Source organism: Ornithinibacillus bavariensis (genome assembly GCF_050433565.1).
Taxonomy (GTDB): Bacteria; Bacillota; Bacilli; order Bacillales; family Amphibacillaceae; genus Ornithinibacillus; species Ornithinibacillus bavariensis.
In genome coordinates this window covers 1-57,671 of the sequence record NZ_JBNPWZ010000001.1, presented here as the reverse complement: position 1 = coordinate 57,671, position 57,671 = coordinate 1, and the positions used below count along the sequence as shown (strand labels likewise).

Below are 57,671 nucleotides of genomic sequence, written 5' to 3'. Positions count from 1 at the left end.
ACTTGCTATAGCCCCTTGAATGAATCCACTAGCATCGAATCCACCACCTGTAAGTTTACCAATACCTGCTGTTAACCAAGTATACCCAATATAAACTCGAATAATTGTTAACAAACCTGCAAACACCTTATTTTCACGAATGAAATTCATCATTAGCGTTCATCTCCTTATACATGTTCATCATTTCACAATATATTGTGGTTATATTCCTTATTACACTTAGATAATAACATGATGTTTACGTTTAGTAAATATTTTATTGCTCATAATTTCACATTTTGTTTTGTTTTTGACTAACTTGTGAACAAGGGTTCAGAGCATTTCATTATTCCAATACTATTAGCAAATTCTTGAAACCTTTTTTCACTTTCTTCGTATTACTAACGGATAACTAGCTGGAAATATATACGTTATTCTAATAATGACTATTACTATGGGAGGAATATCATGAAGGAAGTCATGCTCACAGTTGAAGGATTAGAGAAGTCCTTTAAAGATAAACAGGCTTTAAAAGGCATATCTTTTGAGGTTCGCAAGGGGGAAATAATGGCCATTTTGGGACCGAATGGCGCAGGTAAATCGACCACTATTCGTAATATTATGGGTATTATGTATCCAGACAGTGGTTCGATAACGTTCCACAATTATGATGGCAAGGAAATTCCACGAAATAAGATTGGCTACCTACCCGAGGAACGGGGCCTTTATAAAAACGTAAAAGTAATGGATATTTTATTATACCTAGCTGACCTCAAGGATTATCCACTTGATAAAGCAAAAGAAAGAATTTTAATGTATTTAGAGAAGTTTGATTTAGTTGGGAAAGACAAGGTTTCAATGGAAGAATTGTCCAAAGGAATGGGGCAAAAAGTCCAGTTCATAGGCTCCGTATTACATGAGCCGGAACTATTAATCTTGGATGAACCATTTTCTGGACTGGACCCTGTCAGCCAGGAGCTCTTTAAAGAAGAGATTCGCAGTTTAGCTAAAAATGGAACCGCCATCCTACTTTCTTCCCATCAAATGAATCTAGTAGAGGAAATGTGTGATAGATTGTTCATGATTCAAAATGGACAAAAAGTAATTTATGGTTCTCTTGATGAAGTTAAAACAAAATACGCAAATTTCAAGTGTACTATTCATGGAAAAAATCAATTATCTGTTCTAGAAAATATTCCACAGGTACAGCGTGTTGAGCAAAAAGAGGATACATCTATTCTGTATTTAGAACAAACGGTAGACCCAACAAACTGGCTAAAACAATTACCTAATAATCTAGCTATTCAAGAATTAAAAATCAATCGCATTTCCCTTCATGAAATCTTTATTGACATTGCGACAAACAATAATTTAATCGCGGAAGTAGGTGAGGTCCATGCGTAATTCCATGAAGGTTGCGAGATGGGAAATTAAACGGAATATAAAAAATAAGTCATTTATAATCGGTCTATTCTTAACTCCGCTTCTTATATTAGGTTTCGGATTTTTAGGAAGCTTATTTGGGTCAGAGGATGAAACACAATCAACCACTGTTTTTATTAATGACCAATTAAATGTATTAGACACTATAACAGAATCTGCTGACCAGTTCAATCTCGATTGGGATATACTTCCTACAGATCTGAAGGAAGATGAAATAAAGGATGAATTAGAAAATAATGAAGACACTGCCTACATTTTTTTAACGAAGGAAGCGTTAGACAATGGAGTTATACCAGTTTATACGACAGATGAGATAGACTCTGGCTTCAGTGCAAAAGTACAGCTGCTGGCAGCTCCCCTACAGCAAACGCGTATCGCTTCATTAAATTTATCTGAGGAACAGCTTAAAGTAATCTCAAATGGCGTTGTATTTGAAGAGACAGCAGCAGAGGACTATCAAGCAAGTGGGGAACAGTCTGTTGAAGCAGAAGATCCATTAGTAAAGTTAGTTCCTGGCATCTTTGCAGGGGTTATCCTTTTTGCGATAGTGGTTACTGGGATGATGATATTCCAAAGTGCCTCACTGGAAAAGAAAGATAAGATTGCCGAAATTATTTTATCCTCTGTAACACCAAGTGAATTAATGCAAGGGAAAATCGTCGGCTACTTTGTTCTTGGTATCATTCAAGTAGCGGTTCTTCTCGCATTTGTTGTTCCATATGCTGTTATTAAAATTGATGAACCCGTACTAGAATATCTATTTGTTCCGGAGACATTATTATTAGTTTTAATCGCCGTTTTAGGATATTTATTATTTGCAGCCATATTCGTTGGTATCGGAGCTACGATGTCGGATATGACTACTAGTGGAAATTTCCAAGGATTAGTAATGATGTTACCATTCCTATCATTTGCTATAATTGGTCCTGTATTAAGTGATCCAAGTGGAATAGTTGCAAAGGTAGCATCTTATATTCCATTCACTTCACCTGGTGTCCTTATCATGCGTTTAACCGTATTAGAGGATTGGCCATTGTTGGAAATAGGAATCGCATTAGTAGTTCTTGTCTTGAGTATTTTCCTATTTATGAAGCTAGCTGGAAAAATCTTTAAGGTTGGTATTTTAATGTATGGTAAAAATGCTACGCCTGGAGAGACTTGGAAGTGGATTAGATCCTAGACTAATTGCAGGGTTTGATTATTGATAAAGGGTCTGGCGCTAAGCGTCAGACCCTTTATTATATCTCATATTCCCATTCATCTTTTGCTATTAGATATAAGGTTAATAATATATTCTCAAGCTCATCATATCCCTTATCATTTACCTCTATTCCAACCTTTGGTAGTAAAATACCCGCTAATTGCCTGGTTAGAACCACTCTCTCATTGAGGGTAACATGAAGAAATTTCCCACTATACACACGTAAAAGCTCCCATTCCTTCTTCCCTAAGGAACGAAATGCCCATTCCTCCAGCTGTACACTATCCTTAGTCAATCCTCTTCGAACAATTTCTTTTTCCATTTTAGATGTGCCTTGTTTTTTCACTCCACGTTCGTGGACTACAATAGTTCCCGCTACAATATCACCTAATCGCTTATGCTTTGAATGGAAAAACACAAAAATCATTCCGACAAAATAACTAGTAGGTAGCATATCAATAATACGTAGAAGGTTTCGGATTAAGCTTGATAATAGTGTTACACTATGGCCATTCTCCTGAATAACACGAATACCAACCCACTTTTTCCCTAACGTTTTCCCACCAAAAAAATACTCACTAACAAAAAAGTACCCCCAATTAATAACAAACACAATGAGAACGGCAATTGCAATTGGAACCCATGAATCTGATAGGTATAAGAAGCTGGAGGAATTAGCGATTAAAAATAATAAGATGATGATAAAGTTAACAATGATAATTAATAATTGATCAATAATCATTGCTGCTGCCCGACTTCCAAGGCCAGCAATCTGATATTGAAGGGAAACGAATTCCGGTGTTTTAATTTCAACCTTTCCTTGATTCATTCTATACCCCCCTGTTGAAGTTTCACTATTCATTAAATTATAATAAGATAAGTATATGTACACTATTGGAAGGAAGGTTTTCCATTGGATATTAGACAGTTTATCAAGCTTCACCGTGAGGAATGGAAACAGCTTGAACAATACATAGCCATCATAAGTAAAAGAAAACAGATAACAAGGGAAAGCTTAAAAGAGTTTGATCAGCTTTATCAAAAGGCTGCCCAGCATTTGTCCTATAGTCAAACCTATTTTCCTAACGAAGATGTTACCGCTTATATCAACGATTTAGTAGGTAAATCTCATAATTTACTTTATAAAGATCAGGTAACAAGTGGAAAACAAATTCGTGAATTTTTCACGAGAAAATTTGTTGGTTTACTATTAGAGCAATGGAAGTTCATTGTGGCTGCATTTCTTTTATTCACTCTTGGTGGTCTTGCAGGCTTCCTTGCTGTTCTCGATGATCCACTCCATCTATATGCGGTATTACCTACGGATATATCCCAGGGAATTGACCCTGATCGTCTAGGTGAGGGCCATGATTCCATCGATTCCTCTATTATGTCGGCAGAAATCATGACCAATAACATACAGGTGGCTATTCTAGCATTTGCGAGTGGTATTACGTTCGGTATCTTAACTGTTTACTTAATGATCTATAACGGCTTACTCGTCGGTGCTCTTGCAGGGGTATTCTGGCACTCCGGCATGAGCTATGAATTTTGGGCATATATTGTTCCGCACGGCATGATAGAATTAACAGCCATCTTCATTGCCGGAGGTGCAGGCTTACTGATGGGCTATAAACTTTTTGCTCCAGGCAAATATACTAGAGCATACCAGCTTAAACTGCATGGAAAACGGTCTGTTCAATTATTTCTCGGAACTGTTCCGCTCTTTATTATAGCTGGTATTATTGAGGGCTTTATAACACCTTCATCCATTTCCTTAGAAGCAAAATATGCTGTGGCATGTATCACAGTAATTGGCCTTGTCGCATATATGATCATAGGCAGAATGTTACTAGCCAGAAAAAATGCTACAGTAAGCCTTGATTCATAATATGAATGTAATGGGAGACCGCAGCTGTTGCTAGCCGGTCTTCCTTTGCCTCTACTAGAATGAATCCTTGCTTTTCCCATTTTGTCTTTTGTCGTTTGCGGTGCATGATTTGTTCCTGCGCAATACCCTTTACCATTGCTCGATTTAAACTAGTAGGATCTTGTCTTGCTCTATTCACTAGTAATTCATCTTCAATGGTTACAAGCATAAACATATGTCTTCGTTTTATTCCCTCAAAATAAAAGAGTGTCTGTTCTTCTTGTAGAAAGGCTTGAATATCGCTAAACAGAAGAATTAATCCTCTTTTTTTCTGCACGGTCTGTAGATAATTCATAGCTTGTAAATAATTTGATTCTGCTGCATCAACTTTAAGATCATAAACTGCATCTAGTATTTTTTGTAGTTGAGCCATTCCCTTATCTGGGGGCACAAAGACCGTTACCTCCTTAGAAAAAGCTATAATACCAACATAGTCACCATTCCCAAGTGCTGCTGCTGCAACTGTTAACGATGCTTCAATTGCCTTCTCTAAACGATTCGTATGGCGTAATTCTTCACCCATCGTACGCCCGCAATCAATCAGAATCATAACATGCTTGCCATGCTCTGGTTCATACTGATTTGTCATGACAGTTTGAAGTTTGGCGGTCTGACGCCAATTTATTTTTCTTGGATCATCCCCGACAACATAGTTGCGAATTTGCGCAAATTCCCCAACACCACTTTTTTGCTTACGAATTTTCATTCCTTCATGCATCAAAAAGTGCTGTGCATCTTCTAAGTATCTTTTTGTTTCGGATAAATCTGGAATGACACGTATCGCATCAGATACTTGTACAGCCATTTGTTTTTGCCAAAGACCAAGTGAGCTTTGATAACGAATAAACATCTTTTCCAACAAATACTTTCCCCGAACAGGTGCAATGATTGGATATGTAAGCTCTACTGTCCCCCTGCCTGGTACTACTCCCTCAATAGGAAAATTTGAGATGAAGGACTGTGGCATTCCATCAATAAGCTGTATATGACAGGAGAGGTTCGAATTATTTTGCACCTGTAAATTTACTATATAGTTCAGCCCTCGTTCAAGATTTGCTGGGATCGAACGTGTCACCTGTATATCACTTCGCTTTGGTATAGAACGTAAATCAAGTAGACTCGCCAACAATATTAACCCATTTATCATAAATACTTGAAGCCAAGAAAAACCGATGAATGTAAATAATGTAATACAAATCGATATACTAATATAGCCAATTAGGAGCCGCTTGGTCGGAACTATACCTCTATCTAGGAACAGGAACCGAGCCGACAAGCTCTTCAATAACTTGGTCAATGTTCACTCCCTCCAATTCCATATGAGGAGATACATGAATGCGATGACGTAATGATGGCTTAGCAACCATTTTCACATCATCTGGTGTAACATAATCACGGTCATCTAAATATGCCCATGAACGCGCTGCCTTTCCAAGTGCAATAGCAGCTCTCGTACTTGCACCAAAACGGATGGTTTCCGTATTCCTAGTTCGGTGAATGATTTGCATAATATAGTCTAAAACCTCTTCACTTAAGGTAACTGCATCTATTTCAGTACGAATTGCTAGGAAGGTGTCCATATCTAAAACGGATTGGACTTCATCCATAAATGTTTTGTTTTCTAGTACATTTCGTAACACATTCGTTTCTTCCTCTAAAGTTGGAAAGCCGATTTGCAATTTAAAGAGAAAACGGTCCTGTTGTGCCTCTGGAAGTGGATATGTGCCTTCAAATTCAATTGGATTCTGTGTTGCTACAACAAAAAACACTTCGGGAAGTCGATATGTTTCACCTTGAATCGTAACTTGCTGTTCTTCCATAGCCTCAAGGAGAGCCGCCTGTGTCTTTGCAGGTGTACGATTGATTTCGTCAGCTAATAGCACATTCGTAAAAATTGGCCCCTTTAGTGTTTGGAAGGAGCCGTCCTTCATATTGTAAATAGTACTACCTGTAATATCACTTGGAAGTAAATCTGGTGTAAACTGAATCCGATTAAAAGCACCGCCTAAAAGACTGGCTAACGTTTTTACCATTTGTGTTTTCCCTGTACCAGGAACACCTTCCAGCAATACATGGCCACCAACTAGTATTGCAGACAATAATAGTTTTAGGTTCATAGATTGACCTAAAATACGTTTTTCATAGCTTTCTATTAAGGATGTTAATTCTGCTCTCATCCTTCCTCCACCTCTTTCCGTAACTGATCAATTCGTGTCGACCATAGTAAGTATTCTTGTTTGGATATATCGGGTTTTTTTAGCACGGTATCGATTTCTTTAACAAAAGAAGTAATCGCTTCTCTATTCATAGAAGAAACTTTTAATAGCAACTGTTCTTGAATATCTTCCCAGTCCTTTTGATAAGAAATCCCCCATTTCTCCTGGAAGATTGATCTTAAATAGCTTGCTTGGGAATGTAAGGAATCGCGATATAGCTTACCTTTTTGATACCATGCAGCTAATGCCGTTATATGCTCGTCACTAAATCGAACCATTTCCTCCCGAGGTCTCAAAATTGGCCCGAACCTCTTTCCTTTATATAATAACCAAAGTAATGTAACTATAATGAGCTGTAACGAACCGACCAATAGCCACATCGGGTATACCTCAAATATTGCTTGCTTTTTAGTAGATTGATGTGAATATTCATCAACTAAAATTGTATTCCACTGAGGTTCTTCCAACAGTTGAAATACTAGATTTAGATTATCATTCTCTAGTATAAATTGATTGGTTAGCCAATCCGGTGAATTAACGGCAATTAACGTTCCTTCGCCAATATTTCGCTTAATTGCAATAGCTCCAAAGTCATCCTCTAATAAAACTTCATCCGATTCATCTGGTAAAATTCGCGTTTGTGTTAACATGGTCGCTTTATATTCTTCACCATTTTGATCTTTAATGGTGACCGCCTCTTCGTCTGACATACCAAAAGTAGTCTTTATATCAAACATTCCTTCTAAATTACGTTTGAATATAACCAACGCATTACCGGTTTTAACGAAGCTTTCATAATCCTTCCTAGCTTCCTGATTGGATAATAAAGTGGGCTCTATCATTAATAAAAGCTTTTCTTGTTCATTATCATTGGAAAGTGGTGCTTCCTTGAGACGTTTAATCGGGATTCCTTCCTCTTCCATATATGTATAAAATGCCTTTACCCCGGTGGGTGAAGGAGAGGTAGATATGTATGGTGAGTATTCCACCGGTTTTTTCGAACCAAGAAATAAGCTAACCGTACCAAAGATGATGACGAGAGTAACAATCCAAGCCCATGTTTGCTTAACTGATTTATTCAAATGCTCTCGCCTCCTAACCTTGCCCTATTTCTTCATTCAATTGTTTGGCTAGTAAGCTTCCAATAGTCTCCTTGTAGGACATATAGGCATCTCTTTCTACCTTCTGTTCCCCATAGACAACTTCATCAAATATACGAGCAAGTTGCTGGAAGCTTTCTGCTAAGTTTTTATCTGTACGTCTTAATTCCTGTCCGTACTCCCAATTTGTTTTCCATATTCTTGCCTCTACAAATCCCTTATTGTGAAAATAGAGTAAGAGTGCTAGAAACATATGACGAGTAGCTAGTTGTAAATCACCAGCTACTTCTCGTTTATTAGCTTCAGCAATATGTTCCTCATATCCCCAATCCTTTTCATGCTTCTGATAGAGCGGGGCATGCTTCTGAAGTTTTGATTTCCTTCTCCAATTCCGTATCGTAAAGAAACCAGCAACAAGTATTAGCATAACGACAAGAACTAACAGGATGACAACAATTCCCGTAGCAAACCCATTTGCTGGATTAATAGAACTAAATAGTTCCTGAAACAGGTTCCCAAACCATTCCTTAATGGAATCCCACCATTTCTGAAGAAAGCTACGGTTATCCTTTAAGTAAACGAGATACTCATCGCGATGCAGAATTTCTTCTATTTTATCATTTGCTTGGTCTAAATCTATCATTTACATCACCCTACATGAGGCCCTTAGTTTTTAGGATTTTCATAGTTTTCCATCATGTCTATTAAATCGTCTCCATCATTTCGGAGCTTGAGATCAAAATAAATAATGGCATAACCAACTGCAAAAAACATTGTGGTAATAAGATTTACTATACTCAAAAGAATATTGTAGACAACACTTGTGCCAAGAAATGAGAAGAACAACAATTCAAATACAGAACTAATAACGACTATTATTAAGCCTAGTACTACAAATAAACCAAATGTTCTCCAGAAATTTCTTCTCGTTAAGCTCCAGCTTCTGCCAAGCCCTGGAGCGCAATGTTCGAATACAACGGCAGGAAGATATAGCCCCCAACGGGTTAAGAAATATGCTATCACTCCACCAATTGCTAAAAATAAAACTACACCCATTGCAATTCCAGTAATAGGGTTAAAAACTATTCCGATTGCTGTAAAGATGGAAATTACAATGATTGCAACAAAAAACATTCCAATAACAATAACGCCCATTAGTAAGGAACTACCAAGTATTGGCCAAAATCTTGAAAATGCTCGTTTAATAGCCGAACCCACAGCAAATTCTTCCTGTCTTCTTATAGCATCAATCACTAAAATAATCGCTGCCTGTGCCATTGGATAGAGCACAATAGATGCTAGCCCCATTATGATGGAACCTATATCCTCGCCTATTGTTGTTGGCTCATACGCTACATCAAGTATCGTATTGTAATACTGTTCCAAGAACGAGCCTCCACTAGCCATATCACGGAAAAAACCAGTCCCTGTTAGTAACAAAATAAGTGCTTCCAATAATATCGTAGGACCTATTAAGATTAACATTATCAATAAAAAAGTAGAAAAATTATTTTTACTCAAGCGAAAGGTTTGATCTAATACCTCCCCAAATCGCATTGGTCTTGTAAAATGTTCGTTCATGAATATCCTCCCATCAATAAAATTATATAGTTCTTATTTTACCATTTTTTCTTCTATTAACCGAGTGAAAGTTTCGAATACTTCACTATTGAGCTGTATATCCTCCATCCAGTACTACTGCTTGACCAGTAATACCTCTGGCTTTTTCACTGGCTAAAAAGATAGCATAATCAGCAATTTCTTGTACATCCAGTAACCTTTTTTGTGGAACTAATGGATAAATAACCTCCTCTAGCACTTGTTCTAACGCTACATTTCTTGTTTTGGCAAGATCTTGTAATTGATTTTGTACAAGTGGTGTATCTACATAACCAGGACAGATAGCATTGACTGTAATACAAGCTTCTGCTGTTTCCAGAGCAGCTACCTTTGTTAATCCTATCAGCCCATGCTTGGCACTATTATAAGCAGCCTTTCCAGAAAACCCAATTAAACCATTAATTGATGCCATATTTAGAATACGGCCACTTCCTTGCTTCTTCATGATAGGGATAACATGCTTAATGGCGACAAATGGGGCAACTAACATTAAATGTACCATACGCTCAAAGACTTCTGTAGAAAAGTCCTCAAGCCTAGCAACATGCTGCATCCCAGCATTATTAATCAATACGTCCAAACGTCCAAATAATTCTCTTGTTTTCTCAAAAGCATGTATTATTTCCTCTTCACTTGTTACGTCACAACGTATTCCAGTCACTTTTAGCCCATTATCTTTTAATGTATTTACAGCTTCCTCTAGTTTTCCCTCATTAATGTCGGTAAGCACTACCTTGGCACCTTGCTTAGCAAATTCCTTTCCAATTGCATAACCAATACCACTCGCAGCCCCTGTTACAAATACAACTTTATTTTCTACCATATCTATCACTCCTCTTTGGATTATTAATCATTCCAGTAAACTATTTATTCGAACCATCCATTTCTTTTATTTTACAGTTTAAGTATATTTTTCTGCAAAATAGGTAGAGCAGTTTTCGTTTAAAATGAGGTAGTTTAGGATAATCCTATCTAAGGATAACGTAGGAAGGAGTTTCTTTTATGAAATACAGCTGTATCTTTCTTTTATTGGTTATCCTTTTTAACATTGCCCTATTCCCTCTTTCTACACTTGCAGAAAGGAACAAGGATAATAAATCTGAAGTATTTCTGCCTAAAGGGCTTTTATCAGGATATACCATTGTAATTGACCCTGGACACGGCGGGAAGGATCCTGGAGCTTTAGGTCAGCAGAATATATTAGAGAAAGACATGATTTTAGTTGTTAGCTTACGAATTGCTGAACAATTAAAGCAGGCAGGTGCAACAGTCATTTTAACAAGAGAGGATGATTCCTTTGTCTCCCTTCAGCAGCGTGTACAGCTTAGTAACCAAAATCATGCAGATGCTTTTATAAGTATTCATTTTAACGCTTATGATGAAGATTATGTAGGTGGGTTCCATACGTATTACTATAGAAATGGAGAACGATTAGCACAGACGATTCAGAAGACCCTTGCTGAAAAGATTCATTTACGAAACCGTGGAGTTATTCAGCATGGGTATACGGTATTAAGAGAAAATCATCAGCCAGCAGTTTTGATTGAATTAGGTTTTATCACCAATAAGAAGGAGCTTGCAACTATACAAACAGATGCTTATCAAAACAGTGTAGCTGAAGCTATTATGGAGGCTTTGGTCAAGTATTTGGGTAGTAAATGAAATAGGGCTGTCTTATGTGTCTCCAATTATACTTAGACAGCCTTACTCTATTTCAATTAACTTTTATATAGATTAATCCGAGAATATCATTAAATTGCATAGCTTTAACAAACAACCCTCTTTCCGTCAACCAAGCTAGCAATCGTGATTTATCCGCAAAGTACTCATCCTCTATCGACTCGACCGCTAGCTTATTTCCATTCCGCAAATAAGAACTAATCACCTTCTTACGGTGATTGTTATCATGAAACATTAAATCTGCAATACAAATTTGTCCTCCTGGTTTTATCACTCGAAGCATTTCTTCTAATGCAAATAGCTTATCTTCGTCTGTTAAGTGATGTAAAGCATAGCTTGACACAATCGCATCAGCCGATTGATCTAATAAAGGTAACGCGAGAAAATGTCCTTTCCTTGTTTCAATCTGTGGATATTTCTCTTTACATTTTTGAAGCATCAGTGTTGATTGGTCAACACCAATGACCCTAGCACCGACTGATAAAAATCGTGAGCCTAAATTACCTGTCCCAATTCCAATATCAATCACTGTCTTGCCACTTGATATTTGCACCATGTCCACCACTTTTGCTAGAGCTTGATCATAACCATCATGGATATTAAAAACATGACCATCTTTTTTAATATTATTATCATAATTGGCTGCCTGGTTATCAAAATTCCAACGATCCGTCCAGGAACGGCGAATTTCTTTCAGCTTTTTTAGATGGTTCGTTAATTGACGGATTGGTTCGATGTCCTTCATATCGTCCTGCAATAACATCTTTTCTATCGTTTCAATCATATCTCGTAGCTCTATCCACTGTTCAAATAGTGCGGAACGTTGGATATCCAAATATTGCTTATCACTTAATGTAGGATTATCAAGTAATGACTTAATCGCAGGAATTGACATACCTATTTCACGTAAGGATAAGATTGTACTAATCCGATATAAATCCTCATGGGAATAATACCGATATTGATTACTGGTATCCTTTCTTGGGTAAATCAGCCCTTTCACCTCATAAAAACGTAGTGTCTTTGGGGTCGTATTTAAAAAAATTGCCGCTTCTTTAATTTTCATATTGCTATTCCCTCCCTCGTATTTACTATAAACATTACTCTAAGGGGAAGGTAAAGTATTATTTTATTTAATCTCGTAAGCTTTGTTATAATGGTAGGAAATAAGACAAAGGAAGGTAATTTAATGAACGAAGACATTCTTTCCAGAGCTAAGGCATGGCAAGAAATATTAGGCCTAGATCATTATGTTTTAGAACGTAGTCATATATTTTCAGAAACAAATTTAAATAATCGTACAAGTTATATTCTTTCTTTAGAATTGTTCCCTACGGAGGAAGCTTCTGAAGAACATGAGGATTTTAATCCAACTGGTACGGCTTCTTTAGATATTGATTTCCATACCAATAAATTGAGAAGAATTATTTTTGTAAATGGGGTTTCTTTTGCAAATGAGCACAGTCTCCCAACCCCTGAAATAGAGAATGTAATAGAATGGATAGAAGAAGTAACAGATATGATGTTCGGTAGACAGTTTAAGCTAGTATATGAAGGAGATAGAGAATATCGTTTTCAAGCGACTGTCGATAATATGGAAGTTGCACCAACAGGTGAGATAGAGGTTCGCTTTAATGATACGAACCAACTAACAATGTTTTCTATCGATGGCTTATTCCCAACAGAGGATGAGGTGGAATGGGAGCCCTTTTCCTTAACTAGGGATGATATAACGGAGGAAATTCAAAACCATTTTTCATTCTTAGAAGCTCCGATAGAGGAAGAGGAAAAATGGCTACCGATCTGGCAGGTAAATGAATTCTATATACGTAATGATCAATCGGAGATTATCCTTCCTGAATCCATTCTTACTTTGGATACATACCATCAGTTAAATCGTGTGATCAAATGGGATAATACTAGCACCAAAGAGTTCTCACTGAAGGACTTAGAGCTATCTACAGAGATATCCTACGAGGATGCCATGCATAAGGTAACCGTACAGCCCATTTCACAAAACGAACTTACTCTAGCATTAGAAGAAACGAAGGATTTCCTGAGTCAATTCTATCCAAATGACTCTGGAAAATGGACAGCCACTGGAATGTACCCTGAAAAGAATTATATTTTTGTTGAGTTTGAAGGAGAGACATTTAAAGCATTTAAACGGAAATTAAAGGTAATTATAAATCGCGAGGATTTTACAACTGTTAATTATTGGGATAGTCAATTCCTTCTCGACATGTTTAACGATTATAAGGAAGCAGACCAAGTCTCTGTCACAAAAGAGGAGGCATTTTCAAAAATAGTAGGAACGATTGAAGTCATTCCTGTTTATGTTAAAAATGCTAAATCGGAAAGTTATCAATTATGTGGCCGAGTTTCATGTAACTATGTGGTAAATGCCGCAACAGGCGATTTAATTGATAAGAACGAGTTGTAGTTACCCTTCAGGAATAAAACTGTGTCATTATATCAAAATAAATTTAGGTAAGGGCTCTCTCCAATTATAGTGTAATAAATTATTGACATAAAATAGAATTAATGATTAAATATACTTATAATTTCAAAGGGGAGTAGCTTTAACAGTTATGTCGTCAATTCAGAGTATTCATTACTCTCGGCATTACTGGCAACCCATCGGTGTTGTTAGCAAGACCTTTGCCAATATTGGTAAAGGTCTTTACTTTTTTAGGGGCCTTTACCATCGTACATGGTATAAGCCTCTATTTTTTTATGTTGGAAGGGAGAAAACTAAATGGAATCAATATGGCTAGAATATGCCTGGACTCTATTAATTTTGATTGGGCTGGAGGGAATTTTGTCTGCTGACAACGCATTAGTTTTGGCAGTAATTGCAAAACATCTGCCAGATCATCAGAAAAAGAAAGCAATCAATTATGGTATCCTGATGGCCTTCTTTTTCCGCTTTGCTGCATTATTTGCTATCTCATTTATTGCTAATGTATGGCAGGTTCAAGCAATCGGTGCCGCCTATTTAATTTATTTAGGATTAAAGCACGTAATTCAAGACCTTGGTTCTTCTAAAGGAGACAAAGGTGAAAAGGAAGAGGAATCAGCAGGGAAGGGATTCTGGCCAACGGTTGCGAAAATTGGATTGGCTGACCTTGCCTTTGCAATTGACTCCATTTTAGCTGCTGTAGCGCTTGCAATCGTATTACCAGAAACTGGCTTTGGTCATTTCGGTGGTATGGATACAGGACAATTCTTTATCGTTGTCTTAGCTGGTATTGCTGGATTAATCTTAATAAAGTTTGCTGCAGGATGGTTTGTTCAATTATTGGATAAGCGACCTGGACTCGAGACTACCGCTTATTTGATTGTAGCTTGGGTAGGGGTAAAATTAGCTGTCATTACATTAAGTCATGACAAAGTTGGAATTTTACCACATGAATTTCCACATAGTACCGGCTGGACAGTTACCTTCTGGGTTGTGTTACTCGGAATTGCTATAATCGGATGGTTTGCTTCCGGGAAGAGCAATAGGAAAAATTAGAAAATAAAAAAAGAACCCTATTAATGTTGTAATCATTCAATAGGGTTCTTCTTTACATAATACCAAATTTGTTCTTATCGTTTACAAGTCATCAAAGCCATTCAAGTCACTTGTCTTGGTATATTGTCTTGACTTTTGTTCAAAGAAGTCTGTTTTCGTTCCATCGATATTATCAACGTAAGCACGTATCCATTTCATTGGGTTTTCAACGTGTTCAGGATAGATTTCACTCAAGCCTAGTAATCGTAGCATTTTGTTAGCACGGTATTTAATATAGCCTTGCATTTGCTCCAAATCAATCCCCTCAACCTCTGCAAGTACATACGTTGACCATTCCATTTCTAATTCCACGGAGGTTCTAAATTCCTGATACACCCATTCCATCATGGATTCTGTATTCAGCTCTGGGTACTCAGCTAGAGTTGCACGAAATAGCTCAGAAATAAATCTACCGTGCTCAAGTTCATCACGATTTATATAGCTTATCATCGTAGAGGTTCCAACCATCTTATTATCCCTTGCTAAATTATAGAAAAATGCAAAACCAGAATAGAAAAATAGTCCTTCCAAAAGAGCGGTATATACAAGTGTTTTTACGATATTTTCAATGCTCGGCTCTTCCACAAATTGATTGTAGCCAGCAATAAGCCTTTTATTTCGCTTTAATAGAACAGGGTCTTTACGTCCCAACTGAAACGCCTCATTCTGCTCCTTTAAAGACACTACGGAAGAAAGGACATAGGAATAGCTTTCATTATGAACTGCTTCCTGTTGAGCAATCACTGCCATAATAGATTGAACAGACGGATCGGTTGCATATAAAGAAATTAACAGGGCTGTTCTAGTCTGTGGGGCATCCAACGTCGATAGTAAGCCTATTATTTTCAAGTATGCATCCTGTTCTGATTGAGTAAGCATCGGAAATTGCTTTACATCAGCAGACATATTAATCTCATCTGCTTGCCAGTAATTCCCTACTAGTCGCTTGTACATTTTATACCAATGTGGATATTTAATATCATTCCAATTTAAAATACCACTTGACTCCCCTCCGAATACTTTCGTAGATTTATTCGGAAATCGTGGCTCCATTGTTTTTGCCTTTTTAAGCAATGCTACGGACATGCTGTAATACTCCCTTCAGCCATTGATCTATCAATATTTCCTGGAACCCTCTCGGTGACTGTTCAATTTTCAATCCAGCCCATGGGCTTTCATAAAACTTTACAAGCCTATCAACCGCACCGCAAAAGTAACCAAACTGTGTATCCCCTGTTCCAAATACTGCAATATTATTTGGCTTATAGCCTATTTCTAAAATAAAGTCCTTTACCTCTTCTGGCGTACTGCCATTTTCCCATGTAAAGGTACCAATAAATACCACATCATAATCAGAAGGATGGACTGGAGGATCGATGCCGATACGGTGCTTATCCACCATCGCTCCTCTTGTCTCTAACTTCTTTTGAATATACTCGGCAACCTCTTCTGTATTACCACTGTAGGATAGGTAAGCAATTAATGTTTTCAACTGGAACACCACTCACATTCTTCTACATCGGTCGAGGTAGATCTTACATAATAAGTAGTTTTTAGTCCTTCTCTCCATGCCTGAAGATGTAGGTCTAGTAATACCGAAGCACGGATTGTATGTGGAACATAGAAATTAAAGGATATACTCTGATCAATATGTTTTTGGCGTACAGCATTTTGTTTAACAGACCAGCGTTGATCGACAATATATGCCGAGCGACGATAAATATCATACGTACGATGGTCTAAGTCTGGAGCTGTATTTGGAATTTTAAAGTCCTTTTTCTCTTCATGGTAGAACGGTTTAAAAACCGGATCAATACTTGCTGTAGATCCCGCAATCATAGCAGTTGTGGAATTTGGCGCAACTGCCATTAAGTAACCATTACGAATCCCTTTTTCCATTACGGCAGCTTTTAGCTCTTGCCATTTTTCACCGACATATCCTTTTTCATCGAAGTATGCTCCAGTACTCCATTTACTTCCTGTGAAGGCTGGATAGCTTCCCTTTTCCACACTTAATTCCATGCTACTCTTAATGGTCAAGAAAGCAATTTTCTCATACAAATCATCTGCGTATTCTACTGCCTCCTCTGTTTCCCAATGGATTTGCTTTTTCGCTAATAAATGATGCCAGCCGAATGTACCAAGTCCAATAGCACGGTACTTTTGGTTTGTAAGCTGTGCTTGAAGGATTGGTAATGTATTGATATCAATGACATTATCGAGCATTCGAACCTGTATTTTAATTAAGCGTTCTAACACATTATCGGGAACAGCCTTTCCTAGATTGATTGAGCTAAGATTACAAACTACATAATCTCCAGGCTTATACGTTTTGGTGATATACCCATTTTCATCTGTAAACTCTTCTAGAAATTCGGTTGGTGATTGATTTTGGGTAATTTCCGTACATAAATTGGAGCAATATATCATACCCAAATGTGCATTACTATTTTGTCTGTTTACCTCATCTCGATAAAACATAAATGGTGTCCCAGACTCAAGCTGAGAAATCATAATCCGCTTCATAATTAAAATAGCAGGCAGCTTCTTCTTCGTTAGTTTTTCACATTGGATACATTCCTCATATTTCTTTCTCCAGGACCCTTCCCCTTTTTCCTCATCATAAAAGTCCTCTAATGAGTATCCCATTACTTCACGAACTTCATGTGGGTCAAATAAATACCAATCTCCACGACTAGCTACCTGTTCCATGAAATAATCTGGAATGGACACACCGGTGAAAATATCATGTGCACGCATCCGGTCATCCCCATTATTTAATTTCAAATCTAAAAAAGCTTCAATATCCATATGCCAAACATCCAAATAAACTGCTATTGCCCCTTTACGCGTACCAAGCTGATCCACGCTTACTGCTGTGTTATTCAGTTGCTTAATCCAAGGAACTACTCCGCTAGACATCCCTTTAAACCCTTTAATCGAGCTACCCCTAGAACGGATTTTCCCCATATAGACACCGATTCCACCGCCATTTTTTGAAAGCTTTGCTATATCGGTATTACTATCATAAATAGACTGTAGGCTATCATCCACTGTATCTATAAAACAGCTAGATAGCTGTCCATGTGTTTTCCCAGCATTAGCTAGTGTTGGTGTGGCAACCGTCATATATAAATTGCTTAACGCCCAATATGCCTCCAGAACTAAATCAAGACGACTTGCTTTATCCTCATCCTTCATAAGATGCATGGCAATAACCATCCATCGCTCCTGAGGAAGTTCATACGTGTTTTTATCATGGTCTGTAGCTAAGTATCGGTTAGCAAGGGTATAGAGACCTAAATATGTGAACTGTAGGTCATGCTCCGGATTTATATGATTAGCTAAAAAATCTATATCTTCTTTTGAATATGTATCAAGTAATTTACTCGTGTATATTCCCTCTTGTGTTAAGTCTTTTAGGAGCTGATAAAAGCTGCCATATTTTAATGCGACATCATAATTCCTATTTTTTGCAGCTTGATGGTAAAGCTTTTGTAAGTATAATCGGCTAGCAACAAAACTCCAATTCGAATTTGCTTCGTCAATAATCTCTAGTGCACGTTTAGTGAGTGTATCAATAGCCTTGTCAAAAGAGGTTTCCCCAGAAACATCCATAGTTAAATCGGCTGGATTCACCGGTAAATTTTCTACAGCAAAACGGATAATTGGATCTAGCTTTTCTTTTAATGTTACTTCTGTTGACAGCATCCTTCATTCCTCCTAATAGTAAAACTAGCAACATGCTAAAATAAGGTAAATATGGCTTGGAAATTAGCTCTTTTCTATAAATAGAAAAGCCGCTCACCCACGGATGAACGGCATACAAAAAACGACAGAAATTATCTAAATATGTATAACTCCATCGCCTCATACTCTTTCAACCCGAAGAAAAATGAAACTATAAGTGATGGCAGGTCTCCTGGCTTGTGCGTCACTCTACTAAAGTCCTTCCCATATCATTATGTTATCGATACAGTGGAATTCTCGTTCGTCAACACTAACAGTTGCGGGGACAGCTCCAGATTTTCACTGGATTCCCTTTTCAGACAATATATGTCACCATTACTTTTAAGTACTATATATAGTATTATATTATTATATTATCACAATATATTGTATTAATAGCCTATCATAGTTTTATAGACTTTGCAAACATATTTTAATTCCATTCGTAAATGGGAGGGATTTTGGGTACAATAGCATTATCAAGTGGAGGTCGATTTATATGAATAAAATTGTAGAATTAATTCGTTCTGCTTCCTATACAATTGTATTTACTGGTGCTGGTATGTCTACTGAAAGCGGCTTACCAGATTTCCGCTCCAAGGATAGAGGACTATGGACTAAATTCAATCCAGATGAACTAGCTAATGTACATGCACTTCAGGATAACTTTGAAGAATTTACGAGCTTTTACCAGTATAGACTCCGAGAGATTGATAAATATCAGCCCCATGAGGGCCACCAAATTCTTGGAAATTGGGAAAAACGTGGGTTAATAAAAGGAATTATCACACAAAATGTGGACGGCTTTCACCATGATGCCGGAAACCAAAATGTAATGGAGCTTCATGGTACATTTCGAAGGTTTTTCTGTAATCAATGTTTGAGAGACCAGGACCGAGAAGAGTACTTGAATGGCAAAAGCCACTGTAAATATTGTGATGGACCTGTAAGACCAGGAATTGTCCTATTTGGAGAGATGCTTCCTGAGGATGTTTTTCTCCAAGCAGAAATTGAAACTTCTAAATCTGATTTATTTATCGTTCTAGGCTCATCATTAACAGTTACTCCCGCCAATATGTTCCCACTAATAGCAACTGAGCGTGGCGCCAAGCTTATTATCGTCAATCGTGAACCAACACCAATGGACATGTACGCCGATTTCATTGTTCGTGATAAAAGTATCAAAGAGTTTTTAATTATGATTGAAAAGGAATTATCATAAAAGCATGTTCGGCAGTATGAACTTTCTGCGATATATTGGCGTTCGATAGTCTATTAGACTCACGCACCTACTTCCAGCTACTTTTTGTCTATTAGAATGCTTCTATTAGACTCAGGCACCTACTTCCAGCTGCTTTCTGTCTATTAGAACGCTTCTATTAGACTCAAGCACCTACTTTCAGCCACTTTCTGTCTATTAGACCGCTTCTATTAGACTCAACCACCTACTTTCAGCTGCTTTCTGTCTATTAGAACGCTTCTATTAGACTCAAGCACCTACTTTCATGCGATTTCTGTCCATTAGAACGCTTCTATTAGACTCAAGCACCTACTTTCAGCCACTTTCTGTCTATTAGACCGCTTCTATTAGACTCACGCACCTACTTTCATGCGATTTCTGTCTATTAGAACGCTTCTATTAGACTCAGGCACCTACTTCCAGCTACTTTTTGTCTATTAGCGCTCCTCAAGCAGACTTTTCTTTTGAATAATTATTTATTCATGCAGTCTACGAATGAGTGATTCTAAATAAAAACAGGAGCGCTCCTCGCTCCTGTTTCGATTATCCCAATACAGCACGGTCACTTTCAAATTGTTCTCCGCGAATACGTTGGAATTCTTTTAATAGATCTTCTATTGTTAAATTCTGTTTCTTTTCACCATGGATATCTAAAATGATTTGCCCTTTATCCATCATAATCAGCCGATTTCCTAAATCAAGTGCTTGCTGCATATTATGGGTAACCATTAAGGTTGTTAAGCCATGCTCTGCAACAACATCCTTCGTTAGTTTCGTGATTAATGCGGCTCGTGATGGATCCAGTGCTGCTGTATGTTCATCAAGAAGTAAAATATTCGGGTTAGTGAAAGTTGCCATCAATAGAGAAAGTGCTTGACGCTCTCCACCAGATAACAATCCCACTTTAGCATTCAGCCTATCCTCAAGACCTAAATTTAACGTTTTTAAATGTTCCTTAAATTCTACTTTCCTCAGTTTTGTAACACCAGGCTTTAAATTCCGCTTTCTGATGCGCGAATAAGCCATCGCTAGGTTTTCCTCAATCGTCATGGATGGAGCTGTGCCTGCCATCGGATCTTGGAATACGCGACCTATGTAGGCAGAGCGTTTAAATTCGGGGAGACTGGTAACATTCTTTTCAGCAATAACGACCTCGCCAACATCTGGTACTAGATTGCCAGAAATAATATTCATGAGCGTAGATTTACCAGCTCCATTACTACCTATAACCGTTACAAAATCGCCTTCTCTTAATTCTAAATTAATTCTTTGTAACGCCTTTTTTTCATCTGGAGTACCTTCATTAAATGTAATGGACACATCTTTTACATGTAACATATTAGGCCTCCTCCTTTAATTCAACTAGTGCAGCACGCTTTTGTAATCGGCGCTTCTTTTCCCTCTGTCCCTGAAGAACTTTCGGTGCAACAAGGGCAACGATAACGATGAATGCAGTAATTAGCTTCATATCACCTGTTTCTAAAAATTCAACCCGTAATGCCAGGGTTACAACTATCCTATACACGATTGCTCCACCAATGACGGCAATGGTTGCAATCGCGATTGTTTTCTTGCCAAACAGAGCTTCACCGATAATAACGGAGGCTAGACCGATAACAATCATTCCGATTCCCATCTGAACATCAGCAAATCCACCAATCTGGGCAATTAACGCTCCACTAAGCGCAACCATCGCATTCGAAATTCCTACACCGAGTATAATTAAATTGTCTGTGTTTGCCGAAAGACTCCGGATCATTCGTTTATTATCTCCGGTGGCCCTTAATGCAAGACCAACCTCTGTTTTTAGGAAATAATCCGTTAAAAACTTTATAGCTAATGCGACAACAATCATGAAGGCTACAATAATCCATGTTGCAGGGGCTCTCCCTAAACCAATAGAATTCCATAAATTATTCAGGAAACTATCAATTCCTTCTGGCCAAATCCCTCTTAGTTGGGAAAATAAGGTTTCTTCACTCGATAAAGATACAGTAGGCTTATCCATTATTCGTAAATTAATAGAATATAAGGCAATCATCATTAAAATCCCAGATAATAATGCGTTTATCTTACCTTTTGTATGAAGCAGGCCTGTAATACAGCCAGCAATAAAACCAGCAATGATTGCAAAAATTGTAGCCAAAACAGGCGGGACACCACTGACAATGGATACTGCAGCAACACCTGCACCTGTCACAAAGCTACCATCTACTGTCAAATCAGGGAAATCTAATACGCGGAAGGTTAAATATACCCCTAAAGCCATGATTGCGTATATAATTCCAGATTCAACAGCACCAAATAGTGATAAAGCCATATAATATATTAACCTCCTATTCCACACCTTTTTCTGAAAAATGTGGATATTAACTTCTTAGAATAGAGAAGCAGGCCTAATGCCTGCTTCTCATTGGACTTATAAGGTGCATTTCTCTAGTTCTCAGCAGTATCAACGAACTCAGCATCATCCCACTCAGAATTCCATTCAATCCCCTGTTCTTCTGCTGCTTTCTTATTAATGAACAACTGAATTTCAGGTGGATACTCCACTTTAATATCCTTTATAGACTTACCATCCTTTAAAATTTGGACTGCCATTTCACCTGTACGATATCCGATAGTATAGTAATCAATACCAAAAGTTACAAATCCACCCTTAGCAAGTGAATCCGGCTCTCCTACAACTAGTGGAATATCTTGTTCATTCGCAACCCCTACAACACTTTCAAGTGCAGAAACGACTGTATTATCTGTTACTATATAGAAAAGATCTACTTCACTAACTAAGGTTGTTGCAGCCTGCTGAACCTCAGACGAGTTTGCAACCGTACGCTCTTTAAAAGTTAAGGAGGTACCTTCACCAGCAGCTAAAACTGCTTCAATTTGCGTTACTGAATTTGATTCTCCAGCATTATAGATTAACCCCACCGTAGCATCTGGAAAATATTTATCAATAAATTTCACCGTTTCTTGTATAGCATCTGGATGTAAATCTACAACCCCTGTGATGTTCTCACCAGGCTCATCCATTGCTGTAACTAATCCAGCGGATACAGCATCAGTTACAGAAGTAAATAAGATAGGGATATCCCTAGCATCTTTAGTTGCTTCTAGTGCGGACAAAGCAGCAGGTGTCGAGTTGGCAAAGATAAGGTCTACGTCATCTGCAACAAATCCATCTGATATTGGCTTTAGATTGTTTTGATCTCCCTGTGCACTCTGAAAGTCAAATTTCACATCTAATCCGGCATCCTCTAATGCCTTCTTAAAGCCTTCATAGGCTCTATCCAATGATGGATGCTCTACTATTTGTGATGCTCCAATTTTAAAGCTATCCCCTTTACTTGCATTCGATCCACATGCAGCTAGAATGACAATACTGACAATCGCTACAATTAATAATGATAAACCTCTTTTCACTACCTACTCCCCCTTATTCTCCTTTGAATAATTCATGCAATTTGAGAAATTATAACATACTAGAAATTTGAGTCAAGCGTATTTTTAGACTATTCTACCAATTTGTAACCGCTTACTACCAAGCCATTAATGCACTAGAAGATTTTAAAATTTTTCACCCCTTCTAAAAATACATTACTTTTTCAATAGCCGTAAGAATTCGCTGTGGTGTAGGTAAATAATGATTCTCTAAGCTTGATAATGGTACTGGAACATCAAAGCCTGTGACTCTTTCTACCGGAGCCTTTAAATATAAAAAGGCAGTATCATTGATGATGGAAACAACATCATTTCCCAGTCCTCCAGTTCTTGGTGCTTCATGTATAACAACTGCTCTACCTGTTTTTTGAACAGATTCAGCTAGTATGTCATGATCTATTGGATATAAGGTTCTAAGATCAATTACTTCACAGCTAATTCCTTTTGCATCTGCTTGCTTCGCTACTTTTTCTGCAAGAGGAACCATTGCACCCCAACTAATAAGTGTCACATCGTTACCTTCTATCCGCCTCTTACCCTTTCCTATTTCTATGGTATAGTGACCGGTTGGAACTTCTTCGCGTGTAGACCTATAGCTATGTAACGGCTCCATAAAGAGAACCGGATCTGGAGCTTCCACAGCCGAGATAAATAACCCTTTTGCATCATATGGCGTTGCAGGACAGATAACTTTGATTCCGGGCATATGGGTGAATAATGCTTCAGCACTATCGGAATGTATCTCTGGCGCTCGAACTCCTGCACCATAGGGAGCACGTATAACCATTGGTACAGTGAATCTCCCCATCGTTCTCATTCTAATTCGAGAAACATGGGTCATGATTTGATCATAGGCTGGATAAATAAAGCCCATAAACTGAATTTCCGCTATCGGTTTAAACCCATTTACAGCTAATCCCACAGACGCTCCAATAATACCCGATTCAGATAGAGGAGTATCAATAACTCTCTCTTCTCCAAATTGCTCTTGCAAACCATCTGTTGCTCGAAAAACACCACCGTTTTTCCCGATATCCTCACCTAAAATTAATGTTGTTTCATCATTTTCTAAAACAGTTTTCATTCCATCATTTATCGCCTGAATCATTGTCATGCTTTTAGTGGCAATGTACTCATCCTTAGATTGTTGTCGTTTCGTCTTCATTTCACTGCCCCCTTAACAATTCTATATACGAATCCCTTTGTTCCAATAATTGCTTAGGAGGTTCGGCAAATACATAATCAAACATGTCCTCCACATTTGCTTTACTATAGGACTCCATGGCTTTAACTGCGGATTCGATCTCTTCTTCTACTTGCTGATGCGTTTTTTGGATATATGCATCATCCCAAAAACCATAGTTTTTCATAAAACGTTCCATACGAATAAGCGGATCTACAACATCCATGCCGATCTCAGTTGATCGGTACTTTGTTGGGTCATCTGCCGTCGTATGTGCTCCAACACGCCAGGTAACAGCTTCAATTAACGTTGGCCCACCACCTGTTCGAGCGCGTTTAATTGCCTTTTGCATCTCAAAATAAACAGCGAAGAAATCATTTCCATCCACACGGACTCCAGGTATATCATAGGCAACAGCCTTTTGAGCAATCGTTTTTGAATTCGTTTGCCGTTCAAACGGAACAGAAATGGCATATCCATTATTTTGATTAAACAAAATCGTAGGTGTCTGGAATACACCTGCAAAGTTTAATCCTTCATGAAAGTCTCCTTCAGAAGTGGCACCATCCCCAAAATAAGCAATTGCTATGTGGTCAGTTCCCTTTCGCTTCTCTGCCCAAGAAGCTCCAACCGCATGAAGAATTTGTGTTGCAATTGGTACCGCTGCAGGGAAGATACGCTTCCCCTCTGGTGGAACACAGCCCTCAACACGACCATTCCAGTACAGAAATGTCCTAACCATATCAGCACCAAAGGTTAGCATTGCTCCATGATCTCGGTATGTAGGAAACATCCAATCATTTGAATCTAATGCTAACGCACTTGCAACCTGTGCTGCCTCTTGCCCCTCAAAAGGTGGGTAAGTACCAATCCTGCCCTGACGCTGTAAACTTTTTGCTTTTTTATCGAATGTGCGAATCCGATACATATGATAATAACCATTCTCTACAAGTTCTTTATGTATTCTATCTCTATTCTGCATATCAACTAGATTACCTTGTTCATCAATTATTTGTTTCAATGGATATTCTTCCATTAAAATACCTCCAATATCAATCTAGTAAAAACATTGATAGCGTTTTCATTATTATTTTTTATATTACGTTATTTAAACGTAATTTTATCATTCCGTAATAGTAGTAGTCAATGAAAATTTAGAAAAATCTATATCTTTTGAACTAGTTGTTAGAAGTAAGAAAGTCCAGCCTCTGAAAACAAGCTGACACTTGAGCTTTTGCACTTTCTATCATGCTTTCCATTAACTCGCTTACTGTAGGGATATCCTCAATTAACCCAGCTACCTGACCACCATTTATGAATCCTCTATCCAGATCACCCTGAATAGCCCCTATCACATGGTGTGCTTCCGAGGTGAAATCTGCAAATTCTTCTATAGATAATCCTTCCTTTTCCCTATCTAACAAACTAGTAGAGTAATTTGTTTTCATTACTCTTCTAACGCTACCGAAGCTTCTACCAATGATAATTGCATCCGTTCCACTAGCATCCATTAGCTTCTTCTTATAATTCTCATGAAAAGGGGCTTCTTTTGTTGCGATAAATCGCGTTCCCATTTGTACTCCTTCTGCACCAAGTACTAGCGCTGCAGCTAATCCTCTTCCATCACCAATCCCACCCGCTGCAACAACAGGTGTTTTCACCTTTTGAACAATCTGGGGAATTAATGTAAACGTAGTAAGTTCCAAACTAGAGTTAATTCCTGCTGCTTCGTACCCCTCTGCAACTAAAATATCCGCCCCAGCCGCTTCTGCCTTTTCCGCGTGTTTTACAGATGCAACAATTGTTATGACCTTTATATTTCTTTCATGAAGTATTGGGATATAGGGTGCTGGATTTCCAGCTGACAGGGAAAAAACGGGGACACTATGTTGAATGCCCAAATTAATCAACTCATCAACAAACGGGGAAACATTTATGGCGATATTTAATGCAAACGGTCTAGATGTTAGCCGTTTTGTTTCCAAAATAATTTCTTCAACTTCTTCGACAGACATAGTGCCACAACCAATCGTGCCGAGCCCACCTGCTTCTGAGACAGCAGCGGCTAGCATTGCATTTGAAATATTTCCCATACCACCTTGAATGATTGGATAGGTAATATTTAATAGTTTCGTAACACGATTCATCCTAATCCCCCTTTGTCACTTCCCTTTAAAAATTGGCTCCCTTTTTTCACTAAACGCCTGTAAGGCTTCTAACCTATCTTCCGTTGGAATTGTAAGCTCATAGGCTTTTGCTTCCATATCGAGTCCAGTGTGGAGATCGGTATTAAGCCCTAGTGAAATGGCAAATTTAGCTTGTGTAACAGCAATCGGTCCATTTTTTAAAATTTTTGTTGCTAGGTCCTTTGATTCTTGTAGCACCAATTCTGGCTCTACAACTTTAAGTACTACCCCAAGTGTGTGTGCTTCTTCTGCAGTAATCTTTTTTGCAGTAAGAATCATTTCCTTTGCTTTCATTTCGCCAACTATTCTAGGTAAACGTTGCGTTCCACCTGCTCCTGGAATGATGGCCCAACTTGTTTCCGTTAATCCCATTTGAACAGCTTTCGCCGCAATTACAAAATCGCAAGCAATCATCAATTCAAAGCCACCACCAAAACAATAGCCATTCACTGCCGCAATGGTCGGTTGTGGTAATCTGGCAACCGAATCGAAACAGTCACGGATTGCTTTCACATTTCGTCTCACTTCAGATTCTGTTAATGTTTTACGTTCCTTTAAATCAGCCCCTGCACTGAACGCTCTATTCCCTTCTCCCGTTATAATAACAGCCCTTATGTCTCTATCAAGATGAATACGGTCTACGGTTTCTTGTAGCTCAGACAGCATTTGATAGTTGAAGGCATTTAGTGCCTCTTCACGGTTTAAAGTAATGTAAGCAATATGATTTTCTTTTTGAAAAAGGATTGTTTGCATCGCTCTTTCTCCTTTCGTTGGCGTTGGCGTGGTCGTGTTCTAGGTCATTATTGAATAGTGCCTATAACCCTTCCACGATTACGGAAACACCTTGCCCGACTCCAACACACATGGTGGCGAGGCCATATTTTACTTCTCTTTTCTTCATTTCATGGATCAGCGTTGTTAATATCCTTGCTCCACTTGCTCCAAGTGGATGTCCAAAGGCAATTGCTCCACCATTAACATTCACAATCTGTGAATCTAATTCCAATTGTCGAATGCATTCAATCGATTGGGAGGCAAATGCTTCATTTAATTCTACTAGCCCGATATCAGAGGTATTTAAACCTGCCCGAACAAGTGCTTTTCTAGTTGAATAAATAGGACCAAGTCCCATGATGGATGGCTCAAGCCCTGCAGTAGCCCCAGTAACATACCGTGCCATCGGCTTTACACCTAATTTTTTTGCCTTTTCTGCGCTCATTAATAATAAAGCTGAAGCACCATCATTGACACCTGATGCATTTCCCGCTGTAATGGTGCCTTTATCAAATAATGGTTTAAGTTTGCTCAGCTTTTCTAGGGTTGTATCTGGACGTGGATGTTCATCTTGTTCAATCTTCATCTCATTATTCTTTTGATCATGATAGATTACCGGAACGAGTTCATCTGAAAATCGGTTTTCTTCCATCGCTTTTTTCGCTCGTTGCTGGCTAGTAAAAGCAAATTCATCCTGCTCTGTACGACTAATGGAAAAACGTTCTGCAACATTCTCGGCAGTTTTCGGCATAGATTCTGTTCCGTACATCTCTGCAAGCCTTGTGTTTATAAATCGCCATCCAATTGTTGTATCAAAAAGCTCCATATTTCCTCTAGGAAATTCTTTATCTGGCTTAGCCATAACAAACGGGGCACGCGTCATACTTTCCGTCCCACCAGCAATAAAAATATCTCCCTCTCCAATAGCAATAGCGCGTGCTGCATACATGACCGCATCAAGTCCTGACCCGCAAAGACGGTTAATGGTTGTTCCACTTACAGAAACAGGTAGATCCGCTAGTAGCGCAGACATTCTAGCTACATTTCGATTATCCTCTCCTGCTTGGTTGGCATTCCCTAAGACAACTTCTTCTATCTCTTCAGGAATAATAGCTGGATTTCGATCTAGTAACGCTTTTATCACGATTGCTCCTAAATCATCTGGACGAACACCCTTTAGAGCCCCTTTGTACCTACCAATTGGCGTCCGTACTGCATCAATAATTACAACATCTTTCATTTTTTTATCAACTCACCATCTTTGGAATACTCGTATACACCACGACCAGTTTTTCTCCCTAGCCTTCCTGCCTTAACATACTGTTCTAATAGTGGTGCTGGACGAAACTTTTCCCCTAAGGTTTCATGTAAGTACTTCAAATTATTCAATCTTGTGTCCAATCCAACTAGATCCCCTAACTCCAGTGGCCCCATCGGGTAGTTAAGACCGAGCTTAATCGCTTTATCAATATCTTCTGCAGTTGCAACACCTTCCTGAAGCATGTAAAAGGCTTCATTCCCGACCATGGCACTAATTCTACTCGTAACAAATCCTGGAAATTCATTAACCTCAACGGTTTCTTTACCCATTCTTTCCGCTACTTCACGAATAATGGTCACCGTTTCTGAGCTTGTTTCAAGTCCTTTTACGATCTCTACTAGTCGCATGCGATGAACTGGATTAAAAAAATGCATAGCAGCAACCTTTTCTGATCTCTTTGTGTAGGACCCTAATTCAGTTGGACTGATGGTCGAGGTGTTAGAGGCAATCACGATATCCTTTGCTGCGTATGTATCAACTGTTTCCAATACATGTTTCTTCAAATCACGCTTTTCCGGAACAGCCTCTATAACAAAGTCCGTACTCTTTACCACTGTATGTAGCTCCAGTGAGGTTTGGATATTCCCTACTAAATTCCCAGCTTCTATATTGGATAATTTCCCGCGTTCCACTGCTTTATTTGCCAAAATGCTCATTTCGTCTAGGGCATTTTGTAGTTGATCCTGTGAAACATCTACAAGTGTCGTCTGAAAGCCAGCAAGGGCCGAGACATAGGCTATGCCTCGCCCCATCACACCAGCTCCAACGACAGTAATACTATTAATTGTCATTGGTAGTCTTCCTTTCTTTCTACTTAACTAAACTTTATCTTTTGCTACCAATCCTTCGAAGGTAAGACATTTAGAAAAGCTTTTATACCCCAAACGGATTTATTGGTTTTGGACCATAATAGGAGAGCACACTCTTGTCTTCCATATATAAATCTAGTGTTTCTACGGTTAGCTCTCTACCGAATCCTGACTGCTTGTAGCCACCGAATGGTGTTCCCGGGAATGCGGAGAATGGGCTATTAACCATAACAATTCCAGCTTGGATTTGGTGGGCAACACGGGTAGCCCTTGCTTGGTTTGTCGTCCAGATAGCTGAACCAAGTCCATATTCTGTATCGTTTGCTCGTGCCACAACATCCCGCTCATCCGCAAACTTCTCTACTACAACAACCGGTCCAAAAATCTCTTCTTGGACGACCTTCATATCTGGACTAACATCCACAATAATGGTAGGCTCATACCAGTAACCATTCTCAAACCCCTCAATTTTTAATTCTCTTCCACCGGTTAAAATGGTTGCCCCATCTTCCCTAGCTGATTGTACGTAGCCATCAATTTTCTCTAGCTGGCTTCTACTAATGATAGAACCAACATGTGTCCCTTTATCAAAAGGATCACCTAGCTTCAGCTTCTGCGTTCTTGATACAAACTGTTCCATGAATTCATCGTATATTTCCTCATGAACGAACAATCGGGACCTTGCTTCACAGGACTGTCCTGTATTAAAGAAGATACCGAACAATGACCCTGCTACTGCCGCTTCTAAATCAGCATCTTCAAAAATAATGCTTGGTGATTTGCCGCCTAACTCAAGAGTCAATCGTTTTAATGTACTTGACGCCTTTTCCATAATGTCTCGCCCTGTTGGAGTGGATCCTGTGAAAGCAACCTTATTTACATCCTTATGGGTAACCAAGTAATCTCCTACCACTTGGCCTGCACCAGGAATGGTATTTACCACTCCTTCGGGAACACCAGCTTCATGACATATCTCATTGAGAATAATTGCTGTGATTGGTGTTAGACTAGCAGGCTTGACGACAACCGAGCACCCAGCAGCAATCGCCGGTGCAATTTTCCATGCTGCCATCATCATTGGATAGTTCCAAGGGATAATTTGTGCACAAACTCCTACTGGTTCTTTATGTGTATAGTTAAAAAAGCCATTCGGCATATTATTCACTGTTCCACGGTGACCAATAATGGCACCTGCATAAAATTCGAAATCCTCAATGGCTTGACTAATCTGAACCTGTGCTGCACTAATCGACTTACCACTGTTGAGAACCTCCATTTCCACCAACTCATTAAATCGGCTTCGCATAATGGAGGCGATCTTATTTAAAACACGTGCACGTTTTCCAACTGGGTATTTGCGCCATTTCCCATTATCAAAAGCGTTTCTTGCTGCTTGAACAGCTCTCTCAGCGTCCTCGATCGTTGCTTTAGCAATTGTTGCAATTACTTCTCCTTTTGCTGGATCAAACGTTTCAAACACCTCTTTAGAAACACTTTCCACACGTTCACCATTAATAACCATGCCGTAATGGCTTCGTTTCATTTCTCCAACTGCTGTAATCTTATCTGATACGATTTGTTCCATTTTGGTCCTCCTTATTTTCCTATAAAATTTGGATTACGCTTTTCCACAAATGCCTGTAAACCCTCAAGATGATCCGTGGACATACCAGCAATTCGTTGCGCATATGCCTCCTGCTCTAAAAACGTTCCATAATCGGTATGCATGCTATCTAGCATATAACGCTTCAACAATGAAAATGCCTTGGTAGGTAGTGCCACCATTTGAAATGCAAAGTTTTCGACCTGTTCCAAAAAGTCTTGTTCACTATATACCTCTGTTGCTAACCCCAGTGCCTTTGCCTCTTCAGCTACTATTGGCTTTCCAAGAACCGTAACTTCAAGTGCTTTTGCATAACCTATTAACCGAGGGAGTATATATAAAAATCCTGAATCCGGTACAAGTCCAATATTCATGAAGGCACTAACAAATTTTGCATTTTCCTTCATCAAACGAAAATCTGCGGCAAGGGCAAGTCCCATACCCGCTCCGGCAGCAATCCCGTTAACCGCTGCTATAACTGGCTTTGGTGTCTGCTTTATCGTCTGTAGCATGGGATGATATCGTTCTCTTAAAAAAGTTGCATGGTTAGTTTGTTCATCTACCTCAGCTAAATCCTGGCCTGAGCAAAAGGCTTTTCCACTACCAGTTAAAACAATGCACCTTATTTCTTCATCCTTTGTAGCTAGTTTAAAAGCATATGTAATTTCTTGATTCATCTTTTGCGTAAATGCATTGTAAGAGGCAGGACGATTTAGATAAATAGTGGCTATTTTATTGTTTTTTTCATATAGGATTGTTTCAAAATTCATCTCCTTACATCCCCCTAAATGTTGGTGGACGCTTTTCAGTAAATGCCTGCATCCCCTCTTTTTGGTCTTCAGATGCAAATGCAATATAGAAATTTTTCCGTTCGAGGTTTTTACCATCTTGTAGACTTAAATCGACTGCTGCATGGACTGCCTCTTTGATTAATCGTAATGAAATTGGTGGTTGAAGTGCTAGTTGATATGCTAATCTCATTGCTTCTTCTTCTACCAATTCAGGAGCTACTAATCGATTAACTATTCCAAACTGATATGCAATTTTTGCTGGCATCGGCTCTCCAAGCCAGATGAATTCTAGTGCTTTTCGTGGTCCCATCGCTTTTGTTAAAAATTGTGTTCCTCCTGCACCAGGCATAACACCTAATTTCACTTCGGGAAAGCCAAATTTTGCATCTTCTGCTGCAACAATCAAATCACAGTGTAGGGCTAATTCAAATCCACCCCCTAATGCAAAACCATTAACAACAGCAATAATTGGTTTTTTGATAAGGCTAATTCTATCCCAGACTGCAAATGGGTTTACCATTTCCAGTGAAAGAGGTGTACTATGAACCATCTCTTCTATATCTGCACCAGCAGCAAACGCTTTTTCATTTCCCTTTATAATCATCACTCGTATCGCATTATTTTGATCAAAGGATTCGAGCTGGGCTACAATCTCATCTACCATCTCTCTATTCAATGCGTTTAAAACCTCTGGACGGTCTAATTGAATTATCCCTATATCATCTTGTGAAAAAGCTCGAATATAATTACTCATCTACCTCTTCACCAATCATTAGGGTGACAATATCACCAGCAAATTTCATGACATCTCTTCCAGAAGCCTTTCCTTCATCGGTTCGCATTGCCTTTTGTAATGATTCATGGTCATCATAGTACATTTCACATAGCAAATAGTATTCACTCTCCCCCATTGGTGAACCTACAATTCTCGTAACCTCCATTTTTCGCAAGCCTGGAATTTTACTAGTTATTGGAGCATGTGTATGAAAATAGTGCTCATCAAATTTCGCTTTATCCTCTGGTTGTTTGTATAATGCAATTAGTTTTACCATTTTATTTCCCCCTTGATATATGGTTTTTTAGGAGGCATAGCTTTGCCTCCGAATTTCAAATAGTTTATAGATCATCGGGTAAATGTCTAGCTATTAAGTGGTTGAATAACGACAGGCTTCATTGCTTCAAATGGATTTCTACAGGAACTGCAATAAAGAATACTTCTACAAGCAGTTGGTCCGAACACATTTTCCATAGAGGTATAATCCGAGTCACAATACGGACAGTTAACCGTCCACTCATCACCAGGTCGATAATTTTCTGGTGGTGGAGCAATTCCATGCTTCTTCAATTCTGTCTTTCCTTTATCCGTAATAGCATCCGTTGACCATTGGTGTTCCATTGTAAATTCAACCTGACAATTCTTCACCCATCTAAGCTCTTCTACCGCTTTCTTTACATTCATTTCGATAAAATCTAGAGCAGGACATCCCGCGAAGGTTGGAACCATTTTGATTTGTACCAAATTGTCCTTCACGAGAACCTGGTGAACCATGCCTAAATCAAACACACTGACAGAAGGGAGCTCAGGATCGTCGACCGTTTTTAATACCGTGTATATTTCTTCCAGTTTAGTAGTCTCTACCATTGTCACTCCTCCTCTCTACAAGTTTATTCATCTCGTATGTTTGGCATGCTATATTACCAGATTGCTGTTTTATCACTTTGAAATACCTCTGCAAGTGTTCCTAGTGCTTGGTCCAAATCGGAAGTATGCTCTCCATTTCTTCCACTACCATATTTTTTTCCTAAAGGCCCCTCTGGCATAGCAACTAATACAGTTTTTACTTCTTCTAGCCAATTTCCCTTTATCGTCTCTTCATCGATAGCTATTAGCTGGTGTTGCACCATTTCATTTCCATAATTACCTAACTCAAGCACATCGAGAAATTCTTCCCAAGCCTCTTCAATACGGTGCTGAATTCTCTTTTTTGCCTCCTCAGACGAGGTTTGTAGCTGCTTAATCCAAAGCTTCCAATGGGCAAAATGATAAGGGTGCTCCATTAATACTTTTTTTGCCACATTTGCTAGTGGCTTATAGGAGCTCGTTGAAATCGCTTCCAATTTTACCTTTTTAAAGGATTCATAAAAGTAGTTCCTCACAACAGCTAACGCCCAATCAAAGTAAGGCTCTTCTAAATACTTCCCTTCTCCGTTCCGCTTTTCGAGGTAAGCACCATTTCTTCTATCACTTGCACCTCGATCATGAGCAAGGAAATTGGCATCCCCTTCACCGAGTTCTTCCAATAAATTGTAATACATTACAGCATGGCCCATTGTATTCTGTGTGATAGAGGAATAAGCAACATCTTCTTCTATATGAGGTGCTAAACCTAACCACTCAGAGCCACGAAAAGAGATAATAAAATCATCATCAGCTAATTGAAATAAGAGTTCCCTTAATGCTTGATAATAGCTTGGATCCTGTCTAGCTATTTCAGTCGTCTCAACAATCTTGCTCATTTCCTCTTCACCTCTTTCCAGGACATAATTTCCTTTTCATCTAGCATGCCTTGTTCTTTTTCCTTCCATTTTTGACGTAAATATCCGTAGCCCTTTGTTGTTCGATATTCTTTATTATCCAAACGATTCGTCAAGCCTTGCCTTTCCTCACTTGTCATTTTGCGAATATCACTTTGTCTGACAACCCAAACATCTATAACTTCTTCACGTCTCATGAAGTTCTCCTGTGCCATAAGCATTGCCATTTCTTTATTCGGTGCTAGTAGGCTGAATTGATGTTGCATTGGCGCTTTATTTCCACGCCTGCTAAACACTTCATAGACTTGATAAAAATCGGATTCCTTTGCCATGTTTGTTCCTCCCGCCCTTTACACGCTGACTGGATCTGTGGCTAGCGCTTGCCTTACCCAGCGATTGTTTTCATAAGCAATTTCTCTTACACGTAATCTTTCTTTGGAACGAGGTCCTTTATTCCGAATAATTTGCTTGAACTCTTCCCAATCTGGCTGCTTATATATCCATTTTTCTTCTTTCTCGTCATAACGTACCGTCTCGTCTGGTACGGTTAGCCCTAATGAAAATACCCTTGGCAGGTACTTCGATAAAAATGCCTGACGTAGCTCTTCATTTGTGCTTTTACGAATCTTATAGTTAATCATAATGTCTTGCTTTGAACTTCCAGTAGTTTCTGCGGAGCTAGGTCCAAAGAACATAAGCAGTGCAGGCCACCAACGATTCAATGATTCTTGTAAAATTTCTCGCTGATAGTCATTCCCCTCTGCTAATGCCATAATAATGGATTCCCCATGTTGCGCATGGAAAACCTCCTCCTGACAAATACGCTGTAAGGCCCGTTGATATGGTCCATAGGACGCATCTAGCATGTTAGTCTGAGAAATAATAGCAGCTCCATCTACTAACCAGCCGACCATTCCAGCATCTGCCCATGTTTTGGTTGGCATATGGAAGACATTATGAAATTTTAAATCCCCATTTAGTAAATCTTCCATTAAGTCTTCTCTAGTTTTTCCATATGGCTTCATCAAGTCTTCTGCAACACGTAACAATAGCTGTCCATGTCCCATCTCATCTTGAACTTTGGCCATAATACCAAGCTTTCTTTTTAATGTCGGTGCTTTCGGTACCCATTCCTTCTCTGGAAGTGCCCCCATAATTTCACTAATCCCATGCATTGATATCAGTTTTATTAGTGCCTGACGATAATCAGTAGGCATCCAGTCATCTGCTTCAATCTTTTCTCCTGCTTCTATTCGGGCCATAAAAGCTTCATATTTTTCCTGATCCTGTTCCATGTAGGCGCTAGTCTTGGAATCTCCGTCCTCCACATAGTTATACATAGTTACACTCCTTTATAACGTTTCTTTAACGTTATGATAACAAAGTGTCATATCTATCGCAATATAATTATTTTAAATTTTCACAAATCACTTCGACAATTTATGCTATAATAGTCTACTATATAGGCTACAGAGAGGGTAAAGGTTGCTCTCTTATCACGCTTTATTTTATAACGTCCTATTTTAATCATTTCATAACACTACAGATAAGCAATAACACAGTCATAGGTAGTCCTATTCATCCATCATCATATCTGCTAAAATTTGGAGAGACAGATGCTAACAAGAGAGAGGGTTTAAATGGAAAAACAATTTAATACAAGATCCATGATTTTCACCTTATTTGGTGATTACATAAGGCATTATGACAATGTTATTTGGATTGGGAGTCTTATCCGCTTATTGGAAGAGTTCGGTCATAATGAGCAATCCGTACGTGCTGCTATTTCCCGTATGAGCAAACAGGGCTGGGTAAAATCTACGAAGATTGGCAATAAGAGTTATTATTCCCTAACTGAGCAAGGACAAGTAAGAATGGAAGAGGCTTCCCAGCGTATTTATAAAACAGAGCACCCGTCATGGGATGGAAATTGGCGTATTCTTGTTTATACGATTCCAGAAAATAAACGACATCTTCGTGATGAATTACGAAAGGAACTAGTATGGAGTGGTTTCGGTCTTCTATCTAATAGTTGTTGGATAACCCCTAATCCTTTGGAAGAGCAAGTTAATCGTTTAATTGATAAGTACCATATTAGTGACTATGTCTCCTTCTTCAATGCTTCCTATATCGGCAAAAATGACGAGGAGGATCTTGTACAAAAGTGCTGGAGCCTTGATGAAGTTAATAAGAAATATCAGCAGTTCATTCAGGAATACAGCCAAAGGTATGTCATTGATAAAAACAAAATGGAAAAGGATGAACTAAGTGATGGAAGCTGTTTTGTAAAATCAGCTCTATTAGTTCATCAATACCGAAAGTTCTTATTCATTGATCCAAACCTTCCACAGGAACTATTACCTAAAAAGTGGCTTGGTGATTCTGCTGCTTCCCTGTTTAATGATTATTACCAATTACTAATACATCCAGCAAAACGCTTTTTTGAGGAAGTGTTTAGACAAGGTGAAGTTGAAAAGGTAATCGAAGAAATAAAGAGGTAGTAAATGAAACGGCACCCAGCTATGGACACAATCTATTAAGCGGGCGCCGTTCTTCACTACCTCATATTAAATAAGAAAATCTATTATTTTAGTTGTAGTTACCAAGTTACCTAACCTCTTATAAGCAGAGAGGACACACAAGTTGCTACCTTTTTTTCATTTTGAAACAAATCTGCTACGACGTAGGCTAATGTTTTTCCCATTCTTTCCACTCGTGCAATAATTTCAATCTCACCCTCAAAGGCTGGTCTGTGAAAAGTAGTATCTAAATCTATCGAAACAAAGCCTTGTTCATCTGTTAATTTAGATGCTATCGCATAGGCCATTACTATATCAGCAGCTCCAGCTAGAAATCCCCCCATCACTACTCCATGGCCATTCATGTATTTCTGATCAACCTGCCAAATCCCCTTTGCAATACCATCTTCAGAAGAATTTACTTTTATTTGCATTGTTAAATCACAAGGAGGTGGTGTTCGTCCATTCGTTACTACCTGCTGCAAATCCGTAATTGAATATTTCATCTATTCACCTCTTCCCCTCTTTCTAATTTAATTATATTCCGTATTTTAAACGTTATATTAATATTAAAACCCACCACATTAATTGTCAATAACATCTAAATATACTGATTATAGTACTAGATATAATAGTTGGAATAATTAGCCTACTCATCGGCTGTAACAATGATTATTTCGTTAAAAATGTAGGAGAAGAAGGATTTAACCGAAAGTAAAATTAAGTTATTCATTAAATATTGACTTCTATTGGAAATATTTTTATTATTTATATAACAACATTTTTAACAAACGTAAATATTTCGTTACATATATTTTCGTTAATTAGTACATGGACAATAAATGAAAGGGAGTTACGCAAATGAATAATCATGAGTGTATCGATATAACGATAATCGGTGCAGGTCCAGTTGGATTGTTTACTGCTTTCTATGCTGGGATGCGGGAGGCATCTGTGAAAATAATTGACAGTCTACCAGAAATCGGTGGTCAACTTGCTGCTTTATATCCTGAAAAATATATTTACGATGTGGCAGGTTTTACCGGTGTCAAAGCTAAAGACCTCGTTCATGCACTTCATACACAAGCATTAACTTTCTCGCCAAAAATCTGCTTAAATGAGCAAGTTATTGCGATTACCCGGCTAGCAGATGGGAGGTTTGAAATCGAAACCACTAAGACTATTCATTACTCTCGTAGTATCATTATTTCAGCTGGTGCTGGTGCCTTTGAACCACGAAAGTTAAAGCTTCATAACGCCATTGAATTTGAAAAGACCTCTCTCCATTACCATGTAAAGCAAGTGGAGGTTTTTCGAGGTAAGCAAGTATTACTCTGTGGTGGTGGAGATTCTGCAGTGGATTGGGCCTTAGCCCTAGAAGAGGTAGCAAAATCTGTTACACTCATCCATCGAAGACAGGAGTTCCGAGCACATGAGCATAGTATTTCACAGCTTAAAAACTCATCTGTATCCATTCTTACTCCATACGAGGTTCATGAAATAATTGGTTCCGATGGGCAAATTAGTGAAGTAATAGTACAGGAAGTTAAGGGAGAGAAGCTAGTAAATTTACCAGTAGATGATGTTATTGTGAGCTATGGCTTTATTACCAACATTGGACCAATCAAATCTTGGGGGCTAGATACAACAAAAAATGCCGTATTGGTAAACGGAAAAATGGAGACTACTATCCCTGGAATATATGCAGCAGGGGATATCTGTGGATATGAAGGAAAGCCAAAGCTTATTGCAACCGGGTTTGGCGAGGCAACGATAGCAGTTAATCATGCAAAAACATTCCTTGATCCAAAAGCGAAATTAAGTGTACATAGTACCCACTTATTTGCCGAGTCATTTCAATAAAAGAAAATAGCACCTCTAAATGGATAGTTATCTACCATCCTCTAGAGGTGCCATAACACCGTGTTAATCCCTATTGGTATCCACTTCATACCATTTTTTAATGGCATGAAGATCGGTACCGGATAATTTTTTGAATTTTGCTTTTGGAAGTTTTACTTTAATATAGTCCGCCTCTTCTTCAGATAATCGTAATTCACGGACACTTCTTCCGTCTTTAAAGGATTCGAGTAAGAATTCATCAAATGCTTCTTTATTTGATATCACAGAACTCCCCCCTTACTCTAGATTAGGGACCAACACATCATGCTTTAATCTCTTTCCTGATCGAATGATTGCTTCATTCACTAATACTTGCATTGCATCCACACAATAAGGCTTTAATTCATCCACTATGTGGATACAGGAAAGCTCTGTACACCCAAGAATCACACAGTCACACTCTTCAAGCATACTTCTAATAATCCCATTAAATGCTTCCGTATCAATTGGTTTATCGGCCTTAAAATCATAAATTGTCCGCATGACCTGTTCTTGAACATGCCTATTTGGCGTGAGAGCCTTCATATTAAATTTATGACACTCTTGTTGATATATACCAGTATTTATCGTTCCATTGGTTGCTAAAATACCAACAGTTGTATGTTGTCCAAATTGCTGTTCTATACGCTTTACAGTCTCTTCTATCATGTTAATAATCGGGATAGAAGTCATTGCCTGCATCTCATGATAAAAATAATGAGATGTGTTACATGGGATTGCTATATGATCAATGTCTGCAGCTTGAAAAATAGCAAAATCATTCTTAACTGCTTCTAGGAAAAGTTCCTTGTCATTTTCTAAAATAGCCCTTGTCCGATCTGGAATAGTGGCATGGTTAAGTATAACCATGTCAATATGCTCCTGGTCCTTATTTGCCACCGTGTTATCGATAACCCTCTCAAAAAATAGTGATGTTGCAACTGGGCCCATTCCACCTAAAACCCCAAGTTTCTTTTGCTTCAATCTCTCCACCTGCTTTATCCAATGCTGCATCTACATTGATGATTTATTGTACTTCTACGTTTTCCTTATTTAACGCTTCTAGAGCAATTCCTGCACCATAGTCCATACCTTGACAGCCGGCCAGTAATACTAAATCCCCTTTTTCTGCTCGTGAAAGTGCATCTTTAATAGCATCTGGTAATTCATCATATAAACGAACCTTAATATTCGCCTTTTCCATTACATCCGTAAATGCTTTTACTTCGTCATCCGTCACTCTATCCTTATCTGTCGTGTGGGAGATGCTTCGCGTTGCAATTATCTCATTAATACCAAGTTTATCTGCCCATTCCACGACTACCTCTGCATTTTCTCGGTTAATTGTAGCACCTCTACTACCCCTAATTGCATATACTAACTGAAGATTATCGTAATCCATGAAATCTAATGTTTGCAACGTAACATTTATATTACCTGGGTTAGCAAAGTGGTCATCTACTACCTTTATTTCATCTTCATAAATAAACTCAAATCTCCTTGGAACACCGGAGAATTCCTTTAATGTCTTTTGGATTGTTGGAATTCTCGCACCACTAATCAAGGAGATGATAATAGCAACCATTGCGTTATAAACGGAGTGTAATCCAGGAACAGCTAGCTCGATATCAAACTCACTAGGTGAAAACTTCATCCCATTCGCTTCAAAGGGTTTAAGAATTTCTACCGTGAATTTACCTCTTCCAGTCGTTAAATCTAAATTCTTACAATGAATATAACCATTTTTATTATTTACACCAAATGAAATAACAGTTGCTTTTGTTTTATCCACTAATGAGGCAGAATACTGGTCATCTAGGTTTAACACAGCATAGCTATGTTCCGAAGCATTTCTAATTAAACTAGACTTCGCCTCGAAATAACGTTCAAAGGTACCATGCATTTCCATATGCTCTTTACTCATATTATTTAATGAGACTACATCATACTCCACAGCTTCTACTCGATGTAGCTCTAAAGCAGCTGATGATACTTCCATCGTAACATGGGTAACATCGTTTTGTACCATATCGTTTAAATATCGTTGCAGGTCTAATGACTCCGGAGTTGTTAGCTCAGCGGGAATAGTTTTATCGCCATTTTTAATCACGACAGTACCAATTAGACCAGTACGACGACCTTCATTTTCTAATATAGCATTTGTCATATAAGAGGTAGTTGTTTTACCGTTCGTTGCCGTAATCCCAATCATATTTAATTTCTTAGATGGATTACCGTAAAATGTTGCACTTAGCTTAGCAAGAGCCACTCGACTATTTTTCACAATATATTGTGGAATGTCCATATCCTCTTGAAAATCTTCCACTACTGCAGCTACTGCACCACGCTTAACCGCATCACCTAAATACTTGTGACCATCGGTTTTATAGCCCTTCACACAAACAAACAGATCTCCTTTTTTTACTTTTTGGGAATGATAGGAGACCTCTGTAATCTCTAATGGCTCTATTTGCCTATCATTTAATATTTCAATTGCTCCGAGTAATTCGTTTAGTTGCATTGTGCTACCTCCTTGCCTATTTTCGGCCTCCAAATAGTTTTCCAACTCTCGTTTTCATGAATGTAAATGCCGGCTTTGGATCCTTCCAGCTCCATATTGCATAAGCCTTTGGCCTGAAAAATGATTTCATTACCTCACTTGTTTTCAATTGACCACTTTTTATATAATCCTTTACCGCTAGAAAATCCTCATAACCATACCAAAAAGCACGATTAGTCGTATCCGTCAATGCTTTTGGCTCAAGTGGCTTTCCGATCATTTCTCGATATGTGATATATGGAAAATTCAAGCCAACCTTATAGAGCAAATGATTGAAGTTTGTAATCCTTGCATTTATTTCAATCAAATAAAACTCTCCGGTTTCTTCATCCTTCTTAAATTCTATTTCTGCAAATCCTTTATAATGTATTGCCTCTAAAAACTTCGAACCAATGTCAAACAGTTCTGGGGTATACTTTTGAATTGTATAGACGGATGCACCAAAATTAATTGGATACTGACGTAGTTTTTGACATGTAGTCCAATGTGTTACCTTCCCATCCTGATTAAGATAAGCATCAAATGTATACATATGATCATCAAAGCCAGGAATAATACGTTGCACAAACACTTCTAGATTTGCTTCCTTCGCCTTGTTTATTGCTTCCTCAAGCTCCTCCATATTGTGAACCTTAAATATCTTTTTACGGAATGTCGCTACAAAGCTCGGTGAGTCAAATGGCTTTACTAAACATGGAAACTTAATTTCCTCTTCAACTCGCTCTTTAAAGTTAGGTTCATGGATACGTACGGTTTCTGGAACGCGAACACCATGTTCTACCGCAAGTGCATGCAATGTATCTTTATTCATCACCTTCGATGCCAATCCTTGCTCTGTTTGAGGGATGAGGTAGTATTCTTTTATTTTCGGTAAATTTGCATCAATCACCTCTAAATATGTATCATGACAAGGAATTAGAACTGGTTTTTGATCTTGTTTTTTCGCATAATCAATCAATGCTTGTATAAATCCTTCCGTATCATTCTTATAATGTGGAACGATTATTTTTTCCGAACAATATTTCGATGCTGCACCATATCGATCTTCTTCTGAGTAGTCCACAGCAACAGTATGTACACCATGTACGCCTAGACTCCGAATGGCACTCAGCCCTATATAATAATTATTTCCTAAAATAACTGCTTTATTATTCATCGCTCTACTACTCCCAGGGCAGATTCATTTCTAAATCTTATTCCAAACAATGTATATTTATTAGAAACTTATCAGCCAATATTATCTTCATACGTATACTCTCATTATACGCATGCGTAAATGATACTTCAATAAGACGATTTTCGTCAAAACACAAATTGCTAACAGGTTTACTTTTCTATACCTATTAGACGAATTTACTCGCTTATGTGTTGCAAATTGAAATAATATTGAAGTAAATCTACTAAATTATGTTATATTTAGTATAGGAATTCTTGCCCATACCTGTATGAAAGGGGGTAGTAGGTCATAAGATTTTACAGAATTTTCATAATTTCCTTATTCCTGTTATCGGTGGTTGTTGCCGTATGCTCTGGTGGTATAAAGATAGACTTCAATAATTATGTCCTTGCTTTTGCATTATTTTATTTCTTTTCCAATTTGTATAATCATTTAAAAATAGTTGTAAAACATGGAAATACGAATGTAGACTATACTATTTCTTATAGTATAGCATTTGCTATTTTTGTTGGTCCTCTAGGAGCATTTATTTATGAGACCATTTCGATGTTCTCCATATTTTTCATAAGAAAACTAACAAAGACAGCAGATGAAGAGGAATTTTTGCATACGTTCTACAACATCGGTTCTTTTGCCTTAAATGGGGCAATTGTCTATTATCTATTCCGAGCACTTTATCCAATTTTTGATCCGGTACCATTTGGATTCTGGATATTACTATTCACATTAGTTATTATTATGACACTGCTATCCCATCTTTATTTGTCCATTATCTTTACATCTACTGGAGAATTTACGTCGTTCAAAGATGTCATCTCCTTCATTCAAAGTAGAAGTATTTTAGATATTGGGAAAATCGCTTTTTCTAATGCTTTTTTACTTATCTTTCTAGAGAATAAGCAATGGGAAATGCTCGTTGGACTTTTCCTACTAAATTATTTAGTTAGCCGCTCTAATATTGCTATTAACCAGTCACTTCAACATAAAATGGAACGGGATAAATTTGAACAAATGGCTTATACAGATTTTCTAACAGGGGTGTATAACCGCACCTTTATGGATAAGAAAATGAGTGAATTAAATAACTCTGGTGAAAAGCTTGGAATTATTGTAACAGATATAGACTCCTTTAAGAGAATTAACGATACCTATAACCATGCCGTTGGGGACAAAGCTATCCAGCAGGTTGCACATGTGTTACAAAATCAATTGTCCACGGATGATTATTTATTTCGGAGTGGTGGAGAGGAATTTACTATTTTCCTTCGTCATCGTGACTTTGATCAGTGCATGAAGCAGGTGGAGAAAATAAGGGAAGCTGTAAAAAGCACGCCGGTTATAGTTGAACATTTTAAAAAGACAATTGAAATTTCTTTAACTGCTTCATTCGGCTTTTACTATTATAAGACAAATGAAGCATTAGATATTAAGAATGCATATATACATGCGGACCAGCTGTTAATAAAATCCAAAAACTTAGGTAAAAATCGTATTTCAGAAAAAAATGGTATATCAGATGTACCATCATCTTCTATGTACTAATAAGGGGCTGACAAACTTTTAGTCAGCCCTTTTTCATTGGTTAAATGTATATTATATCTCGGTATCCTCTATATAAATTTTATGCCATAGCATAAAGACTAGAACAGTCCATATTTTACGAGCATGGTCGCGCTTATGGGTAACGTGCTCCTCCAATAAATGCTTCACATAGGATTTATTAAGATAATCTTCAGTCTGACTATCATGAATGATTTGTTTTGCCCATTCAACTAGCTCTTCTCGTAACCATTTACGGATTGGGACTGGAAATCCTAGTTTTCTACGATGTACAACATGTGGAGGAACAAATTCTGTCGCTGCTTTTCGGAGGATTGCTTTTGTCGTTTTATCTGTTATTTTACATTCAACAGGTATTTTTCTAGCTACTTCAAATACTTCTTTGTCTAAAAAAGGGGTTCTAAGATCTAATAGATGAGCTGCTGTCATTCGTTCGGCTTTTACTAAAATATCTCCGGGAAGCCAAGTAAGAATATCAATATACTGCATTTGTTGTGTGGGATGCTGTCCTTCTACATGAGCAAATAATTCCTCCGTAATGTGCAGGTAAGATTGTCGTGGGGATCGTTTCGAAACCAGTATTAGTTCCTTCTCCTTCTCTTCAAATATTTTAGCGTTTCCAATATATCGTTGGTTTAGTGGTGTTGTTCCTCTTTGTAAAAAGCTTTTCCCAACCATTCCATCCGGTAATATATTCGAAAGCCAGTGAATGATTCTTTGTAAGGGATTTGGAATATAATTAAATAGCTTTAACGATTCAAATTCACGATAAATATTATAGCCACCAAATAACTCATCTGCCCCTTCACCAGATAGGACCACCTTCACATAATTACTAGCCTCTCTTGCTGCAACATAAAGTGGAACACAAGCAGGGTCTGCAAGTGGTTCCTCCAGGAGCTTGATAACAGTTGGCAGGACATCAATGTATTCCTGTGGAGTAATGGTATACGAGATATTCTCAACGCCAAGGACCTCCGCGGTTTGTTGTGCAATGGAGAGCTCAGAATAATCTTCTTCTTCAAATCCAACAGATACCGTTTTGATTTCCGGTTGAATTTGCCTTGCAATACTAGCTAGTAGACTTGAGTCAATTCCACCCGATAAAAAGACACCCGATGGCACTTCAGCAGGTAAATGAACCTTTACAGAATCAATTAAAGCCTCTTGAATCCGGTTAATAATCATATTTTCATTTCCATAGACAGGTTTCAGTGTTGCATGAAAATAGCGGTGTTTTTCCACCGGTTTATCCATCTTTTTAATAAAGTAATGACCGGGGACAAGGGAAAGGATTCCCTCTGTCAACGTGACTGATGGCGGTACATATTGAAAGGATAAATAATCGGCTAGTGCTTGCTCATGAAGGGGTAATTTGCCTATATATGTTGTAATTGGTTGTTTCTCAGAAGAAAACAGAAAACTCTCTTGATCATAGTAATAAAGAGGCTTGATTCCAAATGGATCCCTCGCTCCATAAAGTATTTTTTCTTCTTTATCCCATATGATCATAGAAAACATGCCCCTAATTTCTCGGAAGGAACCAACACCATATTCTAAAAATAGCGTTGCGATGACCTCCTCATCAGAGGTTGTAGCAAATGTATAGTTCCTATTTTCAAGCAATTGCCGTAATTGCTTTCCATTATAAATTTTCCCATTCCATATAAGAACATATCGATTATTTCCAAAGATAAGCGGCTGGTCGACTTGATCTAAATAGCCTAAAAGGCCAAGCTGAATGTGTTCATTCTCAAAGACATTCAAGTCATCGTTCTTTGTATTGTCGAAAGCATTGCCTCCCTGCTCTACATTCCTCCCATTTTCTTCTAGCTTTAGAACACCGAAAAATCCAACCATACTAATTACCCCTTTTTAAAAATAGACATTTTTTATTTTTGGTAATATAGTATTCCAAGAAAAAAAGACTGACTCATAAACTTGAATCAATCTTTTTTTGTTCTATCCAATTTGTTGTTTTCTAATTTGCTTACTTCTTAACTGGCCACAAGCTGCATCAATATCTGCACCATTTTCCCAGCGAACACCACTGTTAATTCCGTGCTTTTTTAAGGTCTCATGAAAGGCTTGAATAACCGCAGTATCACTTCGCTTATATTCACTATGCTCAAGAACCGTATTATATGGAATTAAGTTAACATAAGATAGATGGCGCTTCTCTTTTAATAATTTCGCAAGCTGTAATGCTTCTTCCTCATGATCATTTATATCCTTTAGCATGATATATTCATAAGTAATACGACGATTTGAATTTTCTAGGTAATAGTCAACAGCTTTCATAAGCTTTTCTATTGGGAATGCCTTATTGATTTTCATAATGCGAGTTCTTAGTTCGTTGTTTGGTGCATGTAAGGAAATGGCAAGATTGACCTGTAAGCCAGTATCCGCAAACTCATAAATTTTGTGTGCTAAGCCACTTGTTGAAACCGTAATATGGCGTTGGCCAATTTTGAGTCCTTTTTCATCATTGATAACGTTAATAAAATTGAGTAGGTTATTAAAGTTATCAAATGGCTCTCCAATACCCATGACAACGATATGACTAACACGTTCATCATTTCCTTGTTCATCTAAATGCTTTTGCACCTTCATAATTTGTTCGACAATCTCACCACTCGTTAAGTCACGGCTCTTCCTTAGCAAGCCACTGGCACAAAATGTACAACCAATATTACAACCAACCTGTGTAGTTACACATACGGATAGTCCGTAATTAAATCGCATTAATACTGTTTCAATTAGGTTTCCATCTGTTAGTTTAAAAAGAAATTTTATCGTACCGTCCTTTGACACTTGTTTAATTTCTTCTGCTAACGTTTCAATTACAAAATTTTCTTCAAGGAGTGCAATAGTCTCCTTATTTACGTTTTTCATATCGGAGAAGCTGTGGACACGCTTCTTATATAACCAATCCCACACCTGATCTGCACGGAAACGTTTTTGTCCGTTTTCCGTTAGCCATTCTGTCAATTGATCCATTGTTAACCCGTAAATGGATGCTTTTGTCATTATTCTCATCTCCAAAAATCTATAGTAAGCTGGTTTATCCAGTAATAGCTTTGCCTAAATCACTTTACTATCATACTTGATTCAAATGGTATGCGCAAACTAATTTTTGTATCATGAGCTCTAAGCGGAAAACTGGACTCTTATGGCCAAAATAATTATCATTGCTTATTAAGGATTGCAACTGAAAGGAGTTCAATTTATGAAAACTAAAACAGCAAAAAACTTTAAACATATACCTTTATCGGTTCTCGACCTTGCACCTATTACAGAAGGTAGTAATGCTAGTGAATCGTTCAAAAATAGTGTGGATTTAGCACAGCACGTGGAAAAATGGGGCTTTAATCGCTATTGGTTAGCAGAGCATCATAATATGCCTGGTATCGCAAGCTCTGCAACCTCTGTCGTGATAGGCCATATAGCTGGTGCAACCAATACAATGCGTATTGGTGCTGGTGGTGTGATGCTCCCAAACCATGCAACACTAGTAATTGCTGAACAATTCGGTACCCTTGAAGCGATGTACCCGGGGCGAATTGATTTAGGCTTAGGAAGGGCACCTGGGAGTGATCAGGCAACGGCCTATGCATTGAGAAGAACATTAAATATGAGTGTAGAAGATTTTCCAATGCAAGTAAATGAATTACAGGATTATTTTTCGGATGAACCTATTTCAAGAGTAAAAGCTATCCCTGGTCAAGGAGCAAAGGTTCCATTATGGTTACTAGGTTCAAGTGGCTTTAGTGCACAATTAGCAGCACAAAAGGGATTACCATTTTCCTTCGCTAGTCACTTTGCACCAGCTTATTTACATCAAGCCTTGAAGCTATATCGAGATAATTTTAAACCATCAGAAGTACTAGAAAAACCATATGTTATGTTGGGAATAAACGTTATATCAGCAGATACAAATGAAAAAGCTAAATTCATTGCTACTTCTCAGCAGCAGCAATTTTTAAGCTTGCGTAGGGGTAATCCTGGGAAATTGCAGCCTCCTGTTCATAATCTAGTGGAATTATATTCCCCTATGGAAATTGCTGCTGTAATGGAATCACTCGATCCCAAAACAACCATCGTCGGGGACAAGGAAGCCGTACACAGAGGATTAGAAAGCTTTATAGAGGAAACAAATGCAGATGAGCTAATTATTGGATCACAAATATTCCATCATGAGGACCGCTTACGTTCCTATGAGATTGTAGCGGAAATGATGGATTAATGTTCTGAAGAAGAAGCTTGGTGCAAAAGTATATATATGAAAACCCGATTAATTGTTTAATCTAAATAACCGCTTCGGAAATATAATTTTCTTTAATTCCAGTACAGGGTAGACATCTGCTCGAAAACCTTCGCAGTGTCTACCTTGCTGCTTGGTGGTTGTTGTGCATCAGACAGACAGATCTTCAGCCATAGAGGTGTTACCACAAAGTTCTCCTGGGCGAGTTATCACAGTCCAAGGATGGGGCTCTCTTCATCATCAACCTTCTATTTTCGCACTTTGAGGTCCCACCGTTGTTGTTCCTCTCGTCAAAGTCTCCGTGCCAAAAAGCAATTTTTTTCTCTTTTAATGAATCAGTTTAGGTATAGCCCATCCTCTTCTATTCATCCTTAATCTCTAACCCTAGTAGTCTTGCAAACCCTATTGCTTGTTCCGTAGAAACAATGCAACCTTGCATGCTTTCTGGTGATACTTGTAATCTATCAAATTTACAGGTAGTTAAATCCACACCAGTTAACTTAGTATTTGCGAAATTCGCCTCTTCGATATCACATGTATCAAGTGCAACCTTTTGAAATTTGCACTCATAGAAGTCACTGTTCTTTATCGTGCACTCCGTAAACCTTACCTGTTTTAATTTGGAGTAACCGAAGGCACTAAGATTCAATTGACAATTATCAAAAACAACATTACCTAATGACGAATCTGGCATCATAACGCCTATCATTTTTGAATTTTTAAATTCTACACGGTGAATGCTGCCTTTACTGAAGTCAATATTCGATAAATCACAATGATCAAAGACACAGTCGGTCAATTCAATATTGGTAAAATCAGTTCCTTCAAAGGTTACACGATCAAATATTACTTGATCAAAAGCAATGCGGTCCGTATCGTCCCGAGTAATCACACAATCTCTATAGATACAATAATCATAATAGCCATTTTCCTTTAAGGTAAATTCTGCTTCAGGTAATTCATGTGGCAGCTTTGGCTTATCTATTTTAAATCCTTTTACCATTTCCTTATCCCCTTTTTCGGTTCTTTTTATTAAGTATAATCTATACAGATCTGCAACGCATGGAGTAGCTGCTCAAATTACTTATTTCAACCAAAGAAAAACGGCATTAGATCCCCAACGCCGTTTAACTGTGAGTGTTTATTCGCCAACTATTTTCTTTGCAATTTCAATCGTACGTTTTGCTTGATGCTCTACAGCTCCCTTTACATCCTCTACCATCTTTCCATCCTGCCCCTGTGATACACTTGTTCCATATGGATTTCCTCCTGCACCAAATAGAACCTGATCTGTATATCCAGGTGGTACAAGGATGGCTCCCCAATGCATCATCGCGGTGTACAGTGAGAGGATGGTAGCCTCTTGTCCACCATGTGCATTCTGTGCAGAGGTCATCGCACTAACTACCTTGTTCACGGTTTTTCCAGATGCCCACAATCCACCCTGGGTGTCAAGAAACTGTTTCATTTGTGATGCCATAACACCAAAACGGGTCGGTACACTAAAGATGATCGCATCTGCCCATTCAATATCAGCTGAAGTAGCTTCAGGAACATCTTTTGTTTCCTCTACATGTGCCTTCCAAACTGGATTTGAAGCAATTGCCGCTTCTGGGGCAAGCTCAGGTACTTTCACGACCTTTACCTCTGCACCTACTGACTTTCCTGCTTCTTCTGCCCATCTTGCCAACTGATAGTTTATACCGGTAGAACTGTAGTAAATAACCGCTAATTTAACCATATACATTTTCTCCTTTTTAGGTTACATTTCTTTATCGCTTCTATTATCTGTAAAAATTCCTAGTTTAAACCTATAACCTAAGAAAAAAGAGCCTTACATAATATTAATTTTTCCAATTAAATGACCCCCTACCTTACATTCCCCTTCTAACCATTTAGCTAGCGAAAACCTTGTTGGCTCAGCATTTCCACCAACACCAACAATGACCTCCAGTGATTTAGGTAAATAAACAACTGTATGTAATGTTCCAAAAAAATGGTGATAATCTTGAAAAAATAAAGGAGAGTCTTCATTATTAAACTCATAGTAAATATGTGCGGGGTCATGATGTAGTTTAGTTAGTTCTTGGAGAGTTTTTTTACGGGAGATAGAACTCTTTATATAATTTCTATTTTTATCCTTTAAATGTTTTGATTCAAAATGATTTGTACATTGCAAAGTATCCAGGTATTTCACAACCTGTTTTTCTGGGGATGCCTCCACGATACATTTATTCCCGCTTTTATCCATCAGGGAGAAGTTATAGCAATAGCCATGAGGAATTCTATTTAATAATTCTGTTGCTTCGGTGACATCTTTACATTGGTCTAGTACAATACGGACAATGTTCGTTCCCAAAAAGCCATTTCCCTTATACCCTTCATTGACAAGATGTAAACCGACCACAAGCCCATGTTCATTCATTCCATCTAATCTGCCAATCATTTGTTGGCTAAATCCAACACTCGCATATCCTTCTGTTGCGTTATGGAAAATAAAGCAAGCATCGTACAATTTCGGGCTAAAGTCATAATTTCTAGCATAGTAATCGTCTTTTGCAATAGCTGAACAGCCCATTGAAGGTATTTCTGTATTATAGCCACTAAATATTTTCAAGGCAGTGTCTTGGTCTATTCCTAATCCATTTGCAAGTCCTAATAATTCATTACATAGACTAGGTGAATACCTCTGTAGCAATGCTTTAGCAGTGTTATCATCTACATCACGATTTAGCTTATACATGTACGCAATGCTTTCATCTTTATTTGTCTCTCTACCTAATTTAATACCGATATCAACATTTGAACCAACTACTTCCTTAATATCCACCTTAAGCTCCTGATACACCTATTCCCCTCCTAGTTTCATGACAGGCATGAAAATTGTAACTGCATCCAGCTGTTCACCTTGGTACATCTCCATTATCGGTCCGGCTGGTGCATAATTATAAAGCACTATATATTTTATTAGTGATTGATAAGCGTCTTCAATTGCAGTAAAATTCCCTCGAAAATAAGTTGCTACACATAAGGATTTACTTAATTGCTCCTCTACTTCAAAAAAGGATATCTTGGATACGTCAAGGTGATTAGCGATCCCAAACCCAATCATAGCGCGAACATTTTCACGACCAGATACGTGCTTCAAATAAGAATGGTTGATTTTAACGCCATGTTTTTCTAGTTCCTCTCGTCCTAACTGAAAGAACTTAGCGAACCTACCCTGCCTTTCCTCAGCGGAAAACCAAAGAATTCTTTCTGTCTCCTTTTCCATTAAGAAAATCTCCTCATTCGGATTGCTATCTAGAAACTTTAGCTGGAGATTCAGTAAGTCTAACTGTCTTCTAATCGTTTCCATCCATTTTCTTCTCATGTTTTGTCGTTCCGATTCAGCAGAAGCTACATACTGTTGAACCTCCTTTAACGGAACATTTATTAATCGTAGGCTAGCTATTAACTTGGCAAGCTCTACTTGTGCATCTGTGTAGAAACGATAACCATTTTCTTTATTTCGAATTGGTACGAGTAGTGCTTTTTCCTCGTAAAAACGCAATGTACTTTTAGGTATTCCTGTTTTCTCTGAAAAAACTTGTATATTCATTAGATCCCTCAAGTTATCACCTCTCTCTATATATATAAGATAAACCTTCAAGTAACTTGAAGGTCAAGAACAAATTTATTGAAAATAGAGGTTATCAATTTTTTAGTATATCAAGATATTAAATGGTTTAGAGGGCTTCACCACATATTTGGCCATACTGTATAAAAAGCTGTAATAAAATAAATGGCCAGACATTTCATCTGACCATACTACCTTTTCACTTATTTTTTAAGCATACCAGCAAGCTGTATTCTTTATTATTCTTTCTCAACATTTGCCAAATGTAATGGAGGAGGTACAAGCCAGCCTTTTTCCTTATTTAATCGTAACAGCTTTGCACCGAATGCTGCTTTCTTTGTATGAATTGATCCAAACAATGTTGCAATATCTTCTCGAATCGCTTGGCCAATCATCGTACTAGCAGACACTAATCCAGCAGCAACATCTGCAGACATTTTTGCAGCTATTTCATTATCCATAAAACGAGCACCTGCTGGAATAGATTCCAAGTCAGCTGTTGGTCTTTCCGGTGGGGAAGGTGGTAGCCCTACACCATTTTCCTTAAGTAGATTTTCAATACTTTCTGTATCCTGTTTGCACTGTTCAATCGCTTCCTGAATCAATTTTCTTAGATCCCCATCACCGGTGTGGTTAAGTAATGTTTGATAAGCAGCAATCATGGACTTCCCAGTTAATACAGCAGACCATGCACCAAATACTTCACCATAATGCATTGGTTCATCCTGTGGATTTCCACTTAAAATTCCCATTATAATCCTCCTTAAAGATTAGATTTGATCAAGCTTTTGTAATCGAGTACATCATTAGATTGTCTAATAGTAAGAAAATAAAACATGAATTCACTGAATGGAAATCATTGGTTTTATGCTGCTACTCATTAGTATAATAATTAAAAGAGTAATTACCGGAGGGATGCATATGAATATAACTAATATTCTTTCCAAATTGGCAGCTAAAGAGCCCGGAATAATGGGACTTGAGAACTTCAGAAGATCATCTGTACTCATTCCACTTGTTGAGGTAGAAGGGGAAGTGCATATATTGTTTGAAGTTCGTTCCATGCAGATGCGGAGGCAACCTGGAGACATTTGTTTTCCAGGAGGTAGAATAGATCCTAGTGACAAAACTCCAATGGAATGCGCTATTCGGGAAACATCCGAAGAGCTCGGCATTACAAAAGAAAATATCGTCCATGTCACGCCAATTGATTATGTTGTTTCTGATATGGGCAGAATCATCTACCCATATGTTGGACAGCTTACAGATATAAACAAAATTATCCTTAATGAAATGGAAGTCGGAGAAATATTCACTGTCCCTTTAGCCCATTTTCAAGCTACCACTCCAGATACTTACAAAGTAAAGGTCAACGTCATACCAGAGGATAATTTTCCGTTTGAATTAATTGTTGGCGGAGAAAACTACAACTGGCAGATTCAACATATAGAGGAGCTTTTCTACCGATATGAGGATAGAGTAATTTGGGGATTAACAGCGAAGATTTTAAGACACTTTTGTCAATTAATTAGTAATGAAAACCGCAGCTAATAAATAAACTGCGGTTTTCATTACCATTATTCCCAATTTATTTCTACAGGCAATACACCCATTAATTCCTTACGATACTTATTTTCTTCACTTTCCTTCATCCATATGTGAATAACTCCTTGATCCTCTCTTGTTCGGATTAAACGCCCAATTCCCTGCCGGAGTCTTAAAAGCATGTATGGTGTATCAACTTCCCTATCTGGGTCAACTGCATGTTTTCTTTTTGCCTGAAAAACAGGATCCTTAGGCGGGAATGGAAGAGAGGTAATAATCACCTGTGATAATGCCTCACCTGGTATATCAAGCCCTTCCCATAGGTGATAGGCGCAAAGGATTGATTCCTTCCTGTTCTGGAATTCTTTTATTATTTCACTAATTTCCTGATCACCCTCATAGAAAATCTCAACTGGCAATGATCTGCTGTTCGCCCAGCTTCTAAAGTGATTCATTTCAGCCACATTAGAAAATAACACAAGGGTACTCCCATTATTTTGGAGAATTTGTTTTTCCACCTTTGTCCATTTTTCATCGGTGTCATATTCAATATGTCCAAATAGCTTCATTTGCTCTTCATAGTCAAAAGGTGACTCCACTGAAAAAGATTGATAGGATTCGATACCAAGACTTTTCGCTAAATAGGAAAAATCCCCACCCTGTGATAGCGTTGCTGAAGAGAAAACAATTGGTATGTCCTTTGAGAAAACCTCGTTTTTTAGGACATCCTCTACTAATCGCGGCATTAATACAAGGGTTGTAGATGCTTTATTTTCTTCTAGCCAGAATATACCCTCATTGTCCTTTAGAATAATAGAAAGTCCATGGTGATAAAACTCCAAATATTCTTCAATAATTCTTAGATGATATTCATCGATGGTAAACATTTCCGCATCAAATACAAGCTGATCTAGAAGCTTTTCCACCTTTTCAAAAAGCGTAGATACTAACCTTCTCATTTCACTGGTCAAATCGACTTCCTTCCGATTCGAACCTGTAACCGCTATTGCAGATTGACCTAAGGAGTAGAACCAATCCTCATGTAAGGTAATAATATCTTCAATTATGTAGAGTGATTCCTCACGTACATCTTGTCCCATATAACCAGTAAGGACGTTTTGTAGTGTTTCAGAGTTAAAGCGATAGGTAAGACCCTTTTGCGCAGAAAACTCGAGTAAATGCCCTTCATCAAAAATAACCGTACATGCCTCTGGCAGAAGCGGTATTTGTCCTTCTCGCTTCCGTGAATCCTTCGTCCAGATATGCTCCATATAAAAATCATGCGAGCAAATAATGAGGTCCTTCGCATGGCGATAGTACTCTCGATTCAAGGTCTGACCACTACGGTGGCGAAACTCACAGGTTGAACATTGCTGTAGTGGGTCCCAGGCAATTTTTTCCCACGTTTCATCGGATACCCAAGGATACTCCTTCCTGTCTCCATAACGTTCGAATACCTTCTTTACAGCACTATTATCATAAACAAACTCAGGAATTGCATCATGAACACGAACGATAGCTTCATCCTCTGTTTCATCAACAAGCTCATCTAGCTTACGGGCACATATATAGTTTTCTCTTGCCTTTGCTAGCCTTACATCAACCGTTATACCAAGTGCCTTTTCCAGCTTTTCAATATCACCGTTTCTTTTCACGAGCTGTTCAATTAATGTCTCATCTGCACAGGATATAATTGCTGGCTTACCTTTATAGCGTGCATAGCATATCGCGTATATTAAATAAGCAAACGTTTTACCGGTACCAACACCCGCTTCAGCAAAGACGGTGCTCCTGTCCTTAAAGGCCTTTTCCAGCTGAAAAGCCATGTAAATCTGTTCATCGCGAACTTCATATCCCTGTTCAGGTAACACATCATAGAAAACATCCCCGACATAATCACCAAGCTTGTCAAAGAAGTTTTCCGTTTTTGCCACCTGAAATGGTAACCCATTACTATTCGTCATACATTTCCCTCTTTTTCAATTCAACATACGACTAATTCTACCATGCTCTGGCTATATTTATTCAAAAAATGCCTATTGAATGGCCTATGGGTTCAAATTCCAAAGACAAAAAAGAATACCTTCCTAAGTAGCTGGCTCAAGAATCCTAAGTGTTGATGTTAATCTTAGAACAAACCGAACCCCAGACATTATACAAGTACCATGGGGTTCGGTGTTCAATATGCATATGCTATTATAAATAATAAAAAGTAATTTAATACTTTATGTCCAAAAGTCTTCGTGATTAAAGAATAGCTCCTAGTAGCCATTTATTCCTGTACAAAGGTCTTAGGCATGACTACAGCAATTACCTCACCAGCTACAACACATTCCTCACCTGCAAAAACTTCCGTAACAACCCTCCACTTTTTTGGATGAATCTCCTCCACTTTTCCAATGGCCTTTAATGGAACACCTTGTGGGGTTGGTTTTAGAAAATTCACCTGCAAAGACCCGGTAACGAATCGAGGTGGTTCCACTCTATCTCCTGGTTCATGGCCATTTTTTCTATGTAAGGCAAGCGATGCTGATCCGGTTCCATGGCAGTCAATGAGGGAAGCAATAACACCACCATATACAAATCCCGGAATTGCCGTATGTTCAGGGCGCGGCTCATAAATCGTTACCGTATGCTCCCCTTCCCACCCTGTTCGCAAATGAAGTCCGTCCTGATTCAATCGTCCACAGCCATAGCAAAACGAATAATCCTCTGCATAATCATCCTGAATCGCCTGTTTCACCTTTTCCACTTTATTCCACTCTCCCTCTAAGAATATCTTGTCCTCTCTAAACATATATATATTCCAGATGACAATAATGCCCTTTACCTTTATAATATACATAATATCTTTGTGAAAACAATTTCAAAAATTTAAAAATGAAAGGTGAGAATATGGGAAAGAGAATATTTTACTTTTTACTAACAAACATTTTAGTAGTTCTAACCATTAGTATTATTTTTAGCATTTTACCTGTTAAATATATTACTAGTAATGGAATTGACTTTACTAAGCTTCTAATTTTTAGTGCTATTATTGGTTTTACTGGTTCCTTCATTTCGTTAGCTATGTCACGCTGGATGGCCAAGAAGATGATGGGCGTTCAGATCATCGATCCAAGTGGTCTACTAAATGATTATGAAAAGGCTATTGTAGAAAAGGTTCATCGCTTATCAAGAGCAGCTGGACTAACATATATGCCAGAGGTTGGTATTTATAACTCTCCAGAAGTGAATGCTTTTGCTACTGGGCCATCTAAAAAACGTTCTTTAGTTGCTGTTTCAACAGGTTTACTTCAAGAGATGGATGATGATGCAGTGGAAGGCGTTATCGCGCACGAGGTAGCACATATTGCCAATGGTGATATGGTAACAATGACTCTTCTTCAGGGTATTGTGAATACATTTGTTGTCTTCCTATCACGTATTGTAGCCTTTGTTGCATCTCGTTTTGTGAAGGAAGAATTAGCACCAATTGTACACTTTATTGCTGTATTTGTATTCCAAATTGTCTTCTCCATTCTAGGCAGTATTGTAGTCTATGCTTACTCTAGACACCGTGAATACCATGCAGACCGTGGTGGTGCAGATCTAGCTGGAAAAGATAAAATGCGTCATGCGTTAGAAAGCTTAAAGGCGTATACAAATCGAATTAAAAGTGGGGAAGAAACCTCCATTGCTACACTAAAAATTAATAACAAGCGTAAAGCATCATTATTCTCAACCCACCCAGATTTAGATGAGCGAATTAGACGTCTGGCGTAGGACAAATTGAGGCTGGGACATAACTAGCCAAAAATAAATAGAAATGGTTCCAATCATCTAAAAACTGGTGCTTGGAACCATTTTTTTTGGTTTGTTTTCAATATTCATTGGTAAATTAGGTGTTCTGGCGGTAAACTTTCTCATGTTTACCGCCATGAATGCAAACCCTAATTCATTTACTACTTTCTCTTTGCCCCTTACAGACATTCGAGTGAAACGCAAATTAGCCTTCAGAATTCCGAAGACTGGTTCCACATCAATTTTACGTTTCCCATAGATCTCACCAGTTTCTTTTTTCGAAAGCTGCTCTTTTATATATTCTTTTTGTTGTTCCCATTTCTCATTATAGAAGATTTTCCGATTACTTTCGGCTTTCGCCTTGGTACATAAAGAACGTAATGGACATCCAGAACAGTCCTCGCATTCATATACCTTAAATGAACG

56 protein-coding genes, 1 pseudogene and 1 riboswitch (1 of these 58 running past the window's edge) are annotated in these 57,671 nt (G+C 38.2%); of the genes and pseudogenes, 13 read left to right on the top strand and 44 right to left on the bottom strand.

Annotated elements, in window-relative coordinates:
- On the bottom strand, positions 1-153 hold the beginning of the coding sequence (locus HNR27_RS00285; RefSeq protein WP_212920237.1) for a DoxX family protein. It extends 354 nt beyond the left edge of the window; only the first 153 of its 507 coding nucleotides appear in the window; the start codon lies at positions 151-153; the stop codon falls past the left edge of the window.
- A gap of 294 nt (positions 154-447) precedes the next feature.
- Here HNR27_RS00285 and HNR27_RS00280 point away from each other — a divergent pair, with 294 nt between their 5' ends.
- Together HNR27_RS00280 and HNR27_RS00275 are read left to right on the top strand one after the other, a co-directional pair.
- Positions 448-1,383 (top strand): ABC transporter ATP-binding protein, encoded by a 936-nt coding sequence (locus tag HNR27_RS00280; protein WP_212920236.1) that lies wholly within the window; start codon positions 448-450, stop codon positions 1,381-1,383.
- The gene (locus HNR27_RS00275; RefSeq protein ID WP_429338377.1) at positions 1,376-2,602 is read left to right on the top strand and encodes an ABC transporter permease; all 1,227 of its coding nucleotides are present in this window, start codon (positions 1,376-1,378) and stop codon (positions 2,600-2,602) included. Before HNR27_RS00280 ends, HNR27_RS00275 begins: the two co-directional genes overlap by 8 nt.
- A gap of 58 nt (positions 2,603-2,660) precedes the next feature.
- Here HNR27_RS00275 and HNR27_RS00270 read toward each other — a convergent pair whose 3' ends face one another.
- Entirely contained in the window at positions 2,661-3,452 is a 792-nt protein-coding gene (locus HNR27_RS00270) for an RDD family protein (protein WP_429338376.1), read from the bottom strand.
- A gap of 84 nt (positions 3,453-3,536) precedes the next feature.
- Between HNR27_RS00270 and HNR27_RS00265 the strand changes: the two genes are divergently transcribed.
- Positions 3,537-4,514, top strand: a complete 978-nt coding sequence (locus HNR27_RS00265) for a stage II sporulation protein M (RefSeq protein ID WP_212920233.1) — start codon at positions 3,537-3,539, stop codon at positions 4,512-4,514.
- On the opposite strand, the gene HNR27_RS00260 is transcribed toward HNR27_RS00265, so the two are convergent.
- The 6 genes from HNR27_RS00260 to HNR27_RS00235 form a co-directional block, all read right to left on the bottom strand.
- Complete coding sequence (locus HNR27_RS00260) at positions 4,492-5,850, bottom strand: DUF58 domain-containing protein (RefSeq protein ID WP_429338375.1); 1,359 nt, start codon at positions 5,848-5,850, stop codon at positions 4,492-4,494. The two genes, HNR27_RS00265 and HNR27_RS00260, sit on opposite strands and share 23 nt — an antisense overlap.
- Complete coding sequence (locus HNR27_RS00255; RefSeq protein ID WP_429338374.1) at positions 5,801-6,730, bottom strand: AAA family ATPase; 930 nt, start codon at positions 6,728-6,730, stop codon at positions 5,801-5,803. The genes HNR27_RS00260 and HNR27_RS00255 overlap by 50 nt, the downstream gene beginning before the upstream one ends.
- Positions 6,727-7,851: a DUF4350 domain-containing protein gene (locus HNR27_RS00250; RefSeq protein ID WP_429338373.1), complete on the bottom strand. Its 1,125-nt coding sequence runs from the start codon at positions 7,849-7,851 to the stop codon at positions 6,727-6,729. The genes HNR27_RS00255 and HNR27_RS00250 overlap by 4 nt, the downstream gene beginning before the upstream one ends.
- Positions 7,852-7,864: 13 nt before the next feature.
- Positions 7,865-8,512: a DUF4129 domain-containing protein gene (locus HNR27_RS00245; RefSeq protein WP_429338372.1), complete on the bottom strand. Its 648-nt coding sequence runs from the start codon at positions 8,510-8,512 to the stop codon at positions 7,865-7,867.
- Positions 8,513-8,535: 23 nt separating this feature from the next.
- On the bottom strand, positions 8,536-9,450 hold the full coding sequence (locus tag HNR27_RS00240) for a DUF7847 domain-containing protein (RefSeq protein WP_429338371.1): 915 nt from the start codon (positions 9,448-9,450) through the stop codon (positions 8,536-8,538).
- Between the two features lie 85 nt (positions 9,451-9,535).
- On the bottom strand, positions 9,536-10,312 hold the full coding sequence (locus HNR27_RS00235) for a 3-hydroxybutyrate dehydrogenase (RefSeq protein ID WP_429338370.1): 777 nt from the start codon (positions 10,310-10,312) through the stop codon (positions 9,536-9,538).
- Between the two features lie 179 nt (positions 10,313-10,491).
- Here HNR27_RS00235 and HNR27_RS00230 point away from each other — a divergent pair, with 179 nt between their 5' ends.
- Positions 10,492-11,151 carry an N-acetylmuramoyl-L-alanine amidase family protein gene (locus HNR27_RS00230; protein ID WP_429338369.1) on the top strand — a complete coding sequence of 220 codons (660 nt, stop codon included), beginning with the start codon at positions 10,492-10,494 and terminating at the stop codon, positions 11,149-11,151.
- A 52-nt stretch (positions 11,152-11,203) separates the two neighbouring features.
- Here HNR27_RS00230 and HNR27_RS00225 read toward each other — a convergent pair whose 3' ends face one another.
- Positions 11,204-12,235 carry a MerR family transcriptional regulator gene (locus HNR27_RS00225; RefSeq protein ID WP_429338368.1) on the bottom strand — a complete coding sequence of 344 codons (1,032 nt, stop codon included), beginning with the start codon at positions 12,233-12,235 and terminating at the stop codon, positions 11,204-11,206.
- Positions 12,236-12,358: 123 nt separating this feature from the next.
- On the opposite strand from HNR27_RS00225, the gene HNR27_RS00220 reads away from it, so the two are divergent.
- Both HNR27_RS00220 and HNR27_RS00215 read left to right on the top strand, forming a co-directional pair.
- Entirely contained in the window at positions 12,359-13,612 is a 1,254-nt protein-coding gene (locus HNR27_RS00220) for a hypothetical protein (RefSeq protein ID WP_429338367.1), read from the top strand.
- A gap of 315 nt (positions 13,613-13,927) precedes the next feature.
- On the top strand, positions 13,928-14,686 hold the full coding sequence (locus HNR27_RS00215; protein ID WP_212920223.1) for a TerC family protein: 759 nt from the start codon (positions 13,928-13,930) through the stop codon (positions 14,684-14,686).
- An 81-nt stretch (positions 14,687-14,767) separates the two neighbouring features.
- Here the strand turns inward: HNR27_RS00215 and HNR27_RS00210 are convergent, their stop codons facing one another.
- The 3 genes from HNR27_RS00210 to HNR27_RS00200 are packed head-to-tail and all read right to left on the bottom strand — an operon-like array spanning position 14,768 to position 18,436.
- Positions 14,768-15,811 (bottom strand): ribonucleotide-diphosphate reductase subunit beta, encoded by a 1,044-nt coding sequence (locus HNR27_RS00210; protein ID WP_429338366.1) that lies wholly within the window; start codon positions 15,809-15,811, stop codon positions 14,768-14,770.
- Complete coding sequence (locus tag HNR27_RS00205; protein ID WP_244853444.1) at positions 15,792-16,217, bottom strand: flavodoxin; 426 nt, start codon at positions 16,215-16,217, stop codon at positions 15,792-15,794. The genes HNR27_RS00210 and HNR27_RS00205 overlap by 20 nt, the downstream gene beginning before the upstream one ends.
- Positions 16,214-18,436, bottom strand: a complete 2,223-nt coding sequence (locus tag HNR27_RS00200) for a ribonucleoside-diphosphate reductase subunit alpha (RefSeq protein WP_429338365.1) — start codon at positions 18,434-18,436, stop codon at positions 16,214-16,216. Before HNR27_RS00200 ends, HNR27_RS00205 begins: the two co-directional genes overlap by 4 nt.
- Positions 18,437-18,620: 184 nt before the next feature.
- A riboswitch (cobalamin riboswitch) is annotated at positions 18,621-18,807 on the bottom strand.
- 146 nt (positions 18,808-18,953) lie between these two features.
- On the opposite strand from HNR27_RS00200, the gene HNR27_RS00195 reads away from it, so the two are divergent.
- On the top strand, positions 18,954-19,676 hold the full coding sequence (locus tag HNR27_RS00195) for an NAD-dependent deacylase (RefSeq protein WP_212920219.1): 723 nt from the start codon (positions 18,954-18,956) through the stop codon (positions 19,674-19,676).
- Between the two features lie 561 nt (positions 19,677-20,237).
- On the opposite strand, the gene HNR27_RS00190 is transcribed toward HNR27_RS00195, so the two are convergent.
- From HNR27_RS00190 to paaA, 17 genes are all read right to left on the bottom strand, one after another.
- The gene (locus tag HNR27_RS00190; RefSeq protein ID WP_429338364.1) at positions 20,238-21,032 is read right to left on the bottom strand and encodes an ABC transporter ATP-binding protein; all 795 of its coding nucleotides are present in this window, start codon (positions 21,030-21,032) and stop codon (positions 20,238-20,240) included.
- Position 21,033: 1 nt separating this feature from the next.
- A complete protein-coding gene (locus HNR27_RS00185; RefSeq protein WP_212920217.1) occupies positions 21,034-22,014 on the bottom strand; it encodes an ABC transporter permease in 981 nt (326 codons plus the stop codon).
- 116 nt (positions 22,015-22,130) lie between these two features.
- Complete coding sequence (locus HNR27_RS00180; protein ID WP_429338363.1) at positions 22,131-23,117, bottom strand: ABC transporter substrate-binding protein; 987 nt, start codon at positions 23,115-23,117, stop codon at positions 22,131-22,133.
- A 163-nt stretch (positions 23,118-23,280) separates the two neighbouring features.
- Positions 23,281-24,300: an alpha-ketoacid dehydrogenase subunit beta gene (locus tag HNR27_RS00175; protein ID WP_429338362.1), complete on the bottom strand. Its 1,020-nt coding sequence runs from the start codon at positions 24,298-24,300 to the stop codon at positions 23,281-23,283.
- 1 nt (position 24,301) lies between these two features.
- Positions 24,302-25,354: a pyruvate dehydrogenase (acetyl-transferring) E1 component subunit alpha gene (gene pdhA, locus HNR27_RS00170; RefSeq protein ID WP_429338361.1), complete on the bottom strand. Its 1,053-nt coding sequence runs from the start codon at positions 25,352-25,354 to the stop codon at positions 24,302-24,304.
- A 142-nt stretch (positions 25,355-25,496) separates the two neighbouring features.
- A complete protein-coding gene (locus tag HNR27_RS00165) occupies positions 25,497-26,465 on the bottom strand; it encodes an NAD(P)H-dependent flavin oxidoreductase (RefSeq protein WP_429338360.1) in 969 nt (322 codons plus the stop codon).
- A gap of 15 nt (positions 26,466-26,480) precedes the next feature.
- Positions 26,481-27,257 (bottom strand): enoyl-CoA hydratase-related protein, encoded by a 777-nt coding sequence (locus HNR27_RS00160; RefSeq protein WP_429338359.1) that lies wholly within the window; start codon positions 27,255-27,257, stop codon positions 26,481-26,483.
- Positions 27,258-27,318: 61 nt separating this feature from the next.
- On the bottom strand, positions 27,319-28,518 hold the full coding sequence (locus tag HNR27_RS00155) for an acetyl-CoA C-acyltransferase (RefSeq protein WP_429338358.1): 1,200 nt from the start codon (positions 28,516-28,518) through the stop codon (positions 27,319-27,321).
- The gene (locus HNR27_RS00150) at positions 28,515-29,390 is read right to left on the bottom strand and encodes a 3-hydroxyacyl-CoA dehydrogenase (RefSeq protein WP_429338357.1); all 876 of its coding nucleotides are present in this window, start codon (positions 29,388-29,390) and stop codon (positions 28,515-28,517) included. The genes HNR27_RS00155 and HNR27_RS00150 overlap by 4 nt, the downstream gene beginning before the upstream one ends.
- 82 nt (positions 29,391-29,472) lie before the next feature.
- The gene (locus HNR27_RS00145) at positions 29,473-30,993 is read right to left on the bottom strand and encodes an aldehyde dehydrogenase family protein (RefSeq protein ID WP_429338356.1); all 1,521 of its coding nucleotides are present in this window, start codon (positions 30,991-30,993) and stop codon (positions 29,473-29,475) included.
- Positions 30,994-31,004: 11 nt separating this feature from the next.
- Positions 31,005-31,781: an enoyl-CoA hydratase/isomerase family protein gene (locus tag HNR27_RS00140; RefSeq protein WP_212920208.1), complete on the bottom strand. Its 777-nt coding sequence runs from the start codon at positions 31,779-31,781 to the stop codon at positions 31,005-31,007.
- Positions 31,782-31,785: 4 nt separating this feature from the next.
- Positions 31,786-32,556, bottom strand: coding sequence for an enoyl-CoA hydratase/isomerase family protein (locus HNR27_RS00135; RefSeq protein WP_429338355.1), 771 nt, complete (start codon positions 32,554-32,556; stop codon positions 31,786-31,788).
- A complete protein-coding gene (locus HNR27_RS00130; protein WP_212920206.1) occupies positions 32,549-32,854 on the bottom strand; it encodes an EthD family reductase in 306 nt (101 codons plus the stop codon). Before HNR27_RS00130 ends, HNR27_RS00135 begins: the two co-directional genes overlap by 8 nt.
- Before the next feature lie 86 nt (positions 32,855-32,940).
- Entirely contained in the window at positions 32,941-33,444 is a 504-nt protein-coding gene (paaD, locus tag HNR27_RS00125) for a 1,2-phenylacetyl-CoA epoxidase subunit PaaD (protein ID WP_212920205.1), read from the bottom strand.
- Between the two features lie 53 nt (positions 33,445-33,497).
- The gene (gene paaC, locus HNR27_RS00120) at positions 33,498-34,319 is read right to left on the bottom strand and encodes a 1,2-phenylacetyl-CoA epoxidase subunit PaaC (RefSeq protein WP_429338354.1); all 822 of its coding nucleotides are present in this window, start codon (positions 34,317-34,319) and stop codon (positions 33,498-33,500) included.
- Positions 34,316-34,669, bottom strand: a complete 354-nt coding sequence (gene paaB, locus HNR27_RS00115) for a 1,2-phenylacetyl-CoA epoxidase subunit PaaB (RefSeq protein WP_429338353.1) — start codon at positions 34,667-34,669, stop codon at positions 34,316-34,318. Before paaB ends, paaC begins: the two co-directional genes overlap by 4 nt.
- 18 nt (positions 34,670-34,687) lie before the next feature.
- Complete coding sequence (paaA, locus tag HNR27_RS00110) at positions 34,688-35,677, bottom strand: 1,2-phenylacetyl-CoA epoxidase subunit PaaA (RefSeq protein WP_429338352.1); 990 nt, start codon at positions 35,675-35,677, stop codon at positions 34,688-34,690.
- Between the two features lie 300 nt (positions 35,678-35,977).
- On the opposite strand from paaA, the gene paaX reads away from it, so the two are divergent.
- Entirely contained in the window at positions 35,978-36,838 is an 861-nt protein-coding gene (gene paaX, locus HNR27_RS00105; protein WP_429338351.1) for a phenylacetic acid degradation operon negative regulatory protein PaaX, read from the top strand.
- Between the two features lie 110 nt (positions 36,839-36,948).
- On the opposite strand, the gene HNR27_RS00100 is transcribed toward paaX, so the two are convergent.
- Positions 36,949-37,362, bottom strand: coding sequence for a PaaI family thioesterase (locus HNR27_RS00100; RefSeq protein WP_212920200.1), 414 nt, complete (start codon positions 37,360-37,362; stop codon positions 36,949-36,951).
- A 355-nt stretch (positions 37,363-37,717) separates the two neighbouring features.
- Here HNR27_RS00100 and HNR27_RS00095 point away from each other — a divergent pair, with 355 nt between their 5' ends.
- A complete protein-coding gene (locus tag HNR27_RS00095) occupies positions 37,718-38,719 on the top strand; it encodes an NAD(P)/FAD-dependent oxidoreductase (RefSeq protein ID WP_429338350.1) in 1,002 nt (333 codons plus the stop codon).
- Between the two features lie 63 nt (positions 38,720-38,782).
- Here the strand turns inward: HNR27_RS00095 and HNR27_RS00090 are convergent, their stop codons facing one another.
- The 4 genes from HNR27_RS00090 to HNR27_RS00075 are packed head-to-tail and all read right to left on the bottom strand — an operon-like array spanning position 38,783 to position 42,453.
- The gene (locus HNR27_RS00090; RefSeq protein WP_212920198.1) at positions 38,783-38,983 is read right to left on the bottom strand and encodes a hypothetical protein; all 201 of its coding nucleotides are present in this window, start codon (positions 38,981-38,983) and stop codon (positions 38,783-38,785) included.
- A gap of 12 nt (positions 38,984-38,995) precedes the next feature.
- The gene (gene cuyB / locus HNR27_RS00085) at positions 38,996-39,721 is read right to left on the bottom strand and encodes a cysteate racemase (RefSeq protein WP_429338349.1); all 726 of its coding nucleotides are present in this window, start codon (positions 39,719-39,721) and stop codon (positions 38,996-38,998) included.
- Between the two features lie 43 nt (positions 39,722-39,764).
- A complete protein-coding gene (locus HNR27_RS00080) occupies positions 39,765-41,258 on the bottom strand; it encodes a Mur ligase family protein (RefSeq protein ID WP_429338348.1) in 1,494 nt (497 codons plus the stop codon).
- Between the two features lie 16 nt (positions 41,259-41,274).
- Positions 41,275-42,453, bottom strand: coding sequence for a carboxylate--amine ligase (locus HNR27_RS00075; RefSeq protein WP_212920195.1), 1,179 nt, complete (start codon positions 42,451-42,453; stop codon positions 41,275-41,277).
- 354 nt (positions 42,454-42,807) lie between these two features.
- On the opposite strand from HNR27_RS00075, the gene HNR27_RS00070 reads away from it, so the two are divergent.
- Complete coding sequence (locus HNR27_RS00070; protein ID WP_244853441.1) at positions 42,808-44,016, top strand: GGDEF domain-containing protein; 1,209 nt, start codon at positions 42,808-42,810, stop codon at positions 44,014-44,016.
- Between the two features lie 51 nt (positions 44,017-44,067).
- Here HNR27_RS00070 and asnB read toward each other — a convergent pair whose 3' ends face one another.
- Positions 44,068-45,894, bottom strand: coding sequence for an asparagine synthase (glutamine-hydrolyzing) (gene asnB, locus HNR27_RS00065; protein WP_429338347.1), 1,827 nt, complete (start codon positions 45,892-45,894; stop codon positions 44,068-44,070).
- A 102-nt stretch (positions 45,895-45,996) separates the two neighbouring features.
- Positions 45,997-47,064 carry a dual-specificity RNA methyltransferase RlmN gene (gene rlmN / locus HNR27_RS00060; protein WP_212920193.1) on the bottom strand — a complete coding sequence of 356 codons (1,068 nt, stop codon included), beginning with the start codon at positions 47,062-47,064 and terminating at the stop codon, positions 45,997-45,999.
- 199 nt (positions 47,065-47,263) lie between these two features.
- Here rlmN and HNR27_RS00055 point away from each other — a divergent pair, with 199 nt between their 5' ends.
- Entirely contained in the window at positions 47,264-48,280 is a 1,017-nt protein-coding gene (locus HNR27_RS00055; RefSeq protein ID WP_429338346.1) for an LLM class flavin-dependent oxidoreductase, read from the top strand.
- Between the two features lie 379 nt (positions 48,281-48,659).
- On the opposite strand, the gene HNR27_RS00050 is transcribed toward HNR27_RS00055, so the two are convergent.
- The 5 genes from HNR27_RS00050 to HNR27_RS00030 all read right to left on the bottom strand — a co-directional run bounded on the left by HNR27_RS00050 (position 48,660) and on the right by HNR27_RS00030 (position 52,669).
- Positions 48,660-49,301: a pentapeptide repeat-containing protein gene (locus HNR27_RS00050; RefSeq protein WP_429338345.1), complete on the bottom strand. Its 642-nt coding sequence runs from the start codon at positions 49,299-49,301 to the stop codon at positions 48,660-48,662.
- Between the two features lie 138 nt (positions 49,302-49,439).
- Positions 49,440-50,045 carry an NAD(P)H:quinone oxidoreductase gene (wrbA, locus tag HNR27_RS00045; protein ID WP_429338344.1) on the bottom strand — a complete coding sequence of 202 codons (606 nt, stop codon included), beginning with the start codon at positions 50,043-50,045 and terminating at the stop codon, positions 49,440-49,442.
- Between the two features lie 87 nt (positions 50,046-50,132).
- Positions 50,133-51,146, bottom strand: coding sequence for a C45 family autoproteolytic acyltransferase/hydrolase (locus HNR27_RS00040; RefSeq protein ID WP_429338343.1), 1,014 nt, complete (start codon positions 51,144-51,146; stop codon positions 50,133-50,135).
- Complete coding sequence (locus HNR27_RS00035; RefSeq protein ID WP_429338342.1) at positions 51,147-51,899, bottom strand: MerR family transcriptional regulator; 753 nt, start codon at positions 51,897-51,899, stop codon at positions 51,147-51,149.
- A 257-nt stretch (positions 51,900-52,156) separates the two neighbouring features.
- Positions 52,157-52,669 carry a DUF3231 family protein gene (locus HNR27_RS00030; protein WP_212920187.1) on the bottom strand — a complete coding sequence of 171 codons (513 nt, stop codon included), beginning with the start codon at positions 52,667-52,669 and terminating at the stop codon, positions 52,157-52,159.
- Between the two features lie 169 nt (positions 52,670-52,838).
- Here HNR27_RS00030 and HNR27_RS00025 point away from each other — a divergent pair, with 169 nt between their 5' ends.
- The gene (locus tag HNR27_RS00025) at positions 52,839-53,468 is read left to right on the top strand and encodes an NUDIX hydrolase (protein ID WP_429338341.1); all 630 of its coding nucleotides are present in this window, start codon (positions 52,839-52,841) and stop codon (positions 53,466-53,468) included.
- Between the two features lie 26 nt (positions 53,469-53,494).
- Here HNR27_RS00025 and HNR27_RS00020 read toward each other — a convergent pair whose 3' ends face one another.
- Positions 53,495-55,426, bottom strand: a complete 1,932-nt coding sequence (locus HNR27_RS00020) for an ATP-dependent DNA helicase (RefSeq protein ID WP_429338340.1) — start codon at positions 55,424-55,426, stop codon at positions 53,495-53,497.
- A 308-nt stretch (positions 55,427-55,734) separates the two neighbouring features.
- Entirely contained in the window at positions 55,735-56,214 is a 480-nt protein-coding gene (locus HNR27_RS00015; RefSeq protein WP_429338339.1) for a PaaI family thioesterase, read from the bottom strand.
- 143 nt (positions 56,215-56,357) lie between these two features.
- On the opposite strand from HNR27_RS00015, the gene htpX reads away from it, so the two are divergent.
- Positions 56,358-57,227: a protease HtpX gene (gene htpX, locus HNR27_RS00010; protein WP_429338338.1), complete on the top strand. Its 870-nt coding sequence runs from the start codon at positions 56,358-56,360 to the stop codon at positions 57,225-57,227.
- A gap of 81 nt (positions 57,228-57,308) precedes the next feature.
- On the opposite strand, the pseudogene HNR27_RS00005 reads toward htpX, so the two are convergent.
- Positions 57,309-57,671 (bottom strand): annotated as a pseudogene (locus HNR27_RS00005) (transposase); the annotation flags it as partial.

What these genes read in the sequence shown, in the direction of transcription:
- HNR27_RS00230 (WP_429338369.1), top strand. Translation starts at nt 10,492, where the DNA reads ATGAAATACAGCTGTATCTTTCTTTTATTGGTTATCCTTTTTAACATT.
- HNR27_RS00150 (WP_429338357.1), bottom strand. Translation starts at nt 29,390, where the DNA reads ATGACAATTAATAGTATTACTGTCGTTGGAGCTGGTGTGATGGGGCGA.
- HNR27_RS00210 (WP_429338366.1), bottom strand. Translation starts at nt 15,811, where the DNA reads ATGTCCGTAGCATTGCTTAAAAAGGCAAAAACAATGGAGCCACGATTT.
- paaD (WP_212920205.1), bottom strand. Translation starts at nt 33,444, where the DNA reads ATGGTAGAGACTACTAAACTGGAAGAAATATACACGGTATTAAAAACG.
- paaA (WP_429338352.1), bottom strand. Translation starts at nt 35,677, where the DNA reads ATGTATAACTATGTGGAGGACGGAGATTCCAAGACTAGCGCCTACATG.
- HNR27_RS00100 (WP_212920200.1), bottom strand. Translation starts at nt 37,362, where the DNA reads ATGAAATATTCAATTACGGATTTGCAGCAGGTAGTAACGAATGGACGA.
- HNR27_RS00050 (WP_429338345.1), bottom strand. Translation starts at nt 49,301, where the DNA reads ATGGTAAAAGGATTTAAAATAGATAAGCCAAAGCTGCCACATGAATTA.
- HNR27_RS00220 (WP_429338367.1), top strand. Translation starts at nt 12,359, where the DNA reads ATGAACGAAGACATTCTTTCCAGAGCTAAGGCATGGCAAGAAATATTA.
- HNR27_RS00145 (WP_429338356.1), bottom strand. Translation starts at nt 30,993, where the DNA reads ATGGAACAAATCGTATCAGATAAGATTACAGCAGTTGGAGAAATGAAA.
- HNR27_RS00255 (WP_429338374.1), bottom strand. Translation starts at nt 6,730, where the DNA reads ATGAGAGCAGAATTAACATCCTTAATAGAAAGCTATGAAAAACGTATT.
- HNR27_RS00185 (WP_212920217.1), bottom strand. Translation starts at nt 22,014, where the DNA reads ATGGCTTTATCACTATTTGGTGCTGTTGAATCTGGAATTATATACGCA.
- HNR27_RS00190 (WP_429338364.1), bottom strand. Translation starts at nt 21,032, where the DNA reads ATGTTACATGTAAAAGATGTGTCCATTACATTTAATGAAGGTACTCCA.
- pdhA (WP_429338361.1), bottom strand. Translation starts at nt 25,354, where the DNA reads ATGGAAGAATATCCATTGAAACAAATAATTGATGAACAAGGTAATCTA.
- HNR27_RS00055 (WP_429338346.1), top strand. Translation starts at nt 47,264, where the DNA reads ATGAAAACTAAAACAGCAAAAAACTTTAAACATATACCTTTATCGGTT.
- htpX (WP_429338338.1), top strand. Translation starts at nt 56,358, where the DNA reads ATGGGAAAGAGAATATTTTACTTTTTACTAACAAACATTTTAGTAGTT.
- paaB (WP_429338353.1), bottom strand. Translation starts at nt 34,669, where the DNA reads ATGGCAAAGGAATCCGATTTTTATCAAGTCTATGAAGTGTTTAGCAGG.
- HNR27_RS00080 (WP_429338348.1), bottom strand. Translation starts at nt 41,258, where the DNA reads ATGCAACTAAACGAATTACTCGGAGCAATTGAAATATTAAATGATAGG.
- HNR27_RS00035 (WP_429338342.1), bottom strand. Translation starts at nt 51,899, where the DNA reads ATGAATATACAAGTTTTTTCAGAGAAAACAGGAATACCTAAAAGTACA.
- paaC (WP_429338354.1), bottom strand. Translation starts at nt 34,319, where the DNA reads ATGAGCAAGATTGTTGAGACGACTGAAATAGCTAGACAGGATCCAAGC.
- HNR27_RS00270 (WP_429338376.1), bottom strand. Translation starts at nt 3,452, where the DNA reads ATGAATCAAGGAAAGGTTGAAATTAAAACACCGGAATTCGTTTCCCTT.
- HNR27_RS00215 (WP_212920223.1), top strand. Translation starts at nt 13,928, where the DNA reads ATGGAATCAATATGGCTAGAATATGCCTGGACTCTATTAATTTTGATT.
- HNR27_RS00175 (WP_429338362.1), bottom strand. Translation starts at nt 24,300, where the DNA reads ATGAAGACGAAACGACAACAATCTAAGGATGAGTACATTGCCACTAAA.
- HNR27_RS00160 (WP_429338359.1), bottom strand. Translation starts at nt 27,257, where the DNA reads ATGCAAACAATCCTTTTTCAAAAAGAAAATCATATTGCTTACATTACT.
- HNR27_RS00240 (WP_429338371.1), bottom strand. Translation starts at nt 9,450, where the DNA reads ATGAACGAACATTTTACAAGACCAATGCGATTTGGGGAGGTATTAGAT.
- HNR27_RS00025 (WP_429338341.1), top strand. Translation starts at nt 52,839, where the DNA reads ATGAATATAACTAATATTCTTTCCAAATTGGCAGCTAAAGAGCCCGGA.
- HNR27_RS00135 (WP_429338355.1), bottom strand. Translation starts at nt 32,556, where the DNA reads ATGAGTAATTATATTCGAGCTTTTTCACAAGATGATATAGGGATAATT.
- HNR27_RS00020 (WP_429338340.1), bottom strand. Translation starts at nt 55,426, where the DNA reads ATGACGAATAGTAATGGGTTACCATTTCAGGTGGCAAAAACGGAAAAC.
- HNR27_RS00165 (WP_429338360.1), bottom strand. Translation starts at nt 26,465, where the DNA reads ATGAATCGTGTTACGAAACTATTAAATATTACCTATCCAATCATTCAA.
- HNR27_RS00245 (WP_429338372.1), bottom strand. Translation starts at nt 8,512, where the DNA reads ATGATAGATTTAGACCAAGCAAATGATAAAATAGAAGAAATTCTGCAT.
- wrbA (WP_429338344.1), bottom strand. Translation starts at nt 50,045, where the DNA reads ATGTATATGGTTAAATTAGCGGTTATTTACTACAGTTCTACCGGTATA.
- HNR27_RS00140 (WP_212920208.1), bottom strand. Translation starts at nt 31,781, where the DNA reads ATGAATTTTGAAACAATCCTATATGAAAAAAACAATAAAATAGCCACT.
- HNR27_RS00095 (WP_429338350.1), top strand. Translation starts at nt 37,718, where the DNA reads ATGAATAATCATGAGTGTATCGATATAACGATAATCGGTGCAGGTCCA.
- HNR27_RS00075 (WP_212920195.1), bottom strand. Translation starts at nt 42,453, where the DNA reads ATGAATAATAAAGCAGTTATTTTAGGAAATAATTATTATATAGGGCTG.
- HNR27_RS00130 (WP_212920206.1), bottom strand. Translation starts at nt 32,854, where the DNA reads ATGGTAAAACTAATTGCATTATACAAACAACCAGAGGATAAAGCGAAA.
- rlmN (WP_212920193.1), bottom strand. Translation starts at nt 47,064, where the DNA reads ATGACAAAAGCATCCATTTACGGGTTAACAATGGATCAATTGACAGAA.
- HNR27_RS00030 (WP_212920187.1), bottom strand. Translation starts at nt 52,669, where the DNA reads ATGGGAATTTTAAGTGGAAATCCACAGGATGAACCAATGCATTATGGT.
- HNR27_RS00235 (WP_429338370.1), bottom strand. Translation starts at nt 10,312, where the DNA reads ATGGTAGAAAATAAAGTTGTATTTGTAACAGGGGCTGCGAGTGGTATT.
- paaX (WP_429338351.1), top strand. Translation starts at nt 35,978, where the DNA reads ATGGAAAAACAATTTAATACAAGATCCATGATTTTCACCTTATTTGGT.
- HNR27_RS00275 (WP_429338377.1), top strand. Translation starts at nt 1,376, where the DNA reads ATGCGTAATTCCATGAAGGTTGCGAGATGGGAAATTAAACGGAATATA.
- HNR27_RS00280 (WP_212920236.1), top strand. Translation starts at nt 448, where the DNA reads ATGAAGGAAGTCATGCTCACAGTTGAAGGATTAGAGAAGTCCTTTAAA.
- HNR27_RS00200 (WP_429338365.1), bottom strand. Translation starts at nt 18,436, where the DNA reads ATGCTGTCAACAGAAGTAACATTAAAAGAAAAGCTAGATCCAATTATC.
- HNR27_RS00155 (WP_429338358.1), bottom strand. Translation starts at nt 28,518, where the DNA reads ATGAAAGATGTTGTAATTATTGATGCAGTACGGACGCCAATTGGTAGG.
- asnB (WP_429338347.1), bottom strand. Translation starts at nt 45,894, where the DNA reads ATGGTTGGATTTTTCGGTGTTCTAAAGCTAGAAGAAAATGGGAGGAAT.
- HNR27_RS00225 (WP_429338368.1), bottom strand. Translation starts at nt 12,235, where the DNA reads ATGAAAATTAAAGAAGCGGCAATTTTTTTAAATACGACCCCAAAGACA.
- HNR27_RS00195 (WP_212920219.1), top strand. Translation starts at nt 18,954, where the DNA reads ATGAATAAAATTGTAGAATTAATTCGTTCTGCTTCCTATACAATTGTA.